At 36.8% G+C, this 57,671-nt stretch carries 48 protein-coding genes and 1 pseudogene (1 of these 49 only partly in view); 32 read left to right on the top strand and 17 right to left on the bottom strand.

Features of this window, described 5'->3' with window-relative positions; genetic code table 11:
- Nucleotides 1-781: the 5' portion of an MFS transporter gene (locus NHG49_RS24760; protein ID WP_098101801.1), read on the bottom strand. It extends 443 nt beyond the left edge of the window; 781 of the gene's 1,224 nt are visible here — the first part of the coding sequence; the start codon lies at nt 779-781; its stop codon lies beyond the left edge, outside the window.
- 324 nt (nt 782-1,105) lie between these two features.
- Between NHG49_RS24760 and NHG49_RS24755 the strand changes: the two genes are divergently transcribed.
- Both NHG49_RS24755 and NHG49_RS24750 read left to right on the top strand, forming a co-directional pair.
- Nucleotides 1,106-1,705, top strand: a complete 600-nt coding sequence (locus NHG49_RS24755; protein WP_064474430.1) for a TetR/AcrR family transcriptional regulator — start codon at nt 1,106-1,108, stop codon at nt 1,703-1,705.
- 400 nt (nt 1,706-2,105) lie between these two features.
- Nucleotides 2,106-3,050: an L-lactate dehydrogenase gene (locus tag NHG49_RS24750; protein WP_000715344.1), complete on the top strand. Its 945-nt coding sequence runs from the start codon at nt 2,106-2,108 to the stop codon at nt 3,048-3,050.
- 171 nt (nt 3,051-3,221) lie between these two features.
- Here NHG49_RS24750 and NHG49_RS24745 read toward each other — a convergent pair whose 3' ends face one another.
- Together NHG49_RS24745 and NHG49_RS24740 are read right to left on the bottom strand one after the other, a co-directional pair.
- Nucleotides 3,222-7,445: a S8 family serine peptidase gene (locus NHG49_RS24745; RefSeq protein ID WP_258126629.1), complete on the bottom strand. Its 4,224-nt coding sequence runs from the start codon at nt 7,443-7,445 to the stop codon at nt 3,222-3,224.
- Between the two features lie 32 nt (nt 7,446-7,477).
- On the bottom strand, nt 7,478-8,083 hold the full coding sequence (locus NHG49_RS24740) for a CalY family protein (RefSeq protein ID WP_064474432.1): 606 nt from the start codon (nt 8,081-8,083) through the stop codon (nt 7,478-7,480).
- 472 nt (nt 8,084-8,555) lie between these two features.
- On the opposite strand from NHG49_RS24740, the gene glgB reads away from it, so the two are divergent.
- The 5 genes from glgB (at nt 8,556) to glgP (ending at nt 16,595) form a co-directional block, all read left to right on the top strand.
- Nucleotides 8,556-10,493 (top strand): 1,4-alpha-glucan branching protein GlgB, encoded by a 1,938-nt coding sequence (gene glgB / locus NHG49_RS24735; RefSeq protein ID WP_098110811.1) that lies wholly within the window; start codon nt 8,556-8,558, stop codon nt 10,491-10,493.
- Complete coding sequence (glgC, locus tag NHG49_RS24730) at nt 10,441-11,571, top strand: glucose-1-phosphate adenylyltransferase (RefSeq protein ID WP_000057613.1); 1,131 nt, start codon at nt 10,441-10,443, stop codon at nt 11,569-11,571. Before glgB ends, glgC begins: the two co-directional genes overlap by 53 nt.
- Nucleotides 11,572-11,589: 18 nt before the next feature.
- Nucleotides 11,590-12,624 (top strand): glucose-1-phosphate adenylyltransferase subunit GlgD, encoded by a 1,035-nt coding sequence (glgD, locus tag NHG49_RS24725; protein WP_098101795.1) that lies wholly within the window; start codon nt 11,590-11,592, stop codon nt 12,622-12,624.
- 113 nt (nt 12,625-12,737) lie between these two features.
- Complete coding sequence (glgA, locus tag NHG49_RS24720) at nt 12,738-14,168, top strand: glycogen synthase GlgA (protein WP_149173700.1); 1,431 nt, start codon at nt 12,738-12,740, stop codon at nt 14,166-14,168.
- 18 nt (nt 14,169-14,186) lie between these two features.
- A complete protein-coding gene (gene glgP, locus NHG49_RS24715) occupies nt 14,187-16,595 on the top strand; it encodes a glycogen phosphorylase (RefSeq protein ID WP_087984936.1) in 2,409 nt (802 codons plus the stop codon).
- Between the two features lie 157 nt (nt 16,596-16,752).
- Here the strand turns inward: glgP and NHG49_RS24710 are convergent, their stop codons facing one another.
- The 3 genes from NHG49_RS24710 to NHG49_RS24700 all read right to left on the bottom strand — a co-directional run bounded on the left by NHG49_RS24710 (nt 16,753) and on the right by NHG49_RS24700 (nt 18,688).
- On the bottom strand, nt 16,753-16,887 hold the full coding sequence (locus NHG49_RS24710; RefSeq protein WP_081257150.1) for a hypothetical protein: 135 nt from the start codon (nt 16,885-16,887) through the stop codon (nt 16,753-16,755).
- Between the two features lie 76 nt (nt 16,888-16,963).
- Complete coding sequence (locus NHG49_RS24705) at nt 16,964-17,686, bottom strand: lipase family protein (protein WP_001260119.1); 723 nt, start codon at nt 17,684-17,686, stop codon at nt 16,964-16,966.
- A gap of 219 nt (nt 17,687-17,905) precedes the next feature.
- On the bottom strand, nt 17,906-18,688 hold the full coding sequence (locus NHG49_RS24700) for a TIGR00266 family protein (RefSeq protein WP_001147830.1): 783 nt from the start codon (nt 18,686-18,688) through the stop codon (nt 17,906-17,908).
- A 321-nt stretch (nt 18,689-19,009) separates the two neighbouring features.
- Here NHG49_RS24700 and cspD point away from each other — a divergent pair, with 321 nt between their 5' ends.
- Nucleotides 19,010-19,210 (top strand): cold-shock protein CspD, encoded by a 201-nt coding sequence (gene cspD, locus NHG49_RS24695; RefSeq protein ID WP_001193052.1) that lies wholly within the window; start codon nt 19,010-19,012, stop codon nt 19,208-19,210.
- A gap of 43 nt (nt 19,211-19,253) precedes the next feature.
- Here the strand turns inward: cspD and NHG49_RS24690 are convergent, their stop codons facing one another.
- Both NHG49_RS24690 and NHG49_RS24685 read right to left on the bottom strand, forming a co-directional pair.
- On the bottom strand, nt 19,254-19,985 hold the full coding sequence (locus NHG49_RS24690) for a yteA family sporulation protein (protein WP_064474437.1): 732 nt from the start codon (nt 19,983-19,985) through the stop codon (nt 19,254-19,256).
- Between the two features lie 121 nt (nt 19,986-20,106).
- Nucleotides 20,107-21,060 (bottom strand): 1,4-dihydroxy-2-naphthoate polyprenyltransferase, encoded by a 954-nt coding sequence (locus NHG49_RS24685; RefSeq protein ID WP_000425755.1) that lies wholly within the window; start codon nt 21,058-21,060, stop codon nt 20,107-20,109.
- 194 nt (nt 21,061-21,254) lie between these two features.
- On the opposite strand from NHG49_RS24685, the gene NHG49_RS24680 reads away from it, so the two are divergent.
- The 9 genes from NHG49_RS24680 (at nt 21,255) to NHG49_RS24640 (ending at nt 31,752) form a co-directional block, all read left to right on the top strand.
- Nucleotides 21,255-22,649: an isochorismate synthase gene (locus NHG49_RS24680; RefSeq protein ID WP_098101790.1), complete on the top strand. Its 1,395-nt coding sequence runs from the start codon at nt 21,255-21,257 to the stop codon at nt 22,647-22,649.
- Nucleotides 22,646-24,400 (top strand): 2-succinyl-5-enolpyruvyl-6-hydroxy-3-cyclohexene-1-carboxylic-acid synthase, encoded by a 1,755-nt coding sequence (menD, locus tag NHG49_RS24675; RefSeq protein WP_098101788.1) that lies wholly within the window; start codon nt 22,646-22,648, stop codon nt 24,398-24,400. The genes NHG49_RS24680 and menD overlap by 4 nt, the downstream gene beginning before the upstream one ends.
- Nucleotides 24,397-25,209 (top strand): 2-succinyl-6-hydroxy-2,4-cyclohexadiene-1-carboxylate synthase, encoded by an 813-nt coding sequence (menH, locus tag NHG49_RS24670; protein WP_064474440.1) that lies wholly within the window; start codon nt 24,397-24,399, stop codon nt 25,207-25,209. The genes menD and menH overlap by 4 nt, the downstream gene beginning before the upstream one ends.
- A gap of 68 nt (nt 25,210-25,277) precedes the next feature.
- On the top strand, nt 25,278-26,096 hold the full coding sequence (menB, locus tag NHG49_RS24665) for a 1,4-dihydroxy-2-naphthoyl-CoA synthase (RefSeq protein WP_000963888.1): 819 nt from the start codon (nt 25,278-25,280) through the stop codon (nt 26,094-26,096).
- Nucleotides 26,097-26,298: 202 nt separating this feature from the next.
- A complete protein-coding gene (locus NHG49_RS24660; protein ID WP_098101786.1) occupies nt 26,299-27,744 on the top strand; it encodes an o-succinylbenzoate--CoA ligase in 1,446 nt (481 codons plus the stop codon).
- Nucleotides 27,745-28,851: an o-succinylbenzoate synthase gene (gene menC / locus NHG49_RS24655; RefSeq protein ID WP_098101784.1), complete on the top strand. Its 1,107-nt coding sequence runs from the start codon at nt 27,745-27,747 to the stop codon at nt 28,849-28,851.
- 160 nt (nt 28,852-29,011) lie between these two features.
- Nucleotides 29,012-29,710 (top strand): response regulator transcription factor, encoded by a 699-nt coding sequence (locus tag NHG49_RS24650; RefSeq protein WP_000790344.1) that lies wholly within the window; start codon nt 29,012-29,014, stop codon nt 29,708-29,710.
- A complete protein-coding gene (locus NHG49_RS24645; protein WP_064474443.1) occupies nt 29,703-30,800 on the top strand; it encodes a HAMP domain-containing sensor histidine kinase in 1,098 nt (365 codons plus the stop codon). The genes NHG49_RS24650 and NHG49_RS24645 overlap by 8 nt, the downstream gene beginning before the upstream one ends.
- Nucleotides 30,801-30,891: 91 nt before the next feature.
- Nucleotides 30,892-31,752 carry a M15 family metallopeptidase gene (locus tag NHG49_RS24640; protein WP_098101782.1) on the top strand — a complete coding sequence of 287 codons (861 nt, stop codon included), beginning with the start codon at nt 30,892-30,894 and terminating at the stop codon, nt 31,750-31,752.
- A gap of 86 nt (nt 31,753-31,838) precedes the next feature.
- Here NHG49_RS24640 and NHG49_RS24635 read toward each other — a convergent pair.
- Nucleotides 31,839-33,069, bottom strand: a pseudogene (locus NHG49_RS24635) (translocation protein TolB).
- Between the two features lie 192 nt (nt 33,070-33,261).
- Between NHG49_RS24635 and NHG49_RS24630 the strand changes: the two are divergent.
- From NHG49_RS24630 to NHG49_RS24600, 7 genes are all read left to right on the top strand, one after another.
- Nucleotides 33,262-34,362 carry an amidohydrolase/deacetylase family metallohydrolase gene (locus NHG49_RS24630; protein WP_222654754.1) on the top strand — a complete coding sequence of 367 codons (1,101 nt, stop codon included), beginning with the start codon at nt 33,262-33,264 and terminating at the stop codon, nt 34,360-34,362.
- Entirely contained in the window at nt 34,340-35,443 is a 1,104-nt protein-coding gene (locus NHG49_RS24625; RefSeq protein WP_098101778.1) for a DgaE family pyridoxal phosphate-dependent ammonia lyase, read from the top strand. The genes NHG49_RS24630 and NHG49_RS24625 overlap by 23 nt, the downstream gene beginning before the upstream one ends.
- A gap of 1 nt (nt 35,444) precedes the next feature.
- A complete protein-coding gene (gene dagF / locus NHG49_RS24620; RefSeq protein WP_098101777.1) occupies nt 35,445-36,200 on the top strand; it encodes a 2-dehydro-3-deoxy-phosphogluconate aldolase in 756 nt (251 codons plus the stop codon).
- Nucleotides 36,193-37,209: a sugar kinase gene (locus NHG49_RS24615; protein WP_222654756.1), complete on the top strand. Its 1,017-nt coding sequence runs from the start codon at nt 36,193-36,195 to the stop codon at nt 37,207-37,209. Before dagF ends, NHG49_RS24615 begins: the two co-directional genes overlap by 8 nt.
- On the top strand, nt 37,209-37,934 hold the full coding sequence (locus NHG49_RS24610) for a GntR family transcriptional regulator (RefSeq protein ID WP_098101773.1): 726 nt from the start codon (nt 37,209-37,211) through the stop codon (nt 37,932-37,934). Before NHG49_RS24615 ends, NHG49_RS24610 begins: the two co-directional genes overlap by 1 nt.
- Before the next feature lie 113 nt (nt 37,935-38,047).
- Complete coding sequence (gene gntP, locus NHG49_RS24605) at nt 38,048-39,373, top strand: gluconate permease GntP (protein ID WP_258126625.1); 1,326 nt, start codon at nt 38,048-38,050, stop codon at nt 39,371-39,373.
- 168 nt (nt 39,374-39,541) lie between these two features.
- The gene (locus NHG49_RS24600; protein ID WP_064474452.1) at nt 39,542-39,739 is read left to right on the top strand and encodes a YjcZ family sporulation protein; all 198 of its coding nucleotides are present in this window, start codon (nt 39,542-39,544) and stop codon (nt 39,737-39,739) included.
- A gap of 54 nt (nt 39,740-39,793) precedes the next feature.
- Here NHG49_RS24600 and NHG49_RS24595 read toward each other — a convergent pair whose 3' ends face one another.
- The 6 genes from NHG49_RS24595 to NHG49_RS24570 form a co-directional block, all read right to left on the bottom strand.
- A complete protein-coding gene (locus NHG49_RS24595) occupies nt 39,794-41,767 on the bottom strand; it encodes an FtsX-like permease family protein (protein WP_000144957.1) in 1,974 nt (657 codons plus the stop codon).
- Entirely contained in the window at nt 41,764-42,516 is a 753-nt protein-coding gene (locus NHG49_RS24590) for an ABC transporter ATP-binding protein (RefSeq protein WP_000393250.1), read from the bottom strand. The genes NHG49_RS24595 and NHG49_RS24590 overlap by 4 nt, the downstream gene beginning before the upstream one ends.
- A gap of 20 nt (nt 42,517-42,536) precedes the next feature.
- Nucleotides 42,537-44,492 (bottom strand): ABC transporter permease, encoded by a 1,956-nt coding sequence (locus NHG49_RS24585; protein ID WP_258126623.1) that lies wholly within the window; start codon nt 44,490-44,492, stop codon nt 42,537-42,539.
- A 68-nt stretch (nt 44,493-44,560) separates the two neighbouring features.
- The gene (locus NHG49_RS24580; RefSeq protein WP_064474455.1) at nt 44,561-46,540 is read right to left on the bottom strand and encodes an FtsX-like permease family protein; all 1,980 of its coding nucleotides are present in this window, start codon (nt 46,538-46,540) and stop codon (nt 44,561-44,563) included.
- Nucleotides 46,541-46,634: 94 nt separating this feature from the next.
- Nucleotides 46,635-47,657 carry a sensor histidine kinase gene (locus NHG49_RS24575; RefSeq protein WP_000765337.1) on the bottom strand — a complete coding sequence of 341 codons (1,023 nt, stop codon included), beginning with the start codon at nt 47,655-47,657 and terminating at the stop codon, nt 46,635-46,637.
- Nucleotides 47,658-47,659: 2 nt separating this feature from the next.
- Nucleotides 47,660-48,355 carry a response regulator transcription factor gene (locus tag NHG49_RS24570; protein ID WP_000276736.1) on the bottom strand — a complete coding sequence of 232 codons (696 nt, stop codon included), beginning with the start codon at nt 48,353-48,355 and terminating at the stop codon, nt 47,660-47,662.
- Between the two features lie 209 nt (nt 48,356-48,564).
- On the opposite strand from NHG49_RS24570, the gene NHG49_RS24565 reads away from it, so the two are divergent.
- Both NHG49_RS24565 and NHG49_RS24560 read left to right on the top strand, forming a co-directional pair.
- A complete protein-coding gene (locus NHG49_RS24565) occupies nt 48,565-48,837 on the top strand; it encodes an autorepressor SdpR family transcription factor (protein WP_001070536.1) in 273 nt (90 codons plus the stop codon).
- Nucleotides 48,834-49,472, top strand: coding sequence for an SdpI family protein (locus tag NHG49_RS24560; RefSeq protein ID WP_258126621.1), 639 nt, complete (start codon nt 48,834-48,836; stop codon nt 49,470-49,472). The genes NHG49_RS24565 and NHG49_RS24560 overlap by 4 nt, the downstream gene beginning before the upstream one ends.
- Nucleotides 49,473-49,514: 42 nt before the next feature.
- Here NHG49_RS24560 and NHG49_RS24555 read toward each other — a convergent pair whose 3' ends face one another.
- Complete coding sequence (locus tag NHG49_RS24555) at nt 49,515-50,387, bottom strand: AraC family transcriptional regulator (RefSeq protein ID WP_064474457.1); 873 nt, start codon at nt 50,385-50,387, stop codon at nt 49,515-49,517.
- A 306-nt stretch (nt 50,388-50,693) separates the two neighbouring features.
- Between NHG49_RS24555 and NHG49_RS24550 the strand changes: the two genes are divergently transcribed.
- The gene (locus NHG49_RS24550) at nt 50,694-51,464 is read left to right on the top strand and encodes an ABC transporter ATP-binding protein (protein WP_000859659.1); all 771 of its coding nucleotides are present in this window, start codon (nt 50,694-50,696) and stop codon (nt 51,462-51,464) included.
- Nucleotides 51,451-53,400 carry an ABC transporter permease gene (locus NHG49_RS24545; RefSeq protein WP_000176143.1) on the top strand — a complete coding sequence of 650 codons (1,950 nt, stop codon included), beginning with the start codon at nt 51,451-51,453 and terminating at the stop codon, nt 53,398-53,400. Before NHG49_RS24550 ends, NHG49_RS24545 begins: the two co-directional genes overlap by 14 nt.
- Before the next feature lie 67 nt (nt 53,401-53,467).
- Here NHG49_RS24545 and NHG49_RS24540 read toward each other — a convergent pair whose 3' ends face one another.
- Complete coding sequence (locus NHG49_RS24540; protein WP_001064712.1) at nt 53,468-53,926, bottom strand: hypothetical protein; 459 nt, start codon at nt 53,924-53,926, stop codon at nt 53,468-53,470.
- A gap of 308 nt (nt 53,927-54,234) precedes the next feature.
- Here NHG49_RS24540 and NHG49_RS24535 point away from each other — a divergent pair, with 308 nt between their 5' ends.
- From NHG49_RS24535 to NHG49_RS24520, 4 genes are read left to right on the top strand one after another with little or no spacing between them, the layout of a single operon-like run.
- Nucleotides 54,235-54,813: a class I SAM-dependent methyltransferase gene (locus tag NHG49_RS24535; protein ID WP_001176096.1), complete on the top strand. Its 579-nt coding sequence runs from the start codon at nt 54,235-54,237 to the stop codon at nt 54,811-54,813.
- A complete protein-coding gene (locus tag NHG49_RS24530; protein WP_000418951.1) occupies nt 54,813-55,427 on the top strand; it encodes a DedA family protein in 615 nt (204 codons plus the stop codon). The genes NHG49_RS24535 and NHG49_RS24530 overlap by 1 nt, the downstream gene beginning before the upstream one ends.
- Nucleotides 55,428-55,455: 28 nt before the next feature.
- Nucleotides 55,456-56,157 carry a response regulator transcription factor gene (locus NHG49_RS24525; protein ID WP_000033681.1) on the top strand — a complete coding sequence of 234 codons (702 nt, stop codon included), beginning with the start codon at nt 55,456-55,458 and terminating at the stop codon, nt 56,155-56,157.
- Nucleotides 56,141-57,649, top strand: a complete 1,509-nt coding sequence (locus NHG49_RS24520) for a sensor histidine kinase (RefSeq protein WP_064474458.1) — start codon at nt 56,141-56,143, stop codon at nt 57,647-57,649. Before NHG49_RS24525 ends, NHG49_RS24520 begins: the two co-directional genes overlap by 17 nt.
- The last annotated feature ends 22 nt before the right edge of the window (nt 57,650-57,671 follow it).

Genomic DNA, 57,671 nt, shown 5'->3' with positions numbered 1-57,671 from the left:
GGCATGAACCGATTGCATAGACAGAAAGCACAAAGCTAGCAGCTACTGTGTTTCCTTGCTGTTCAGCAAAAGCTACACTAACGACATCTATTGTGCCGAAGATAGTGCCTATAGCAATGAGTGTGAATACTAGTACTCGCAAAGAACCAATTTTAAATACTGTTCCTTTGTTTGTAATGTCATGAGGGTGCACAGGCGGTTCTGTGCTTTTTTGCATGGTGAATAGGCATACCCCAATTGTGAGAAAAACAGATGATAAAAGTGGTCCGGCTTCTGGGAAGAACATAACACTTAAACTGACAGATAATACAGGACCAATTATGAAGCAAATTTCGTCGACGACCGATTCAAAGGAAAATACTGTATGCAATTTGTGGGATCCACGGTATAGTTTAGTCCAACGCGCACGTACCATAGCTGACATGTTTGGCATACAACCTGCACATAAGGCGGATAGAAATAGTGTCCAATAAGGAGCTTCATATTTCGTACATAGAAGTAAGAGGATCGTAAAGAAAACACTGATACCTGCAGTCGGAAGAAGTATGCGAGATTGCCCTAATTGATCGGCCATACGAGAAATATGAGGAGCTAGTAAAGCAGATGATAATGTAAAGGTGGCTGCAACAGCTCCAGCAAGCCAATAGTCACCACGTAACTGAGATAACATTGTAACAATACCAATACCCATCATTGATATGGGCATCCGAGCTATAAATCCTGCTAATGAGAATCCTTTTGTACCAGGAGTACTGAAAATCTCACGGTAGGAATTAAACATGATAATCACCAAAGTATTTGACGTTTACATATACATTCTTCATTCTTTTAACTCCTCCTCTGTTTCATTAATACCTTCTATAAAAAGGGACAGTGAGTCAATGTAGGATATAGGTAAGAAGTTATACTATCTTGTAAGCTAGAAATAATTGACATACGCACCATATGCCAATATCCGTATTAACATACGGAGCGTATGTCAATTTAAATGTTTTATCTCTAGATAGAGAGCTGACGTTTAAAGGAGTTATTCTTTTACATAGAGAACGGTACTATAATGCAATTCATTTTTAATAAAGAGGATGAATAGAAGTAGGAGGAAAAGATGATTAAAAAAACAAGAGCAGAAATGATCACTGAAACACGTGCTAAATTGCTGAGTGCAGCAAGAGAGGCTTTTGGTACAGTTGGATATGTAAATACGTCTATGGATGATTTTACAGCATCTGTCGGTTTAACACGTGGTGCAATTTATCATCATTTTGGTGATAAAAAAGGATTGTTAGAAGCGGTTGTAAAAGAAATTGACATGGAAATGGATAATAAATTAGGGGAAGTATCAGATGAGGCCGAAGGAAAATGGGAAGGATTTGTTGGGCGTTGTCGTGCGTATTTAACAATGGCACTTAATCCAGAAATTCAGCGAATCGTACTTCGAGATGCACCGGCAGTATTAGGAACTAGTTATTATCAATCATCACAGTCGAAATGTTTAACGACGATGGCGGAGATACTTCAACAATTAATGAAGGACTCTATTATTGAAAAGACGGACTGTGAGGCTTTAGCAAGATTCATAAATGGCGGACTAGTGGACCTTGCTTGTTGGATTGCGAATTCTGAAGATGCAGAGATGCAGTTGTCTAAAGCTTTGCATAGCCTATCACTTATATTGGATGGTTTATTACTAGAAAAGAATGCATGATTTTAACGGATATTCTTTTTATTAATATACAGTAATGGTTAAAAGGGAGGTGTTAAAGTATATGCTAATCCATTTAGTTCATCGTATTCTATATAAGCTAATTGACGTCCATCTTGTAAGGGGATGATGTGATCAGTCAGTTTAATCTTATAATGTGATTACATTTTTATTCACAATCTAAAGAAAACACCTAATTTGGTATGGATTCCACACCTATTCCATCAACTTTACACTCTATGTGAAAAAGTTCACAAATAGGTCATAATTTGTGAAGTAATTCACAATGATACGTGCTACAATATGAATGTAAAGAAGTTAAACAACATTAAATTAGTATTTTAATTAATTACTTAAACAATCATAAAAAAATATATGTGAACAATAGAGAGGGGAAATTAACATGAAAAAAGGTATCAATCGTGTAGTATTAGTAGGAACAGGAGCTGTAGGTTGTAGTTACGCTTACTCAATGATCAACCAAGGTGTAGCTGAAGAATTCGTATTAGTAGATGTTAATGAAGCAAAAGCAGAAGGGGAAGCAATGGACTTAAGCCATGCGGTACCATTCTCTCCATCACCAACAAAAGTTTGGAGCGGTAGCTATGCAGATTGTAAAGATGCAGATCTAGTTGTTATCACTGCTGGATTACCACAAAAGCCAGGTGAAACTCGTTTAGACTTAGTTGAGAAAAATACAAAGATCTTTAAACAAATCGTTCGCGGCATTATGGATAGCGGATTCGATGGAATTTTCTTAATCGCTACAAACCCAGTTGATATTTTAACTTACGTAACTTGGAAAGAATCTGGTTTACCAAAAGAGCGCGTAATCGGTTCTGGTACTACTTTAGACTCTGCTCGTTTCCGTTACATGTTAGGTGACTACTTAGATGTAGATCCACGTAACGTTCATGCTTACATCGTTGGTGAACACGGTGACACTGAACTTCCAGTATGGAGCCACGCTACTATCGGTGTACAAAAACTAGAAACAATCTTAGCTAACAACGAACAGTACAAACAAGAAGACTTAGATAAAATCTTCGAAAACGTACGTGATGCAGCTTACCATATCATCGAGCGTAAAGGTGCAACTTACTACGGAATCGGTATGTCACTACTTCGTGTAACTAAAGCAATCTTAAGCAACGAGAACAGCGTATTAACTGTATCTGCATATCTTGAAGGACAATATGGTGAGAAAGATGCTTTCGTAGGTGTTCCAGCTGTTATTAACCGCGAAGGTGTACGTGAGATCGTAGAACTTGAGCTAAATGAAGATGAAAAAGCGAAATTCGCTCATTCTGTAAAAGTATTAAAAGAAACAATGGCACCAGTACTATAATAATTGTTAAACCATTCAGAGGCGGGACACTGCTTCCTACCTCTGAATTCATATAATTTAATATAAATTCCTTTTCCGGTTTCCCTTGTATATCCCCAATATACCCCTTTTGCTGGATAAGGGTCGTTTATAGAAAAGAGCACTCTACTTTATATAGAGTGCTCTTTATTATTATTTTTTAGGCGTTAATCCTAATTTCTTTAAAATATCTGCAAGTGTACCGCTTTTTGATTTTTCAACAGGTGTTTTTGAGTTAGATGCATCTGGACCTTTCTTCAAGAAGTTCTTTTCAACGAAGCGAATATCTTTTTCGTCGACAATACCATCTTTGTTAAGGTCACCGTCTTTTACAGACAGTCCTTTTTTATCATAGTTGCTAGCGATAATTTCTGCATCTTTAATATCAATTACTTTATCTCCGTTTACATCACCTGCAAGGCTTTCATCAAGGCGTGCATAATAATATTGGCCAAGTAGCTTACCATCTTTTTCAGTACCTAATTTCGTTGTTAGTCGGCTTGTTAAATGCCCTGGAATCTCCACGTATAAGTTGTAGTCGCGTTTATTAACAGGAAGTCCATTCAGTTTGAAGTAACCGTATTTATCAAGTGAGCCTTCAAACTTATGACGGTAAGAATCTGTTGCATATACTTTTACGCCAAGCTTTGTATAATCGAATTTCTCATCTAAATAGCCACGTTCATTTAAGAATGCACCAGGTTTAATATTGCCTTCTGCTAGTGAGTTTAAAGACATTACTGAGAATGTTTGATCTTGAAGTACACGCATTCTGTTTGGCTCTGATTCACCTTGTTTCCAGTAAGCAAACACTGCTAAATCTAATTGAGCATTTGCTTCATAAAATTCATCATTTTCTACTTTGAAAGTTACATCAATGAACGGGAAATCACCATCTAACCCAGCAAAGTTTTTGTCATCGATAGCTCCGCCTACTGTGACAGAACCTTCTTCTAATTTAGGTTCATTCACTTTTGCCGTTCCCCCTTTTTCAGAAAGGAGCTTTTCAAAAGCAGGATTCAATTTCGCATTTGCAAATTTGAAGTTCTTCTCTAGGAATTTTACGTTAAATTCTCCAGATATAAATTGTTTCACATGTTTGGCGTTTAGCGTCACAGTGAATTCATCATCTTTATATAATTCCTTTTTATCGTAACTAGCTTTTGCATATTGAGCGCCTTGCGGGATAAACCAATAGTTATTTACACCGCTTGGGTAGTCAGGACCTGCAGTTGCATAATCGAAAATATATACGCCTGTATTCATTGGGCCTTCCACCTTAAAGGATTCAGGAGTAATGCCAACTTTAAAGTCACCATTTGCATTAATAGGCAAAAACTTATGCAAGTATGGAGAATAATCATAGTACATAACACCATTCGCTTCTTGCGTAATGTTAAATCCTTTTCCTTTTAAGTAGTCAACGTTAGAATCATATACATTTCCTTTAATCCATAGTGCTTTTTTACCGTCTTCTACTGTATAGTTTTCTTCATTTAATTCATAAATACCAGGCTGTAATCCAGTTAATTTCACTTCTGGCGGTGTATTATCAATTACGACATAATCACCTTTCACACGTGCTTTTCCGGCTTTATCATAGCCAACAAACTCAATTGTGTAATCACCTTCTGGTAAGTCGATTTTCTCATCACCAATTGGTTTTGCAGGATCATTTGTAAAAGGATACACTCTGCCGTTAAAGAATGAATCTAAGTAGTAATACACGTCCGTTTTTAGTCCACTCGTGTTTAACATTCCGATGAAGCCAAGCGCTTTATTTGTTTTTGAATCTTTCACGATAAGGTCTAACGTCTCCAGTTCGCTGTTTAATTGGAATGCCCCGTGCAAATACGATTCACGGTATGGATTGAATTTAGATGTATCAGTTGAGATTGTTTTTCTTGATAACAGTGCATTTTCAATACCAGGCTCTGATACACGAATAGAGAACGGAATTTGATATGTTTCTTCTTTATTTTTCGTATTTGTAATATGAATATATCCTTCATATCGGCCTTGCTTTGCACCAGCTGGAATATTGATTTTTGCTTCAATTTCATCTGATTTTCCAGCATCAATTGTAATTGTTTCAGAAGTAGAAACTTTTACACCGTTTGCGGTAGCATCGTTAATAGCAGAAGATGCTGGTGTATAAGAAATTTCTGTTTTAAATTCTTTCTTCTCTTGTTTATTGCGATTTTCAACTTTAATTTTTCGTTTTTGTTCAAGAGATTCCCCATCTTTTTGATAGTATTTACCGAATGCAATGGATCCAGTTTCTTCGGGTACTTCAATCACTTCATCGTTTACAATCGTTTTTGTCGTATCTAACACTTTAAAACTTGTTTCAGTGTGAACAGAGTTATAAGCATCTACTCTTCCAGCTCCCACTTCATATACGGAATACTTTTCTTTTAAATCATCAGCAGTGTTCATAAGAGACGCTTTTACATCGAATGGAGAGTATTCTGGGTGTTCTTGTAAAATAAGAGCAGCAACGCCAGCGATATGTGGAGATGCCATAGATGTTCCTTGCATACGTTCATAGGAAACATCGTAGTTTTCACCTTCTTGTGGGTCGTTAATATATTCCGGTACCGTTGAAAGTACCGCAACACCAGGCGCTGTAATATCAGGTTTAATATCATCATTTGATGTAACAGGACCGCGTGAGCTAAAGTCTGCAAGATGATCGCCTTCTGTTTGAATGTAATTGATTTCATCGAAAGTTAAGGATGTTTTGCCTTGTTCGATTTGAGCTTTTAGTTTTTCGCCATCTTCTTTCGTTAGGCGGAATGCAGGAATGTATTTTGTGCTTTCGCCAATGTAGTTAGGAATTTCTCCATCCACATTGTTATAAATAATAACTGCTGTTGCACCAGCTTGTTTCGCATTTGCGATCTTTTCATCAAATGAAATTGTACCACGTGCAACGAGAGCGATTTTTCCTTTTACATCTTTTTTACTAAACTCGTCAGGAGTACCAATTCCTACAGATTCAATAGGGAGAGATTTTCCTTTGAAATCTTCTATTTTATCAGTGAAGTTTTTGCCGAATAAAATTAGATTAGGGAATTGTAATTGTCCAGCATGACCTGATAGTTTCGGTAAGGAAATAGAGCTATCACTTGCTCCGACTGTAATAGCAAATGGAGAAGCGCCTGGTGATCCGAGTGTTGCTGGATTTGGACCAGAGTTACCAGCAGCAACGACTGTAACAACGCCCGAAAGCATTGCATTATTGACAGCGATAGACGTTGGATCAAGCGGATTGTTGCTATCGTCACCTAACGATAAGTTAATGACGTTCATACCGTCAGAAATAGATTTATCGATTGCAGCAATAATACCGGAACTATCTCCGCTTCCATAAGGACCGAGTACTCGGTAGTTATACAGTTCAATGTCAGGTGCAACACCTTTTACTGCGGAATCTGATTTGTTTTTCTTTTGAGCAGAAACGATACCTGCTACGTGAGTACCATGCGCAGTGTAGAAGGAAGAACCGCGATCATCAAATTCAGGAGCACCAGATTGTTGCCACTCTGTATAAGTTGTTTCCATCGGATCTGCATCGTTATTAATAAAGTCCCAACCTTTTACGGAGTTTGGGTCTACCTTACTAGAATCTTCACCCGGTTTTGCGCGATAGCCTTTATACACGTCTTTTAAGTCGGGATGATTGTAATCAATACCTGTATCTAATACACCAACTTTAATTCCTTTTCCGGTAATGCCCTCGCTATGTAACTTATCTACCCCAATTTGTGGAATGCTATCTGTTAGTTTTTGAGGTGCTTTCTGCTCTGCTTGTTTTGGTAAATTTAGTTTCACTTCGTAATCTTTCCAAATACGTTTTACAACGCCAATTCGTAACAATTCTTCAACTGTATTGGCAGGTAATGTCAGCGCAACGCCATTTATAGCATGCTTATAAGAACGTTTAATTTGTACAGACTGGAAATTCCCTGATTTTACTGATGGGCTAAATTGATAAAGACGTTTGAGTCCTTTTTGGAATTCTTCATGTTCTTGATCAATACGTGCTTTTATATTTTTAGGAGCAGCTTGTAACCCTTTTTCTTTTTGCTTTAATTCATTAATCTTTACTGGAGCAGTTTGAAACTCTACAATGATATTTACTGGTTCAGAACTACTCGTATTAATATCTGGCGAAATAGTAAAACCAGGATTGGTATCTAACGTTTGTAATGCCTGACGTTGTTCTTTAGAAAGTTTTGATAGTAAAGACTGGACGCTGGAAGAGTCAATTTGGTTAATTGGGTTTTCAGCGAGAACATTGAACGGAAGGGCAGTTGAAAATAGAACGCCAGCCGTTACAATTCCGGTAACAAAACGATTTTTCTTTTTCATATATAGGCCTCCGATAATTTATATTTTAAAATTTATTTCTCCACGCCAGGTGTTTGCTCTGCATGGAATGTCCAGTTTAGCTGTAAGGAATCACCTTGGAATTTATTTTGATCCTGGTCGTTATCTTCAAAGGAGAAGAGCACATGTAAGGAATCTGTTTCACCAGATTTAATACCATCTATTAAGTTATGACGTTCTAGAGAAGTAGCTACATCTTCAGGTTTCATAGTTTTTAATTTTGATAGTTTTGTTTCCCACAAAATTTCATGATCATCGTTTGGATTAGATGGCTTTCCATCATTCACTAAAAATTTGACGATGATATGATCACCTAAATCTTCACCATCATTATTTTGCTTTGCATCTGTAACGTCATAGGATGTTTCAAGTGCTACTTTCGCAATATCCAATGATCCTTTGTTTTCAAGCTTGAAATTTCTTTCAATCAAATCGCCTGGTTTTAAATCTTTCACGTTAACGATTACACTTGGGTTAATAGAAAGATCTAGTGTACCAGCTTGGAATGAGTTACTAGATGTTTCAGCATCACTGAAATAGGCGAATACACCACCGAATGTAAGGGATAAGCCAAGTGAAGCTGTGACAACTCCCATTCCAACCTTTTGTTTTAATGACATAAGAAAGCCCCCTAGTTAAATTTTTTATAGCGACCGTTCGTAACAAGGATAAATAAGTAAACACAGTAGTCCACTATGAATTATAATTACGAAAGGTCGATGTTCTTTATTGAGAACAAGTATATGCTTATGAATTTTCCATTTCAATAAAATTATGACAAAAAAATGTTGAGAAACATTTTTTATGACAGATTATTTTGTGGCGATTTTAAGTGATAAATAGCGAGTAAAATAGGATAAATCTAATAAAATAAAGGTTGAGAAATAAATAATAGGATGAAAGACTAGTAGGAAATGAAGCGTTTGCAATGAATATTCGTCAAAATTCGATATTTTACACAGTAAATTTGAATATTTTAAGCGAAATTAAAGAAAAAAACGAATATTTTTTAAAAAATAACAAGGATATTTCAGTTTTTCGCAGAAATGATAAAGAGTAAAAAATTTCTGTCATCTTAGTGAGGTGAACATATTGGATGTAATAAATTGTGAAGAAGTGAAACGAGATGAGTTTCATACAGAAAAGTACTATGACAGTTATAACATCTTTGGGGCACATATTGTGACGGAAGATGGGATGCGAGGTGTACGATTCACAGTATGGGCTCCTCATGCGAAAGCAATGAGTGTTGTTGGAGATTTTAATGAATGGGATTATGAGCAACATAAGATGCTACAAGTGACAGAAGATGGGATTTGGTCCTTGTTTGTACCGCATATTGAAGAGAATGAGATATATAAGTATGCGATTGAAACGATGGACGGTGATGTGATTTTAAAAGCAGATCCTTACGCAGTATATGCAGAAGTAAGACCAAATACGGCATCTGTAGTTTTTGATATAGAGGGATATGAATGGAATGATAAAAACTGGATTCGTAAGAGAAAGAAAAAATCGATTTATAAAGAAGCGATGACAGTTTATGAATTACATTTCGGTTCTTGGAAAAAGAAAGAAGATGGCGCTCTGTATTCTTATAGAGAAATGGCCGAGGAGCTCATTCCGTATGTGGTGGAACATCAATTTACACATATTGAAATTATGCCGCTTGTTGAGCATCCATATGATCGTTCTTGGGGATATCAGGGGACGGGATATTATGCAGCGACAAGTAGATTCGGCACGCCACATGATTTGATGTATTTTGTCGATGAATGTCATAAATATGGAATCGGTGTCATTTTAGATTGGGTGCCGGGGCATTTTTGTAAAGATGCTCACGGTTTATATTTGTTTGATGGGACACCGACTTATGAATATAAAGATATAGATGTACAAGAAAACCTAGTATGGGGAACTGTTAATTTTGATTTAGGGAAGAGGGAAGTACGTAATTTCTTAATTTCAAATGCGTTATTTTGGATGAAGTATTTCCACATTGACGGTTTCAGGGTGGATGCAGTTGCGAACATGCTGTACTGGAATAAAGAAGGACAAGAGCAAAGTAATGAGCACGCTGTTTCATTTTTACGAGAGTTAAATGAAGCGGTGTTTGCAGAAGATGAAGATTTTCTTATGACAGCAGAAGATTCAACAGCTTGGCCACTTGTAACAGCTCCAACGTATGAAGGTGGGCTTGGATTCAATTACAAATGGAATATGGGCTGGATGAATGATGTGCTGAAATATATGGAGTGTGCGCCTGAGTATAGGAAGTATATTCATGAGAAAATGACGTTCTCTTTAATATATGCTTACTCTGAAAATTTCATATTACCGCTTTCTCATGATGAAGTCGTTCATGGGAAAAAGTCGTTATTAAATAAAATGCCAGGAGATTACTGGGATAAGTTTGCTCAACTTCGTTTATTATATGGATATTTCTTTACTCATCCAGGTAAGAAATTACTCTTTATGGGTGGAGAATTCGGGCAGTTTGATGAGTGGAAAGACCTTGAAGATTTAGATTGGAATTTACATGATTTTGAAATGCATCGTTATATGCATGATTACTTTAAAGAGCTCATAGCATTGTATAAGCGCTCCAAACCACTTTGGCAGCTTGATCATTCACCTGAAGGATTTCAGTGGATAGATGCTAATAATCATGAGCAAAGTATTTTCTCGTTTATCCGCCAAGGGGATAAACAAGAAGATGCGTTAGTTGTCGTATGTAATTTTACTAAAGCTACATATGAAAACTATAAAGTAGGCTTGCCAGATTTTGAGTATTATAACGAGATTTTAAACAGTGACGCTGAGCAATATGGCGGCTCGGGGCAAGTGAATAAGAAACGTCTCAAGACGATTCAAGAGCCGTATCATAATCAAGCGGCGCATGTAGAAATTACAATTCCACCATTTGGCGTATCCATATTACGACCAGTGAAGACGAGAAAGGGGAGCAAAAAACAAGATGGCTCAAAAACAAAAATGCGTAGCAATGTTACTAGCAGGGGGAAAAGGTAGTCGATTAAGTGCATTAACAAAAAATTTAGCCAAGCCAGCTGTTCCATTTGGTGGTAAATATCGCATTATTGATTTTACGCTAAGCAACTGTGCGAATTCTGGTATTGAAACAGTGGGGATTTTGACGCAATATCAACCACTTGAACTTCATAACTATATCGGAATCGGCAATGCTTGGGATTTAGACCGAGTAAGCGGTGGAGTCACAGTGTTACCTCCTTATGCAGAATCTTCAGGGGTGAAGTGGTACACAGGTACGGCAAGTGCCATTTATCAAAACTTAAACTATTTAAGTCAGTACGAACCAGAATATGTTCTGATTTTATCAGGCGACCATATTTATAAAATGGATTACAGTAAAATGCTAGATTACCATATTGAGAAAGAAGCGGACGTTTCGATTTCTGTTATTGAAGTGCCGTGGGATGAAGCGAGTCGTTTCGGTATTATGAATACGAACGAAGAGATGGAGATTGTTGAATTTGAAGAGAAACCGCAATTTCCAAGAAGTAATCTTGCATCAATGGGAATTTATATTTTTAACTGGGCAATTTTGAAAGAGTATTTAGAGATGGATGCAAGAAATCCTGAATCTAGTAATGATTTCGGAAAAGATGTACTTCCGCTTTTATTAGATGAAGGGAAAAAGCTGATGGCGTATCCGTTTGAAGGATATTGGAAAGATGTTGGAACGGTGAAGAGCTTATGGGAAGCGAATATGGATTTACTTCGCGATGAAACATCACTGAATTTAAATGATCGTAATTGGCGTATTTATTCTGTGAATCCAAATGAGCCACCTCAATATATTGCAGAAAAGGCAAAAGTAGAAGAATCACTTATTAACGAAGGATGCGTCATTGAAGGGGACGTGAAGCATTCTGTGTTATTCCAAGGGGTGACGGTGGAAGAAGGTAGTATGGTTATTGATTCGGTCGTTATGCCAGGAGCGAAGATTGGTAAAAATGTTGTGATTGAAAGAGCGATCGTTGGTTCGGAAATGGTTATTGAAGATGGAACAATTATTCGTCCAGAAAAAAATGTCGACGATGTAGTACTCATTGCTGAAGGGAAATAGAAAAGGGGGATGAAATGAATGGGAGAAAAAATGTTAGGAATTATTAATGCAACGGGAAGTTTTCCTTCCTTAAAGAAAGTAACAGGGCATCGTTCATTAGCGGCGTTACCGTTTGGGGGCCGTTACCGACTCATTGATTTCATGCTTTCAAATATGGTGAATTCTAATATTCATAGTGTAGCGGTTTTTACAAGTCATAAAAACCGTTCACTAATGGACCATGTTGGTTCAGGAAAACAGTGGGATTTAGATAGAAAAAGAGACGGATTGTTTTTATTCCCGCCAAATTGCCAATGTGACCAAGATGAATTTGGATCTTTTGCACATTTTAGAAGACATATTGATTATTTTTTAAGAGCTAGAGAAGAATACGTTGTTATTACGAATAGCCATCTCGTAACAGCATTAAATTTTCAAGCGGTGTTAGAGCGACATATACATACGGCAGCTGATATTACTGAAGTTTGCCATGAAGGGGTTTCGCTTCAAACATACGTGTTAAAGAAACAATTATTGTTAGATTTATTTGAGACATATAAAGATGTGGAGCAATACAGTTTATTTGATGTAGTGAGAGAAAAGCGCGGAAAATCACTGCATATTGCTACGTATGAGCATACAGGATATGTAGCTATTATTGATTCGATTGAAAGTTACTATAAACATAGCTTAGAAATTTTGCAGCCTGCTATTTGGAAGCAATTATTTAAGAAAGAAGCACCGATCTTTACGAAAGTAAAAGATGAACCACCAACTCGTTACCTGAAGGGTGCAGCCGTGAAAAATACAATGATTGCAAACGGCAGTATTATTGAAGGAGAAGTAGAAAATAGTGTTATCTCCCGTTCTGTTACAATTGGAAAAGGTTCAATTGTTCGTAATAGCATTATTATGCAAAAGAGCAAAATTGGAGATAACTGTATAATAGAAGGTGTTATTATTGATAAAGACGTGAAAATTGGTGACGGTGTTGTACTAAAAGGAAACGCCGATGATCCATATGTTGTAGAAAAAGGAAGCGTTCAAAGCAGTACGATTAATAGTTATTCTTAAAAGAATCAGTGGGGGTTTTTCCTCCACTGATTAAAGCATTCATTCAAATGAAAACTCGAAGGGAGGAAGCTGCAAGGGAAGTCGTATAAGCTTTTCGTGCAGTGGGACAACAAGTGAATATTTTATTTGCAGTATCAGAATGTGTACCATTTGTTAAATCGGGAGGATTAGCTGATGTAGCAGGTGCGCTCCCAAAAGAGCTGAAAAAATTAGGTGTGGACGTTCGCATTATACTTCCAAATTATAGTCTTATTCCGCAAAAATTAAGGGATGGATGTACGTTACATAAAGTAATTAACGTCCCGCTTGGGTGGAGAAATCAATATTGCGGAATTTTAAAAGGTGAGCAAGACGGGATTAAGTATTACTTAATAGATAATGAATATTATTTTAAGAGAGATTCTCTATATGGTCATTATGATGATGGAGAGCGTTTTTCTTATTTTTCGAAAGCAGTTTTAGAGTGTATTCCGCATCTTGATTTCGAAGTGGATGTTCTCCATAGCCACGATTGGCATACAGCTATGGTGAATTTCTTACTGCGTGAAAAGTATCAAGATAATCCATTATATGAGCATATTAAAACGGTGTATACGATTCATAACTTGCAGTTCCAAGGTGTATTTCCTCCTGAAGTGATGTACGACTTGTTAGAACTTGGTGACGAATATTTTCATAGTGAGCAGCTAGAGTTCTATGGAAATGTGAACTTTATGAAGGGCGGAATTATCGCTTCTGATCAAATTACAGCGGTTAGCCCGACATACAAAGAGGAAATTCAATATGAGTTTTTCGGTGAGAAGTTAGATGGATTGTTACGAAAAAATAATGGTAAGCTTAGCGGCATCGTAAATGGAATTGATACGAGCGTATATAATCCAGAAACGGATTCGTATATTACTGCTCAGTATGATGCAGAGTCATTAGAGGAAAAGAATGAAAATAAACGCGCCTTGCAGCGTTATTTTGGTTTGCCAGAAAAAGAAGATACACCAATTATTTCAATGGTAACGAGATTAACGAAGCAAAAAGGTCTTGATTTAGTACGTACTGTATTCCGCGAAATAATGGAGGAAGATGTGCAATGTATTATTTTAGGATCAGGTGATTCTGAATATGAACAATTCTTTGAGTGGATGGCATACGAGTATCCTGAGAAGGTAAAAGTGTATATCGGATTTAATGAAGAACTAGCCCACCAAGTGTATGCAGGAAGTGATTTATTCTTAATGCCATCACTATTTGAACCGTGTGGACTTGGACAACTTATCGCATTAGCGTACGGTACAATTCCGATTGTAAGAGAGACAGGCGGATTAAATGATACTGTACAATCTTATGACGAAGAAACTGGAGAAGGAAATGGTTTCAGTTTCACGAACTTTAATGCACATGACATGTTGCACACGGTTCTTCGTGCAATTGAATTTTATCATGATAAACCGGTGTGGGAGCAGCTTGTAAAACAAGCGATGACTGAAGATTATAGCTGGGAGAAATCAGCTCTTGCCTATAAGAAATTGTATAAAAGTCTCATGGAATAACATGTAGGTGGTGAAGAAATGTTTACTCATGTTGAAAGTTTCAAATCAGCTTTTCTAGAAAAGTTAGAGACGATGTATGGTAAAAGTTTTAAAGACTCTACAACTCGTGATCAATACAATACGCTTGGGTACATGGTACGTGAGTATATGAATAGTCAATGGATTGCAACGAACGAAAGTTATCGGTCTGGAGAGCAAAAGCAAATGTATTACTTATCCATTGAGTTTTTACTTGGGCGTTTGCTTGGAAGTAACATATTAAATTTAGGCATCAGGGATGTATGTGAGCAAGGACTTTCTGAGCTTGGGATTTCTTTGCAACAGTTAGAAGAGGTGGAAGCAGATGCAGGTCTTGGAAATGGTGGACTTGGACGATTAGCAGCCTGTTTCCTTGATTCACTTGCATCTTTAAACTTACCAGGTCATGGCTGTGGAATTCGTTACAAACATGGCTTATTTGATCAAAAAATTGTTGATGGTTATCAAGTTGAATTTCCAGAACAGTGGCTTCTTCATGAAAACGTATGGGAAGTAAGAAGGCATGATCAAGCTGTAGAAGTAAGTTATTTCGGCAATGTGGAACCGCTATACATTGACGGGCGTTTAGAGTTCAGGCATACGAATGCAGAAGTGATTATGGCAGTACCATATGACGTTCCAGTAGTAGGTTATGAGACGAGTACTGTAAATACACTCAGACTTTGGAATGCTGAACCAGTTCCTTTCCCGCAAAATTGTAAAGATATTTTGAAATATAAGCGTGAAACAGAGGCGGTATCGGAGTTTTTATATCCAGATGATACGCATGATGAGGGGAAAATACTTCGTTTGAAACAACAGTATTTCCTCGTATCAGCAAGTTTGCAAAATATCGTTCGTATGCATAGAGAAAGATATGGTGACCTTCGTCAATTACATGAGAAAATTGCGATTCATATTAATGATACACATCCCGTTTTGGCGATTCCAGAACTGATGCGTATTTTATTAGATGAAGAAAAACTAGCATGGGAAGAAGCTTGGCACATAACAACGCAAACGATTTCTTATACGAATCATACGACGTTATCAGAAGCGCTTGAGAAGTGGCCAATTCACATTTTCAAACCGTTATTACCGAGAATTTATATGATTATTGAAGAGATTAATGAACGTTTCTGTCATGAACTTTGGGAACGTTATCCATATGAATGGCATCGTATTGAAGAGATGGCGATTATTGCGCATGATCTTGTGAAAATGGCTCATTTAGCAATTGTCGGTAGCCATAGCGTAAATGGTGTAGCAAAAATTCATACGGAAATTTTAAAGCAACGTGAAATGCGACTGTTTTATGAGTTTTATCCAGATAAGTTTAATAATAAAACGAATGGAATCGCTCATAGACGTTGGTTAATGAAGGCGAATCCGCAGCTGACGAACCTTATTTCAGAGGCAATTGGAACAGAGTGGAAGAAAGAACCGATTAAGCTTCAAGAGCTACAATTAGTTCAATATGATGCGAGTTTCCAAGAGAAATTTGCAGAGGTAAAACAAGAGCGTAAAGAGATTTTAGCGGAGCGCATTCATAATAAAATGGGGATTACAATTGATCCTAATTCTATTTTTGATGTGCAAGTAAAAAGACTACATGCTTACAAACGACAATTATTAAATGTTCTTCATATTTTATATTTGTATAACCGTTTGAAAGAGGATGCTAGTTTTACATTTTACCCGCGTACTTTTATCTTTGGAGCGAAAGCATCACCTGGCTATTACTATGCGAAAAAAATTATTAAATTAATCAATGAACTCGCAAGGAAAGTGAATAATGATCCGTACGTAAGCCAATATATGAAAGTTATCTTTCTAGAAAACTATCGAGTGTCTTTAGCGGAAGATATATTCCCAGCTGCGGATGTGAGTGAGCAAATTTCAACTGCGAGTAAAGAAGCATCAGGAACGGGGAATATGAAATTTATGATGAATGGTGCGATTACACTCGGAACGTTAGATGGAGCTAATGTTGAAATAAAAGACCGGGTCGGTGATGATAACTGTTTCATTTTTGGCTTAACAGCGGAAGAGGTTCTTCATTACTATCAAAATGGTGGATATCGTGCAAGTGATTATTATCACCACAATATGCATATTAAAAAAGTAGTAGATCAGTTAACGAATGGTTTCTTTGCACATTCGGGAGCTGAATTTGAAGCGATTTATGATTCTCTCGTAATTCAAAATGATGAATACTTCGTTCTGCGAGATTTTGGTCCATATGCGGAAAGGCAAGAAGCTGTTGGTAGAGCGTATGAAAATCGAACGAAGTGGCTAGAAATGTCGATTTTAAATATTGCACAGTCTGGTCATTTTGCGAGTGATCGAACGATTTTACAGTATAGTAATGAGATTTGGAGTATTGGTAATGCGGTTACACAGTATTAAGTGAAAGTCCCTTTTGAAGGGACTTTTATTCATGGAGACAAAGTGTAAAAATGAATTATACGTATAGGGATGCTAAAGTGTATTCACTTTTAAAAGAGGAATATAATCACTTGAAAAACCGAGCTTAATCTCATTAAGCTCGGTTTTCTTTTTTTGCTTAAGAAAGAAATGGGATAGCGGTATATATGATACCTGTTCCACCATATTCTCCCGTCGCAAAGTATGAAAATGTAAAGAAACCTGTAAACGAAAAAATTATAATGAGAAAAAGTGCAAAGATAAATTTTAGCATGTAAGGTCCCCTCATCCAAAAATAACTTCATATACTATTATAGTATAAGGATATAGAATTTCCAATCATTACCTGGTTAAAAATGAGAAGTCAGACATGTTTTGTATGTTGTCATGGCATGATTATTTGTAATAGATTTTGTGTTTTTTGTAAAAGTCATATTGTGATGAACGTGTGCATATTCCCAGTCTTGGTCATTAAAATGGACATTGCGCGGAGGAAGAAGAGGAACGACATCAAATAGATTAACAAAGCGAAAGCTACTAGCTACTTGTAGTTTATAATAATTACGAAATGCAATATCGCCCACTTTGGGAGAGGCAAATGTATAAAGACCGTACTGTGCGAAGGCGGTGTTGATACGCGCATCGAGTATATGTAGTGTGGCGAGCGCGCCGCCTAAGCTATGACCTGTTGCAAGAAGTTTTTTATGGGCTGGTAGTGATACGAGCATATCCATAATAGAATCTCGACAAGATTCATAAATGGAAAGAAAGCCGTTATGGACATTTCCGCTGTTTAAAGCATATGGGTATGGTTTTTGGTTAACGAGTGAATCGATAATCCAGTCTGTATCTGTTTGTGTCCCGCGAAAAGCTACAATAATCGTATCCTCAGATTCTAGTATGAATCCAAACCATTCTGTCGTTTGAATGGTTTTTCCTTGAAAGCCTTGTACATATTGAAAACCATCCGGTATTTCGAAAATCCCATTTTGTTTATATTGTTCATACGTTAACTCACAACAAGAAGCTAACAATATGGCAGTATCTTTATCGAAGGATAAAGGAGTACGCATTAAGGAAGCCCTCCTTAAGAAAAGGTATAGTTCAATATATGCAGTGAGGGACTTGATTCATTCTTTTGAGGAAGTTTGAAAATTAGGCTTGAACCTTTCCTTTATAAATATGAAGAAGAAGCGCGGCTAATGAGGTTATGGAATCCAATACGATTCAAAATGGTTTATACAGTCCAAAAAAAGATAGTTCCCTATGAAGGGGACTATCTCTTTTTTGTTTTATTCTTTCCCATCTAAAAGACGTCCAAGTCCGCCTAAAACGCTGCCTTCACCGCTGTTTTGAGCTGCTGGGCTTGTAAGGCGTGCTGCTAAACGGCTAAGTGTTAAGGACTGAATCCAAACCGTTCCAGGACCTTCTAACGTTGCGAAGAATAAACCTTCGCCGCCAAATAGAGCTGTTTTTACTTTTCCAACGAACTCGATATCGTAGTTAACGTCTTTTGTCATGGCAACGAGACAACCTGTATCGATGCGAAGTCTTTCGCCAGGTTTTAATTCACGCTTATATACAGTTCCTCCTGCATGCATGAAAGCGAGTCCATCACCTTCAAGTTTCTGCATGATGAAACCTTCACCACCGAAGAAACCAGTTCCAATTTTTTTCGTAAACTCAATTCCGATAGAAACGCCCTTTGCTGCACAAAGAAACGCGTCTTTTTGACAAACGACTTTCCCTTGATATTGTGTTAAATCAACAGGGATGATTTTTCCTGGATAAGGAGCGGCGAATGATACGTGGCGCTTGCCATGACCTGTATTTGTAAAGACAGTCATAAACATACTTTCACCTGTAACGAGACGCTTACCAGCGCCCATTAATTTACCGAATAGACCACTAGATGGGCCAGAACCATCACCGAAAATGGTTTCCATTTCGATATGATCTTCCATCATCATCATTGCGCCAGCTTCTGCGATAACGCTTTCTTCTGGATCTAATTCAATTTCAACAAACTGCATATCATCGCCATATAATTTATACTCGATTTCATGTGCTTGCATTTTTTCACCTCATCATATGTAGTAATTATATTGTACAAAAATCAAAGGAATTAGAATACTGTAGATTTGTTAATTTTTGAATAAAAATAGAATGAAAATTTAAGGTTATACTAGGATTATAAAAAACGATGGTTTGAAAGTGTTCTCATTTGACGTTTTTGACATAGCATGATATAGTGAAAACACTATTGAGCTACATAATGTGGTACGGAAATAAAGCACGTTGTATTAAAGGCTGTAAGCTTGTTATACATTCATGTCCTTTATATCCACCTTTTCATGTGGATTCATAGTTTCATTTTTATTTAGGAGGTACATGACATGCAAACAGGTAAAGTTAAATGGTTTAACGGCGAAAAAGGTTTTGGCTTCATCGAAGTTGAAGGCGGAGAAGACGTATTCGTACATTTCTCAGCTATCCAAGGCGACGGCTTCAAAACTTTAGAAGAAGGTCAAGAAGTTTCTTTCGAAATCGTTGAAGGAAACCGCGGACCACAAGCAGCTAACGTTACAAAAAACTAATTAGCTAGCGATAAAAAGCATTCCGAATTTCGGAATGCTTTTTTTATTCTTTGGAGCTAGATTCATTTGAAGATAACTCGCCTTTGAAAGTGCGCTCTTCAAAGTCATCAAGCATTTGTTCATACTCTTCATGTTCTTCTGTGGCGAAAACTTGCGGATTTTTGCCATACATGTCTGTTCCTATAAAATTTTCGAAATCCTCTACATACCCAACATTTTCCTCACTATTTACGTACATGCCATTATAGTTTTTGGAATCCTGTCTTTCTAAATCGGACGGTGTTTCTGATGTCCCGTAATTTGCGACATCTTGCCATGCATCTTCAGCATCGTATTCTACAGAATGATCTTCGTCGTGCTTGTGAAAAGAAGGAGCCAACACCTCTTCTTCAACTGGTCGCGTGTTCATATTTAATTTATTTGTAGTGTGCTGAATACACGTTGTAGCGGTTGGCATTGCCTCTAATCTTTCAAACGGAATTTCTTCGCCAGATACTTCGCAAATTCCATACGTACCTGCTTCAATTTTTTGCAGGGCATGTTTCGTATCTTCTAGCTGCTTATGCCAAAATTCGATGAGCCCGAAATCTTTCTCGCGTTCGTATAATTCTGTAGCCATATCACCTGGATGATTGTCATAGCTAGATAATTCTCCAACAGAATCGCGTTCAGAAGCACGATCTGTATTCTCATGAGTTTGTATTGTTACTTCAACTTCTTGCTGTTGTTTTTCTAAAATAGATTTAAATTGATTTATTTGTTGTGGAGTTAACATAGTCTTCCACCTTCCTACAAGTCAGTTTCTTTACATAGTATGAGCGTTGAGAGTAGGAATTATGAGCTGAATTTCAGCTCGGAAATCGGTATAAAAAAAGAGCCGCATAAGCAGCTCCTTTTTATAGAAAATATCCAAGCAATAATCCGATTCCCATGAGGAGACCGAAGATTGTATTTGTTTTCGCTGTTGCAATCATCGCAGGTACCATTTCCATTGGAATGCTTTTGCCGATAAAGCCTTTCGTCGCTTTCAATGCTTTCGGTGCACTTAAAAATACGATAAGCATCCACGGCGATACGATGTTCACGATAATTAGAGCGATTGTCCAAATATAAGAAACGATGAACATAGAAGCGAGTACACCAACGGCTCTTTCACGTCCGACGAGAATTGCTAACGTTTTACGACCGTTTTCTTTATCGCCATCTAAGTCACGAATGTTATTAGCTAGTAAAATGGCACCAATTAAAATGGAGCTTGGAATAGATAATAAAATGACTTCTGATGTTACAGTTCCAGTTTGAATAAAGAATGAAATCCCAATAATAATGACACCCATAAATAATCCGGCTGTTAACTCTCCAAATGGTGTATAGGCAATTGGAAGTGGGCCACCTGTATAAAGGTAGGCAACGGCCATACAAACAAGACCGATTGCAGCAAGCCACCAGCTAGAATTCATACAAATATAAACACCTAATAGTATTGCGATGCCGAAAAATCCAAATGCTAAGTTAAGCACTGTTTTCGGCTGAATGCCATCGCGAACGATAGCGCCGCCGATACCGACTGACCCTTCGTGATCGAGTCCTCTTTTATAATCAAAGTATTCATTAAACATGTTTGTTGCTGCTTGAATGAGAAGACAAGCGAGAAGCATCATAAGGAAAAGAGGGAGATGTATTTGATTTATACCTCCGACCTGCATCGCATAGGCTGTTCCGATGAAAACAGGAACGAAAGCTGCTGTTAATGTATGGGGACGTAGTAAACTCCACCAAATGCGCCAGCCGGTTTGCTTACTTGGCTTTGGCGCCGTAGGAGAGGAATTCGTTTCGACGTTCATTTCCATGTTGAATCCTCCTTTGGTCACATATTGTACACAACTAAGTGTAGAAAAAGCATCATTTAGTGTCAACGTTTATTTTCTAGGAAGAGAAGGTGAATTTCTCAGAAATGCTAAACGTTGACAGGCCTTTCGTTTGAGGTGTATCTTAAAATCAAGCGTAATTATGACTATTTTTCGCCCATAGGGGGGAGACAATTGTGATTCAAACGAAACAAATAGGCTTGCAAGAAGTTCTTAGTGCAGCCATTAAGCGTGCAACTGATGAAAAAATATTGGTTAGCTTCGTAAAACAAATAGACTGGATAGATCCGCTTCTGTTTTATGCAGCAGGAAAAAGGATCTCATTCGAAAATAGATGTTATTTTGCAGACCCAGCTCAGCATGTAATATTTGCTGGAATTGGCTCTGTTTTCACTATAGCAACTTCTTCTCACAAACGCTTTCAAACGGCTCGTGACGAGTGGGATAAAGTAAAAGAGAAAGCATTTGTACAAAGAGGAAGATACGAATTTGGGACAGGTCCTCTTTTATTTGGTGGATTTTCATTTGACCAAGAAAAAGAGAAAACCGACTTATGGAAAGAATTTGATGATACGACATTTTCACTACCAGCATTTTTATTAACTGTAAAAAATGAAAAAGCATGGTTAACAATGAATACATTCGTTTCAGCAACTGATTGTGCAGAAACTCTTTATAACGAAATTGTTTCTTTAGAAGAGAAAATTTTTTGGGAGAGTAAATGTGCACTAGAGGGATCGAAATTAACAGTTACTTCTAAAGTAGAAGTAGATCCGAAAGGCTGGATGAAGGCCATTGAGACAGTGCAAGATGAGATGAAGCAGGGGAACGTGCAGAAGGTTGTATTAGCGAGGGAGCTAAAAGTAGAAATGGATCATCATATTGATTCTGCTCTTGTTTTAGAAGCGCTTCGCATTGGGCAACCGGATTGTTACGTATTTTCTTTTGATTATAAAGGAGCATGCTTCTTAGGAGCGACGCCAGAGAGGTTAATACGCAAAGAAGATGAGAAATTTACTTCGATGTGTCTTGCTGGTTCAACTGGTCATGGTCAATCTATAGAAGAAAGTAAACGAAATAGTAATGCGCTTCTTCATGATGAAAAGAATTTAGCTGAACACGGTTATGTTGTGAACATGATTCGAGGAGTGCTAAATGAGCACTGCGAATCCGTTAATATTCCGGAAAGTCCGGGCTTATTAACAACGAAAAACTTAATTCATTTATATACGCCTGTAGAGGCAAACGGCGATGCGAGTCTTTTAACAATGGTAGAAGAATTACACCCAACACCAGCTCTTGGCGGGACACCTCGTTTGGAAGCGATGAAACTGATTCGTGATGTTGAATTGTTAGACAGAGGGTTATATGGTGCACCGATTGGCTGGATAGATGATGAAGGAAATGGTGAATTTGCGGTTGCACTTCGCTGCGGATTATTAAATGGCGCGAAAGCATCCTTATTTGCCGGATGCGGGATTGTAATTGATTCAGTACCGCAACTTGAATATGAAGAAACAAGCTTGAAGTTTAGACCGATGCTTGGTGCTTTGGAGGAATTAATGAAATGAACAATCATATAGAAGCATTATCATATTATTTAGGCGCGTTCGTGGATGAACTGACGCGTCTAAATGTATGTGATGTTGTCATTAGTCCAGGCTCACGGTCAACACCGATTGCTCTACTAATGGAACAACATGAAGGAATGAACACATATTTACATGTAGATGAAAGATCAGCAGGATTTTTTGCGCTCGGTATCGCAAAAGCAAAAAAACGCCCTGTTGCATTATTATGTACGTCAGGAACGGCAGCAGCGAACTACTATCCAGCTGTATGTGAAGCTTTTCATTCACGAGTGCCGCTTATCGTCTTAACGGCAGATAGACCGCATGAATTAAGAGATGTTGGTGCACCACAAGCGATGAATCAATTCAATTTATACGGTACATTTGTGAAGCAATTTACAGAGATGGCACTTCCAGAAGCGAGTGAAGCGATGTATTATTATGCTCGCATGACGACGCAGCGCACGATAGCAAGCGCACTTCTAGCGCCGCAAGGACCTGTTCATCTTAATTTTCCAGTTCGCGAGCCGCTTATCCCAGATTTCTCATTAGAAAGTTTATGGGATAAAGGACGCGGGGAATATACAGGAGTAGTTCAGCAAGGGAACGTGATGATGCCGAGTGAATATGTAGATTCTCTTGTAGGGCGCCTTTCACATATGGAAAAGGGGCTTATTATTTGTGGAGATGATAGTCATTCAGAAATCGCAGCGTTTGCGGCAGAACTAGCTGAAAAAACGGGATATCCAATATTAGCGGATCCACTTTCGAACATTCGTAGCGGACATCACGATAAAACGATGGTAATCGACTGTTACGATACATTTTTACGAAATGAATTGTTAAAAGAAACGTGGAAGCCAGAAGTTATAATTCGCTTTGGTGGTATGCCTGTTTCTAAAGCATTAACGCAGTTCATTAAAAAACAGAAGAAAGCCGTTCATATCGTTGTTGAAGAATCTGGCCAATGGAGAGACCCAGCTCTCGTTGCGACAGAAGTTGTACAGGCAAGTGATACTGCATTTTGCAAGGCACTAATAGAAAAAATACCAGCTATGAAACAGAATGATTGGTTCGGAATGTGGCAACATATAAACGAAAAAACGAAGGAAACGCTTCGTGAAATGGAAACATATGAAACTGCATTTGAAGGGAAAGTTATTACGGATATCGTCCGCGTACTACCAGAAGGGGCAACATTATTCGCGAGTAATAGTATGCCAATTCGTGATACAGATTCATTCTTCTTCACATCAGATAAAAATATTCAAGTGATGGCAAACCGTGGTGTAAATGGGATTGATGGAATCATTTCGACAGCTTTAGGAGCGAGTATTATTTGCGATCCGCTCGTATTAGTTATTGGTGATTTATCATTTTATCACGATTTAAACGGATTATTAGCCGCAAAATTACATGAATTAAATATAACGATTGTCGTTGTAAACAATGATGGTGGCGGTATTTTCTCATTCTTACCACAATATGAGAAAAAGGAACATTTCGAATCATTATTTGGAACGCCAATTGGACTTGATTACGAGCATGTTGTCAAAATGTATGGCGGTTCATTTAGCCGTGTAAATGGTTGGGAGCAATTCCGAGAAGAGGTGCAAAAGGGAACGACGAAGGAAGGTTTACACGTTGTAGAAATTTGTACGAACCGTGATGAAAACTTAATATTGCACCGTAAATTGTGGGCGAAAACGCAGGACATAATTACTGCATCGTTGCAAGGTGAATCAAAATGAACGTAACGCTGCAAGGTGTATCGTATGAATATGAAGTAGTTGGAAGCGGGGAACCACTTCTACTTCTTCATGGTTTTACGGGAAGCATGGAAACGTGGCGTTCCTTCGTTCCTTCTTGGAGTGAACAGTTTCAAGTCATTTTAGTAGATATTGTGGGGCACGGAAAAACGGAAAGTCCTGAAGATGTAACTCACTATGATATTCGAAATGCAGCATTGCAAATGAAAGAACTACTAGATTATCTTCATATTGAAAAAGCACACATACTTGGCTATTCAATGGGCGGTAGACTGGCGATTACGATGGCATGTCTATATCCAGAGTATGTGCATTCCCTTTTATTAGAAAATTGTACAGCTGGACTCAAAAGTGAAGATGAGAGAGAAGAACGTCGTGTAAAAGATGAGCGACTTGCCAATAAAATTGAGCGAGAAGGCATCAATAGTTTTGTAACGATGTGGGAAAATATTCCGCTGTTTGAAACGCAAAAATGTTTAGCACAAAACGTACAAGAAGCAGTGCGAAAAGAAAGACTTGCTAACAATCCAAAAGGACTTGCAAATAGCTTGCGCGGCATGGGAACAGGGGCTCAGCTTTCATGGTGGAACGAGCTGCAAAACTTAAAAATGCCTGTTCTTTTAATGAACGGGGAGTATGATGAAAAGTTCTTTCGCATATTAAAAAACATCGAAAAATGCGTCTCTGACGCGAAATTTGTCAAAATTGATGGTGCTGGCCATGCAATTCATGTGGAACAACCGGAAAAGTTTGATACAATAGTAAAGGGATTTCTAAAAACTATGCAGTGATGCTTTTTCATCTAAGAAGGAAGCTACACTTATAGAGGAGATCAGAAATATACAAGGAGGTAGTTGTAATGGCTATTGAATGGGTAAAAGAAGGCAATTACGAAGATATTATTTATTCAACATACAATGGTATCGCAAAGATTTCGATTAACCGTCCTGAAGTACATAACGCATTCCGTCCTAAAACGGTAATGGAGTTAATCAACGCTTTTGCACACGCTCGTGATGATGCAAATGTTGGCGTTATCATTTTAACAGGTGAAGGTGGACGTGCATTCTGTTCTGGCGGCGACCAAAAAGTTCGCGGTCATGGTGGATATGTAGGTGACGACCAAATCCCTCGTTTAAACGTATTAGACTTACAACGTCTAATTCGCGCAATTCCTAAACCAGTTATTGCAATGGTAGCAGGTTATGCAATCGGTGGTGGACACGTACTTCATATCGTATGTGACTTAACAATCGCTGCAGACAATGCTGTATTTGGACAAACAGGTCCTAAAGTAGGAAGCTTTGACGGTGGATACGGAGCTGGTTACTTAGCTCGTATGGTAGGCCATAAGAAAGCTCGCGAAATTTGGTACCTATGCCGTCAATACAGCGCACAAGAAGCGCTTGATATGGGCTTAGTAAACACAGTAGTACCATTAGAAGAGCTTGAAGCAGAAACAGTACAATGGGCACAAGAAATCTTAGCAAACAGCCCAATGGCACTTCGTTTCCTAAAAGCTGCATTCAACGCAGACACAGACGGTCTAGCTGGTATTCAACAACTAGCTGGAGATGCAACGTTATTGTACTACACAACTGACGAAGCAAAAGAAGGTCGCGACGCGTTCAAAGAAAAACGCAGTCCGGACTTCGGTCAATTCCCTCGTTTCCCGTGATCAAATCAAAAGCGGAGCCGACTGTTTAGCCTCGTAGGCTAAGGTTCTTTCGCACAGAAAGTGTTTTTTACTTTCTCGGGCGGAAGGTTCTTAGACGGAAGGGGCTAGGAGGCGTAGCTAGATGAGATCAAACCGGAAACAAAACAACTAAGAGACTTGATGTCATATCAAGTCTCTTTCTTTCATGAAAGGAGAATGGATAATGGAGACGATGCCAAATTGGTTAATGCAACGTGCATTTTTAACACCAGATCGCATTGCAATTGAAATAGAGGAAGAGAAAGTTACTTTTATGCAGCTGCATGAAAAAGTAGTATCTGTTTGTGAACACCTCACACATGTAGGAGTGAAGCGTGGGCAAAAGGTGGCTGTTCTGATGAAAAATGGTATGGAGATGATTACAGTTATTCACGTCCTATCTTACGTAGGTGCAGTAGCTGTGCTTTTAAATACGCGTCTTTCAAGAGAAGAGCTACTTTGGCAAATGGATGATGCTGAAGTTGTATGCTTAGTGACGGATCAAGATTTCGAGCCTAAAGATGTTCCTGTATATTCATTTGCCGAAGTGATGAATGGATCGAAGGCGGAAGCCTCTATACAAGAAGAATTCTCTTTAGAAGAAGCAATGACAATTATTTATACGTCAGGGACGACAGGGAAGCCGAAAGGCGTTATTTTAACGTACGGCAATCACTGGGCAAGCGCGGTTGGTTCTTCGCTTAATTTAGGGCTTCGTGATGATGATTGCTGGTTAGCTTGTATGCCGATGTTCCACGTTGGCGGGTTATCTCTTTTAATGAAAAATGTTATGTACGGAATGCGTATTTTACTCGTTCCGAAATATGATGCTGATTTTATTCATAAAGCACTTCAAACGAGAGGTGTTACGATCATTTCTGTCGTTTCTAAAATGTTAACTGATTTATTAGAGAGACTTGGAGGAGAGACATATCCATCTTCTTTACGATGCATGTTACTTGGCGGAGGACCAGCCCCGAAACCACTACTAGAAACGTGTGTAGATAAAGGAATTCCTGTGTATCAAACGTACGGTATGACAGAAACGTCGTCGCAAATTTGTACGTTATCCGCAGATTACATGTTAACGAAAGTAGGATCAGCCGGGAAACCACTATTTCAGTGCCAACTTCGTATTGAAAAAGATGGCGTAGTAGTGCCGCCGTTTACGGAAGGCGAGATCGCAGTAAAAGGACCGAACGTAACAGGCGGTTATTTTAATCGTGAAGATGCGACGCGCGAAACCATCCAAAACGGATGGCTTCATACTGGTGACCTCGGTTATTTAGACGAAGAAGGATTTTTATACGTATTAGACCGCCGCAGTGATTTAATTATTTCTGGCGGTGAAAATATATATCCGGCTCAAATTGAAGAAGTGTTGCTCTCTCATCCGATGGTAGCCGAAGCCGGTGTCGTCGGTATGACTGACGATAAATGGGGACAAGTACCCGCTGCTTTTGTTGTAAAAAGTGGAGAGGTAACAGAAGAAGAAATTCTGCATTTTTGCGAGGAGAAATTAGCGAAATATAAAGTGCCGAAGAAAGCATGTTTCTTAGAGGAATTACCACGAAACGCTTCGAAAAAATTGTTAAGACGAGAGTTAAGACAATTAGTGGAGGAGATGTAAGTGGAAATAAAAAAAGCGACACTTCATATAACGGAAATGCCACTCGTCATTCCGTTCGCTGCAAGCTACGGAACGTATGAAAAGCGTGAAAGTATCGTCATTGAATTAGAAGATACGGACGGATACATTGGATTTGGCGAAGTCGTTGCGTTCTCTGAACCGTGGTATACGGAAGAAACGGTGAAGACAGCGCTACATGTACTTCAAGATTTTTTAATACCGGATTTATTGAAAGCTGAAATTTCTCATCCGAATGAAATACCAGATTTGTTCAAGCATATAAAGAGAAACAGAATGGCAAAGGCCGGAATTGAAGGGGCTGTTTGGGGCTTATATGCAAAGCGTCAAAAGAAGTCATTAGCGGCATTACTTGGCGGAACTAGGACTGAAATTGAAGTTGGCGTTGTGATTGGTATCAATACAATTCCCGTCATGTTAAAACAAATTGAGAAGTATGCAGAAGAAGGGTACGAGCGTTTTAAAGTGAAAATAAAGCCAGAGCATGATTACGAATTATTGAAAGAAATTCGTAAAGAATTCCCGCATATCCCGTTAATGGCTGATGCAAATTCAGCCTATACATTAGCGGATACGGAGAAGTTGAAGCGATTAGATGAATTTCAATTGATGATGATTGAACAGCCGTTAGCGGATTACGATTTTCTGGATCATGCACAACTGCAAAAGAAAATTGAAACGCCAATTTGTTTAGACGAAAGCATACATAGTTTAGAAGACGCGCGCGTTGCGATTACGCTTGGTAGTTGCCGCATCGTTAATATTAAACCAGGGCGAGTGGGTGGATTAACAGAATCCATTCAAATTCATGATTACTGCATGGAGCATAACATACCAGTTTGGTGCGGTGGTATGGTAGAGATGGGGATTTCACGAGCACAAAATGTTGCGCTTGCTTCACTGCCAAACTTTACGATTCCAGGTGATATATCTGCCTCTAGCCGACATTGGGAGAAGGATATTATTTCGCCGGAAGTGATGCTTGAGGGCGGAAAGGTGATTGTACCGCAAAGTGTTGACACTGAGTATGAAGTAAATCGAGGAAGGCTGGCGGAAATCACGAAGCAGCGGATAGTTTTGGAGCGGTGAATTTAATCAGGATGCCCGCAAATAGCGGTAGGATTTTGTTGTTAATTGTCGGTAAGTCGATATAATTTCATTTACTAAGGTTACTCCCGTGAGTAACCTTTTCGTATTGTACAAATTGGATAGACTAGTTTACAATCGAGCGTATACAAGGGGGAGTAAAATGAAGAACATTTCAATTTTAATAGCGGATGATGAGGCAGAAATTGCTGATTTAATTGAGATACATTTAGAAAAAGAAGGTTACCACGTCGTGAAGGCAGCTGATGGAGAAGAGGCAATTCATGTTATTAAAACGCAGCCAATCGACTTAGTGGTTTTAGATATTATGATGCCAAAAATGGATGGTTATGAAGTGACGCGCCAAATTCGCGCGAAGCATCATATGCCAATCATTTTCTTAAGTGCGAAAACGTCTGATTTTGATAAGGTGACAGGTTTAGTATTAGGTGCAGATGATTATATGACGAAACCTTTTACACCGATTGAATTAGTTGCACGTGTAAATGCACAATTACGCCGATTTCTTACGTTAAATCAGCCGAAAGTAGCGGAGAATAAATCTGCTTTAGAGGTAGGCGGAGTTGTTATTGATCCTGAGCGAAGAACAGTAAATGTGTACGGAGAACAAGTTGAATTAACACCGAAAGAGTTTGATATTTTATATTTATTAGCGAGCCATCCGAAGAAAGTGTACAATGTGGAAAATATTTTTCAGCAAGTATGGGCTGAAGGTTATTATGAAAGTGGAAATACAGTTATGGTACATATTCGTACACTGCGGAAAAAACTTGGAGAAGATAAAAGAAAGAATAAGTTAATAAAAACAGTGTGGGGAGTAGGGTATACTTTCAATGGCTAAAAAGATGAGAAGCTTTCGCTCGAAGATGGTTATGCTATTTGCGTTAAGTATGATATTAGCTGGTGGGGTAACGTATATCATTTATGAAGGCTTACGGATCTACTATAAATTAGTCGTTCGTTTTGAAGATCCATTAGCCCAATTCCGTTCAATGATAAGACAAATTGGGGATGTTAATTTCTTTTTAATTATTTTTATCCCTCTGTCTATTATGTTTTTCTTCTTCCTTACTAGGCCTTATGTAAAATATTTTGATGAGATTTCAAACGGGATTCACCATTTGGCGAACGGAGATTTTACAAATGAAGTGCACGTTTCATCAAATGATGAGTTTGGATATATCGCACGTGAAATAAATGTAGCGAGTGAAAAATTAAAGGAAGCAGTGGAACGAGGAGACTTTGCGGAAAGTAGTAAAGACCAGCTTATTGTTAACTTAGCTCACGATTTAAGAACGCCGTTAACATCTGTTTTAGGTTATTTAGATTTAATTCTTAAAGATGAGAATTTGACGAAAGAACAAATTAAACATTTTTCCACAATCGCTTTTACGAAATCCGAAAGGCTGGAAAGTTTAATTGATGAATTATTTGAAATTACGAGAATGAATTATGGGATGTTGCAGCTGGACAAAAGACCAATTGATATAAGTGAATTGCTTATACAGTTAGAGGAAGAATTGTATCCGTTATTAGAGAAAAAGGGTTTAGAAGCGAGATTGAACATGGATTCTTATTTACCTATTAGCGGTGATGGAAAATTATTAGCGAGGGTATTTGAAAATCTTTTAACGAACGCGATTCGTTACGGGTATGATGGAAAGTTTGTCGATGTGAACGCATATATTGAGAGTGAAGAGGTAGTCGTACAAATTATTAATTACGGAGATAGCATTCCGGAAGAAGATTTACCGTATCTTTTTGATATGTTTTATACAGGTGATAAAGCAAGGTCAGAGCAACAAGGTAGTACAGGCCTTGGTTTATTTATCGCGAAAAATATTGTTGAACAGCATGATGGGAAGATTTCTGCTGAAAGTAATGTAATTAGAACGATATTTGAAGTAAGATTACCAAAAGAAGAAAGCTAAGCAATTTAATAAAAATTTAAACTTTACCCCACTTTTTATTTTAATAGTTTTTTCTATTCTATACGTAAGTCACGTTAAGGAGGAACTAGAAATGAAAAAGTGGGTATTTATTTCTCTTTTTATATTATGTACAGTCTGTGTAGGCTTTTATATATCACCGTTATTTCAAAAGGAGATCGATGTTAAAATTGCGGGAAAAGATAATAAGGTAAAATCGGCGAAAATTGAAAAGGTAGAGGTTACAAAAGAACAAGTTTATAAAGGTAATCTATTATTAGTTAATAAAGATTACCCCGTTAAAAAAGATAGTATTAGATCCGATATTATAAATGTAAATCACAATAGTGAATTAGTAAGAGGCTATGTGATATTTGATAGAAATCTTCGTTTATCAAAGGATGTTGTGAGCAAGTTTTTGAACGTTGTCGATGCAGCTGGGAAAGATGGTGTACAGCATTTTTTAATGAATAGCGGATATCGAGATTTTAATGAGCAAGAAAAGTTATATGAAAAAATGGGCTCTGATTATGCACTTCCAGCAGGATATAGTGAACATAATTTAGGATTATCACTGGATGTTGGATCTACGCAAAAGAAGATGGAGAGAGCCCCTGAAGGAAAGTGGATTGAAGAGAACGTATGGAAGCATGGCTTTGTTTTACGTTATCCGAAAAATAAAAGTCATATTACAGGCATTCAATATGAGCCGTGGCATATACGTTATGTCGGATTACCTCATAGTGCGATTATGCAAAAAGAGAAAATTACATTAGAGGAATATTTGGACTTCTTAAAAGAGAAAAAAGAAATCACAACCGATGTGGAAGGTAAGAAATATACGGTTTCTTATTATAAAGTGTCCGGGAATAGGAAAGTGAATGTTCCAGCGGATAAGCAGTATGAAATTTCGGGCAACAATATGGATGGGGTTATTGTGACGGTTCAGGAATAGATCATTTTGATTCTCCCATGCGGGAGAATCAAAATGGAGGAACAGGTACAAATTTTTATATGACTAGGATTGTAATTAACATATTTTCAATGAAGTTTAGTCAGAGTAAAAAAAGTCGGAGCCTCATCAACATTCTTCAGCCATATATACTCCTGACTATGTAAGCTATCCTTCACCCAGACATCGCCTTTATATTCATTTGTTTTCTTGCGAAGCCAAGTAAGATAAGGGCGAATAACTTGAGGGTCTTCATCACGTTCATTCTGTTTTGGGAACGAGATTTGTTTCTGTTCTTCTGTTTTTATATTGATCATATAAAGTGTTGTAAACATCGTCGGAACAAGGCCTTCTTTCCATGCCTTATTTTCTTTTGCACGAGCCACAACCACTTTGTTTGGTGAAAACCATTCTAAATCAAGGTCTACATAACCGACAGGTGTGTAGACCTTTTGTTGTTTTGCTATTACCATGTCTGCAACTGTAAATTTTTTATTTTCTACAAAAAATCTTCCTTCTCCTGAAATATAGGCCAGTTGATTGGCTGATGGAGCCCACTTCATCCAGTCTTTGAACCATAGCATGTTACCAATCGTTCGAAAGTGTTTCCCTTTTGATGAGATAACACATAATGTATTGCTATCCATTGCTAAGGAGGCAGTAGGACTAGCCAAAAAACTAAGCCACTTTCCATCAGAACTCCACTTGAAATAGTTAGTGTTAATCGCAAATAAATCAGTTTCATTTGTTTGAATCGTATAAAAAGGCTTTATTTTATCTTTAGCAAGATTTGCATCGACTGGTATTTTAATAAAGTGGAATCTTGCCCCATCCGGTCGGACGCAAGCAGGATTGTGAGGAGACGATAAATTCCTTTCCGTTCGGGAACCATTCGAAATCACTAACCCCAAGTGATACATTTTCAAAATCTTGTGGGCGACCGTTTTTAATTTTTGTAACGTTTAATAAACCTTGATCAGTGTAAGCCAATTGATTTTTGTTTGGTGACCACTTAAAGTCAGATGTTACGACTCTTACATAAGGCTGATAGTTTATTTTATCTTCCGTATCATAGATGAATAAGTTAGATTCTTTACCCGCTTCATCACTATCAATATAGCCAATAAACCTACCGTCATAAGACCATTTTGGAGAATACACATATCGATTTTTTGTGATTTGTATTTCTTGATTTCCTGTCTTTATCCATAGCTGATGGTCCCGGATAAATGCAGCCGTGAGTGATGGAGGGGCTGCGCTAACCGTTGTTGATATAGACAAAGTAATTAAAATTATAAATAATAAAATTCGAAATCCCATGAATATCCCTCCTGCTTATAGGTTGTCCGAATATGTAATGGAAACTCTCATTTTAATATAAAATCAAACATTATAACGTTATATTTACTTCTCCCTTTTTTTGTGTTACGCTAAACGTGTGAAAGAGATATAAAATGAAACTTTAATGTAAGCGTATTCTTATGGCTTCTTATAGAAAAGGGTGGAAATACAATGACAGAACGATTCGTACTACGTAATGTGAAACGTGTGAACGGGGAAGAGATTGACATTGTAATTGAAAATAATAAAATCGCACAGGTGACGAAAGCTGGTTCTGGCGGGGGTGGGAAGGTTCTTGATTACTCGGGTACGTACGTATCGAGTGGCTGGATTGATTTACACGTTCATGCTTTTCCAGAGTTTGATCCGTATGGCGATGAGGTGGATGAAATTGGCGTTAAGCAAGGGGTAACGACAATTGTTGATGCGGGTAGCTGCGGAGCTGATCGCATTGCAGATTTAGTAAAAAGTAGAGAGCAGGCAAAAACGAATTTATTTGCCTTTTTAAATATTTCTCGCATCGGTTTGAAACGAATTGATGAATTATCCAATATGGAATGGATAGATAAAGAGAAAGTAATAGAATCAGTAGAAAAGTATAAAGATGTAATCGTTGGGTTAAAGGCGAGAATGAGTAAAAGTGTCGTTTGTGACAGCGGAATTGAACCGCTTCATGTTGCACGCTCGTTATCTCGTGAAACATCATTACCGATTATGGTACATATCGGTTCAGCGCCTCCTCGCATTGAGGAAGTTGTACCTCTTTTAGAAAAAGATGATGTGATTACACATTACTTAAACGGGAAAGAAAATAATTTATTTGATGAAGAAGGCAAACCGCTACCTGTATTAATAGATGCAGTGAAGCGCGGTGTTCATTTAGATGTTGGTCACGGTAATGCTAGTTTTTCTTTTAAAGTAGCAGAAGCGGCGAAGCGTCACGGCATTGCCTTTAATACAATTAGTACAGACATTTACCGGAAGAATCGTATAGACGGTCCAGTGTATAGTATGGCTCACGTTCTTTCGAAATTCCTTTACTTAGGGTATCCGCTAGAAGAAGTAATAAATGCGGTGACGAAAAATGCGGCAGAGTGGCTGAAGAAACCAGAGCTTGGCCGTATTCAAGAAGGCGATATTGCAAACTTAACTTTATTTACGGTGAAAGATGAACCGATTACGTTAATTGATTCAGAAGGGGATCAGCGCATTGCTGAAAGAAGAATTGATACGAAAGGGGTTGTAATCAATGGGTCATTCATTGAATGCTAAGTACGGATTAAAAAGAGTGATTAATGCGAGCGGTAGAATGAGTATTTTAGGTGTATCCGCTCCTACAAATACAGTTATGGATGCGATGAAACATGGTGGACAAAATTATGTGGAAATTGCAGATTTAGTAGATAAAGCAGGAGACCATATTGCGAGAATTCTAGATTCAGAGGCAGCAGTCGTTGTGAATTCAGCATCGAGCGGAATTGCGCTTTCTATCGCTGGTATCGTTACAGAAGGAAATCGCCGTAAAAGTGAAAGACTTCATCAAGAGGTCATCGCGAAAAACGAAGTGATTATGTTAAAAGGCCATAACGTTCAATACGGTGCGCCTGTTGAAACGATGATTTACTTAGGCGGGGGTAAGCTTGTAGAAGTTGGCTATGCAAATGAAGGGAAAGCAGAGCATATTGAAGATGCGATTGGTGAAAATACAGCAGCAATTCTATATGTGAAATCCCATCATGCCGTGCAAAAAAATATGATTTCTGTTGAAGAAGCATGGGAAGTTGCACAGCGAAATAACGTACCACTTATCGTCGATGCGGCAGCTGAAGAGGATATTCAAAAATATGTGAAGTATGCAGACCTTGCCATTTATAGCGGTTCAAAGGCAATTGAAGGACCTACTTCTGGTATTGTTGGCGGGAAACGAAAATATATCGAGTGGCTGAAAGTGCAATTACATTGCATCGGAAGAAGTATGAAAGTTGGGAAAGAGACGACTTTCGGTTTACTTCAAGCGCTTGATGAGTATGGAGTAAAAGAAGATAAGAGCCAGCAAGAAAAAGAGTTATTACAAGTACTTATGCCGCTAAAAGAATTAAATGGTGTAAATGTAACGATCGTTCAAGATGAAGCAGGAAGAGCAATCTTTAGAGCGCGTATTCATATTAACGAGAAAGAGTTAAATAAATCAGCAAAAGACGTTGTAACAGCATTACGCGAAGGGGAAATCGCAATTTACACACGTGATTATGGAGTAAGACAAGGATTCTTTGACATTGACCCACGTCCACTTCAAGGTGATGACATACATGTAATTGAAGAAAAAATGAGAGAAATCGTAGGGGGAAACTAAAATGACAAACATTCAAAAACGTTTTTATAAAGGCCGTGTAGCATTAAATGTATTAGCAAACAATATCGAAAATGCAAAAGACATTTTTGAAGCGGCAGAAGGTTATGTAGTAGTGGGAGTGTTATCAAAAGAATATCCAACAGTAGAAGAAGCAGTAACTGCAATGAAAGCATACGGACAAGAAATTGATGACGCTGTATCAATCGGACTAGGAGCAGGAGATAATCGCCAAGCGGCAGTTGTAGCTGAAATTGCGAAGCATTATCCTGGTAGTCATATTAACCAAGTGTTCCCTTCAGTTGGAGCGACACGTGCAAACCTTGGCGGAAAAGATAGCTGGATTAATAGTTTAGTATCACCAACAGGAAAAGTAGGGTACGTAAATATTTCTACTGGTCCAATTAGTGCAGCTGGAGAAGAAAAAGCAATCGTTCCAATTAAAACAGCAATCGCACTTGTACGTGATATGGGCGGAAATTCATTGAAATACTTCCCAATGAAAGGATTAGCGCATGAAGAAGAATATCGCGCAGTTGCGAAAGCATGTGCGGAAGAAGGCTTTGCATTAGAGCCAACAGGCGGAATTGATAAAGAAAACTTTGAAACAATTGTACGTATCGCATTAGATGCAAATGTAGAGCAAGTTATCCCGCACGTGTACTCTTCTATTATTGATAAAGAAACTGGTAATACGAAAACAGAAGATGTTCGTGAGTTATTAGCGGTAGTGAAGAAGCTAGTTGATCAATATGCGTAAGAAAATTGCAGCATTTGGCGAAGTAATGATGCGCCTGCAAGTACCAGGATATGAATTGTTGTCACAAGCTAACACATTAAATTACTCATTTTCTGGTACAGGTGTGAACGTTGCAGCGGCGCTTTCTCATCTAGGGCATGAAGGTTTTCTTATTTCAACTTTACCGGAAAACTCGGTTGGAGATGCTGCGATATCGCACATTCAAAAATTAGGCATTCAGGCACCGTTTATTTCAAGAGGTGGTAAATATGTCGGCATGTACTTTTTAGAAAATGGATTTGGAGCACGTGCAAGCCGCGTTACATATTCAAATCGCCTAGAAAGTAGCTTTAATACGGCATGTGAAGAAATGTATCAATTTGAAGAAATCGTCAAGGAAATTGATATCGTTCATTTTTGCGGCATTACACTTGCGATAAATGATACGGTGCGCCATCATATGAAATCTTTAGCGAAAGCAGTTAAAGAAAGCGGAGGCACTGTCGTTTTTGATTGCAATTATCGTCCATCTCTTTGGGGAGAGGATGGATATGAGCAGGCGAAACCGCATTATGAAGAAATGCTAGCTCTTGCTGATATCGTTATGATGAATGAAAAAGATGCAATGTTCGTTCTTGGAATGAAAACAGAAGAGACAGAGCGAGAGGCGCAACTTGTTGATCTTATTCCGAAAGTGGCTGAAACATATCATATTGCTACAATTGCTGGTACACATCGCTCTATTAATAGCGATAATACACACTCGCTTCGCGGGTTTATATGTAAAGATGGTGCGTTCACTTTTGCAAAAACACTTACGTTTTCTGTATATGATAGAATAGGTGCTGGAGATGCTTATACGAGCGGGATTATTCATGGCGAGATAGAAGAGTTTGCACCAGAGAAAGCTGTTTCATTTGCGTCAGCAGCTGGAATGCTTGCACATACAATCGTCGGTGATACGCCAATGTCATCAGAGAAGGATATACTTCGGGCAATGACGGCATCAGTAGGTGATGTAGAAAGGTAGTGGGTGTAACGGTGAACGTAACGAGGAAAAAAGGACCATTATATTTACAAATAAAAAATATTATTCGTGATCGAATATTGCATGGTGTATATGCGATTCATACGAATATTCCTTCCGAACCGCAGTTAGAAGAAGAGTTCAAAGTGAGTAAAATTACAGTGCGTAATGCGATTAAAGAACTTGCTCAAGAAGGATATTTGGAAAAGAAAAGCGGTAAAGGAACGAAAGTCATCCGTAATACTTCTGCGACAAAGTTGTCAAAGGGAAAGAAATTTACAGAAGTGTTAGTGGAAGAAGGATATAAAGTACAAAAGAAATTACTAAAAGCAGAAGTCGTTCATAATGAAGAAGGAACAGTGCCATTTCGATTATTCGGTAAGGAGAGTTTTCGTATCGAACGTTTATATACGTTAAATGATGCACCGTACATTCATTATACGCACTATTTCTCAGCACACATGGCAAGTACAGATTTATCGGACTTTGATTTACAATCGCTTTATGATTTAGTTGAAGACCGAGGTATACATTTAGAAAACTTCAGAGATGAATTCGTAGTTGGACTCGCGCCTAGTTTCGTTGCAGAAGCGTTAGGTGAAAAAGAGGGGACAGCGCTATTAAAACGTATGCGTTATTCTTACGATGAAGTTGGCGAAGTAATTGAATATAGCGAAGGCTACTACAACACAGAAATGCAGCATTATGTAGTGAATTATGACGTATAAAAAGAGGGTATTCGCCCTCTTTTTTTATAAAGTGAAACTTTAATTGGGTTCATCCCGCACCAATTAGGTGTTTACTGTCCACAAATACGGGGGAAAAGTAAGGGGAATGAGAGATGGATATATACTTATTAATCGTCACGTTACTTGCAATCGCGATTGTTATTTTAGGGGTATCATGGTGGAAATGGCATGCATTTATTAGTTTAACAGTTGCGAGTTTATTTTTAGCCATCATGTCTGGACTGAATTTAACGAAAATAGTGACCGCCTATGAAACTGGTGTTGGTAGTGTACTAGGGCATTTAGTTGGTATTTTAGCTCTCGGAACAATTTTAGGAAAAATGATGTCCGATTCAGGGGCCGGCATGCAAGTGGCAGATTTCTTTATTCGATTTTTCGGTGTGAAGAAACTACCTTGGGCTATGTTATTTGCAGGATTTGTTATAGGGATTCCGGTATTTTTTGAAGTGGGGATTGTCATTTTATTACCACTTGTTATTTCCATTCGAAAAACGACGAAGCAAAATATATTATTAATTGCGTTACCTGTTATTGCTGGATTATCTATTGTGCATGGGCTCGTACCGCCACATCCAGGGGCGATGACAGCAATCGGTATTTATAACGCGAACTTAGGAAAGGTACTTTTATATTCATTAATTATCGCGTTACCAACAGCCATTATCGCAGGACCTATATTTGCAAAGTGGGTACATAAAAGGGTTATACCTGAAAATGAACCAGAGCTTGTTCGAGTTACGACAGTATCAACTGATTTACCAAGTCGTAAAGTTTCATTCTTTATTATTTTATTACCGGTTGTATTAATGATTTTATCAGTAGTTGCACCATATATTTCATTACCGAAAAAGATAACTGAATTTTCCGTATTTATAGGGAGCCCAGTAATTGCTTTACTTATTTCATGTTTCGCAGCGTTCTATTTACTTGGAATAAGACAAGGAATTAATAAAAAGATGATTAAAAAATTAACGGATGACAGTTTATTACCGGTCGGTTCCATTATTTTAATTATTGGTGCAGGCGGTGGATTTAAACAAATATTAATTGAAAGCGGCGTTGGAACAGCGATTGCCCAAATGGCAGAACATATAGCGTTATCACCAATTGTGTTAGCTTTTATGGTAGCTGGATTAATTCGAATTGCAACAGGTTCAGCGACAGTAGCATTAACGACAGCAGCAGGGATTGTTTCACCAGTTATTCAGCACATGTCAGGTGTAAATTTAGAATTGCTCGTTATAGCAACAGGTGCAGGATCATTAATGTTTTCTCACGTAAATGATGCAGGGTTTTGGCTTGTAAAAGAGTATTTAGGATTAACGGTGAAGGAAACGTTTAAAACGTGGACGGTACTTGAGACATTGTTATCATTTATTGCATTTGGCTTTGCGCTTTTATTAAATACTTTTATTTAGAAGATACCTTAATTGGTATCTTTTTTTGATGAAGCCCATTTCCAAAAACAAGCCCGTTTTTAGGTAAGCCAAGCTTCCTATTCGCCCTGAAAACATACTATAAATGGAATCCCCTCATTTAGAGCAAGGTGAACTTGTTATGAATGATACTAAAGGAGGAATAGAGTAATGAGCGAAAAGTGTGAACACAGACATGATGATTGTAACCGCAGAAACCATGGTTGCGGAGGCGGTTTTGCGCTTCTAATCGTATTGTTTATTTTATTAATTATCATCGGTGCTAGCTGCTTCGGCGGAGGCGGAGGCGGTTGTGGTTATGGTGGTTACGGCGGTTACGCAGGCGGCTATGGTGGATATTGCTGCTAATTTTTTAAAAACTATTGAAAATGGCCTTGTGCAATACGCACAAGGCCATTTTATTCATATTTTTATATGCTGTGATAATTTATTAATGTACAGAGAACGGATTAAGAAGAAGAAAATAATCTCGATAATCCCGAAAAAGGTGAGTACGATACATGTCTCTTTTAGTAAGGAGAAAGAAAACATGCTTTGTAAAAACTTAACCGCAAATAACGTGTGAACACCAGCAACGATATACGGAACAAAAAATAAAATTCCTAATTGAATGGTTGCAGAGCGAAACATTTCTAATTCAGTTAAGCCAAGCTTTGTAATCGTAATATACTTTTGTTTTTCAGTTGTTAAGTCATTATACATACGGAAATATAAGACACTAGCCGCACCGATAAAGAAGATAAAACCAAGAAATGCCCAAATAAAGAATTGAGCAACTGCATTTCCTTTACCGTAAATGAGTTCATCCGTAGCCGTATGTATGAAGAAAGGAACTTGAGCGTTCTCTTCTGTATGCTTTTCGTAGAACGCACGTGCATCACCACTAATAACGCGTAACATATTTCTGGTTGGAACTATTGCATTTTCCCAGTTTTCTACGAAGTAGTTATAGATTACGGTTGTTTCAATATGAGGAATCATATTATCAAATACATAATCTTGTACGACAGCTAAATGTGGGAATGCAAAGGATGGTTCTATTCCCTTATTAATAAACCCTTTAATATGAAATTCTTTTTTATTAGATCCGAGTGTAATCGTATTTTGCTTTGCAAATGGATTAGATACGAGATCGAGAAGTTCTGGTGAGTGGCGAGAAATAATATACACTTCTGTAGAATCGATTGTTATTTCCGGTCTTTTCAATTGTTGAGCGATTGCGTTATAATCGCTCATCTTCATAAGCATAATATCTTCTTTTGAAGCTGTATCTTTTAAGACTGTAAACTTATATTTGTTGTACTGAAAATTACTAGTTGTAAGCTCCGTTTCAATTGTAGAAATATGCTTTTGCTCAAGGGAATTGTCACCTTCTGATGTATAAGTGAAGGGGACGGGATATCGCTCTAGTACTGATGCCTTCGTATTGTTATTAGCGGCGAATAACCCAATAATAATTGTAAATGCAAGTGCAGATAGCATAGAAACGATAAAGAGTACGTTAATATTACTACGGGTACGAGCAACTAAGTCCGAAATCCATAACATATTTATTTGTTTCAAATAAAACTTTCTACGCTTCTTTAAAATATAGATAAAAAGAAGAAATGTTTGTGAAAAGAATAAATATGTCCCGACTACTACGAGTGGTAAAATAGATAACATAATAAAAAAGACAGATCCATTTTGCACATTTTTTTCCGTTACGTAGCCTCGCGGATAACCAGCGATATAATAGCATAGCCCTAAACAAATTAAAGCGAATAAAGAGATGAGTATAGATGGTCTTTTTTCAGCTGGCATTTTCTTGTTCCCTTTAATGAGGTGGGCTGTTTTTCGAGTACGAATAAACATTGGTGTAAACGTAGAAACGATTAAAAATAAAATGATAAACGTTACGGTTGTAACGATAATCGCCTCTGTTGGCCAATATAAATAAAGGCCTTTCGCACTTGTTAATTTCGAAGTGACTAATAAGAAAAAGTTAGAAAACACGAGGCCACCTTGTATACCGATAAAGATGGACAATATCCCGATCATCATGTTTTCAGTAAATAACAGTCTTTTTAATTGTCTCTGTGAGATACCGAGAATTGTGAGTATCCCGAATTGCTGCTTCCGTACATTTAAAAATGTTCCAATTGAATATAAGAGAAAGAAGAACGAGAACATAACAATCACAAGCTGTGCCGTACTAGCTAAGTTCATTAGAGGATCACGTTCTTGAAAGCTTTGTACACTCTGTAACCGCGGGTGATACGCGTATACAGTAAATGAAAAGAAAACCATGATAGAAAACGCACTACTTACAAAGTAGGCGAAATATGCTTTCGAATTACGCGAGACATTTTTAAATGCGAATTGCCAAAATGTCATCCACGTCTCCCTCCTAATAATGCTAAAACATCTAATATTTCTTGATAAAATTTCTCGCGATATAGTCCGCGGTGTAGTTCGTTGTAAAGCTCACCATCTTTAATGAAAATGACGCGGTTACAATAACTTGCTGCAAATGGATCGTGCGTAACCATTAAAATTGTTGCATCTTCTTCTTTATTTAACTTCGTAAATAACTCCATTACATCGATCGCTGCTTTCGAATCTAAGTTTCCTGTTGGTTCATCGGCAAGTAGAAGTGACGGATGGTGAATAACAGCACGTGCTACTGCGGTACGCTGTGCTTGGCCCCCAGAAACTTCAAAAATACGTTTGTCTAAAATATGATCAATGCCAAGCTTTTTTGAAATGTTATCAAGCTTTTCGTCCATTTCTTTTAATGGAACATTATCTAATGTTAAAGGTAGTACGATATTTTCACCGATTGTTAGTGTATCTAGTAGGTTAAAGTTTTGGAAAACAAATCCTAACTCTTGTCGGCGGAAAATAGCTAACTTCTCTCTACGAAATGTGTGCGGTTTTTTTCCGTTAATCACGACATCACCAGAAGTAGGTGAATCAATTGTAGAGATAACGTTTAAAAATGTAGATTTACCACTACCAGATGGTCCCATGATAGCGACAAATTCTCCTTTATCTACATGTAAATTTATATTTTTTAAAGCAGTATGAGGGACTTTTCCTTCATACACTTTTGAGACATTTTTTATGTGTAATACTTCTTCCATAGTAATCACCTTTCTATCCTTTAGAACTTAATGTGTTGTGATAATTTTTGCATATAGAAGGAACGAATTAAAAGGAAAAATATAACTTCAACTGTTCCAAAAATCATCAGTACGACTGTAATCTCAGCGAAGAACGAGAGATGTAATATTTCTTGTAGCATCTTTGTCGCAAACATCGTATGAATCGATGCCATAATGTATGGAACAAAGAACAGAATCGCAAGTTGAATGGTAGCAGATCGTTTCATTTCGGCTTCTGTTAAACCGATTTTTGTAATCGTTACATACTTTTCTTGCTCATTTGTTAAATCTGTATACATCCTGAAGTAAAGAACACTACCAGCACCAATAAAGAAAATAACACCTAAGAAAGTACCAATTAAGAAGAACGAAGCGACATTTAGTTTAGTTGTGTATAGAGAATCGCTTGCTTCACTTGCATGGAATGGTGGGTGCTCAGCTTTGATCGTTTCATTATCATTAATAATTTTTGGTATAAATTCCGAACCGATGTTATGTGCTTTTTCCCATTCGTTAACTTTAAAGCTATATACACTCATCTGTTTTGAAGCTGATGATAATGCCTCTACATTTGCATCAGATAATACGAGTAATGTTGAGATTAAGCTGTTTGGGAAAGGATTATAATTTTTATATTCTTTCACTTGGAGCTGTAGGCTGTTTTGAGTAAGTGTAAGAATATCTTTCCGTTCTGTATCATAAATTGTGCCAATGAATTGATCATCTATGTCTTTTATAAGGATATAAGATTCATTATTTTTCACGTTGAGATGTTCCCAATTTAACGCCTTAGCAAGTATATTGTAATCACTTTGTTTAATTGCATAATAGAGCTTTGGGTTTTCTTCAGCCGAAGATACTTCATATATATCCGTTTTAAGTTTTTTATAAGTAAAGTGCTCTTCATTAAATTTTTGTTCTAACCAATTTAAATGTTCATCCGCTAACGTATTTTCAGTATGTGATAAATACGTAAAAGGGAAAGGGTTTTGTCTTATTGCATCAAACTTTGTAAATTTCCCAAAACCGTATAAGAATGTAATCATAGTAAAAGCGAGTGTTGATAGCATCGCTACAATAAAGAGCATGTTAATGTTTGTCCGAATGCGCGCTGCTAAATCAGAAATCCAAAGCATATTCGTACGCTTCATATAAAATGTTCTTCGCGTTTTTAATATACGAATGAGTAAAAAACTAATTTGTGAAAAGAAAAAATATGTTCCAGCTGCAACAAGTGAAGGAATGACGAATATGCTAGAGACGGCATATAGGATTCCAATCATATCACCTAGGGACATAAAATATAACGGATTTGCTGCTAATACATATCCAGTTATTAAACATGTCGCACCAAATAGAGAGATGAGCACGGATGCTTTTCTTTCTTTTTGCTTTGTTCCTTCTTTTAAAAGACGTACAGCCTTTCTCGTCCGAATGAGCATCGGCGTAAAAGATGAAACGAGAATGAAGAGTCCAAGAAAGATGATCGTAGTTAAAATAATAGCACTCGTCGGCCAATATAAATATAAACCAGGTACATGTGTAATTTTGGCGGTAACTAATAGAAAGAACTGTGAAAAGACAAGTCCAAGTTGAATGCCGAAAAATATGGAAAGAACACCAATTAGCATGTTTTCTAGAAATACGAGTCTTTTTAATTGCTTTTGAGATATGCCAAGTACTGTTAAAATCCCAAATTGCTTTTTTCGTACTTTTAAGAAAGTACCGATTGAATATAGTAAAAAGAAAAACGAAAAGAATACAATGACAACTTCTGAAATTGTCATTAATATGTTCAGAGCAACATTTACGTCTGTCATATGCAATTTAGGATGAAATAAATAAACTGCAAATGAGAAAAAAATAGCAATGGAAAACGCACTGCTTACAAAATAGGCGAAATAAGCTCTGGCGTTCCGAGTCACGTTTTTAAATGCAAACTGCCAAAATGTCATTCACCTAAGCCTCCTAATAAAGTGAAGATGAAAAAAGTATGAAAGATACTCTTTTCATCACGTTTGTTTTAAATAATTTGTCCATTCGTATACTGTGATAATTTTTGCATGTAAAGTGAACGAATGAATAAGAAAAATACAACTTCAACGAATCCAAAAATAATAAGAACGGCTGAAACTTCTTTGAACAAAGATAAACCAATTACATCTTGTAGCATTTTCGTTGCAAACATTGTATGAATGGATGCCATAATGTAAGGAACGAAAAATAAAATACTAAGCTGAATGGTCGCAGATCGTTTCATCTCTTCATCTGTCACACCGATCTTAGAAATTGTTATATACTTCTCTTGTTCATTCGTCAAATCTGTATACATTCTAAAGTAAAGAACACTACCAGCTCCAATGAAGAAAATAACTCCTAAAAATGTCCCGATTAGGAAGAATGCGGCACTACCAGACGTTATTTTATATAACGTTCCTGCTGATTCAAAGGATCGAATAAGAGGTCCTTCATAATGGGAGTTATTTCGATCTTTTTGCACTTTTTCTATAAAATCATCAGCTATTTTATATGTCTGTTCCCAGTTTTGAATTTTGTAATTGTATGCTGATATATGCTTTACCGTGTTAGGTAAGTTATTTACGTGAATATCAGGCAAAACTATCGTTTGATATGAAAAGTCAGATGGAATCGCATTAACATGTTCATAGCCTTTTACTTTTAATTTCGTATTTGTACTAGAGAGTGTAATGTAATCTCTTTTGTAGCTTTGCTCAAATTCGTTGAATATAGTGATATAAGATGTCCCTGTTAACACGTATGCTTCGTTATTGTCCATAAATAGTTGTTTCATTCGTAAAGAACCCGCAAGTTTGTTATAGTCACTTTGCTTAATTGCGTATACGTCATTATAAATAGCTACACCTTTATCTTCTTCTAGTGGTGTTTCATATATATCAGTTTTGATTTTCTCATAAGGAAAATGCTCTTTTTGTAATTGGTGTTCAAGCCAGTTTAAATGCTCAGTAACAAAAGGATTTGCATCATAAGAAAAATAAGAAATTGGGAAAGGAGAAATTCTATTAACTTCTAGCTTAACAAATTTCCCGAATCCATATAGGAACGTTATCATTGTGAAAGCAATAGTAGAGAGCATTGCTACAATAAAAAGCATATTAATATTCGTTCGAATACGGCTTGCTAAATCAGAAATCCAAAGCATATTAACCCGTTTCATATAAAACTTTCTTCTCGTTTTTAAAATGTAAATAAGTAAAAAACTAATTTGTGAAAAGAAAAAATATGTCCCAATTGTAACAAGCGTTGGGATAACAAAAATACTTGAAACCATATATATAACACCTATTTGCGGGCTTACTGATACGAAATATTTAGGATTTCCAGCTAAAGCATAACCACCTAATAAACAAATCGCACCAAATAAGGAAACAAGTATGGACGGTTTTTTTTCTTTTTGTTTTCCGTCATTTGTTTTTAAAAGGCGTACCGCTTTTTTTGTACGAATAAGCATTGGTGTGAATGTAGATACAATGATAAAAAGACTAAGGAAGACGATAGTCGTTAAAATAAAGGCGTTAATAGGCAAGTATAAATATATGCCTGGGACGTGCGTAATTTTTGCTGTGACTAATAAGAAAAATTGTGAAAATACAAGTCCAAACTGCATACCGAAAAAGATAGATAAAATACCGATTAACATATTTTCCATAAAAACGAGACGATGTAATTGCTTTCTCGATATACCTAAAACGGTCAAAACTCCGAATTGTTTTTTTCTAACTTTTAAAAAAGTACCAATGGAATATAGTAAAAAGAAGAAAGAGAAAAATACAATTACAACTTCTGAAAATATCATTAATCCTGAAATTTCAGCGTTCATGCTAAAGTTTTGTAATTTTGGATGGAATAAGTAAACAGCAAACGAAAAGAAAACAGCAATTGAAAAGGAACTGCTGACGAAATAAGCAAAATAAGCTCTGGAATTACGCGTTACATTTTTAAAGGCAAACTGCCAAAATGTCATAATATGTACCTCCCGCTAGAAGGCAAATATGTAGTTTTATTGCAAAAAATGTATGAGAGTGCGTTCTCATACATTTTGCTAGCATATGTTCCGATCATGCTTCGGTCACCTTCTCTGTATGCTCTGCTTGATTATTTGCAGCGTTGTGGAAGATGATTTTAATCGTCGTTCCTTTACCAACTTCAGAGTCTAGTTTCACAGAGTGACCTAAATAATCACAAATTTTACTTACAATATAAAGTCCCATACCAGTAGATTCTCCGAATGCGCGACCATTTTTTCCAGTGTAAAAAGGTTCAAATACTCTTCGAATATCTTCTTGTGGGATACCAACACCTTCATCACGAACTTCTAAAATAATATCTTTTCCGTTTCGGTAAGCAGATAAGAAAACTTTCTTTCCGCGCTCACCAGAGTAACGAACGGCATTTGTCATTAACTGATAAATAATGAATTTTAGCCATTTCGCATCAGAAGCAACTTTTAAATCGGAATGAACTTCTAAAACAGGGAAGACTCCGTTTCGAATGAATAGTTCTTTTAATCCGTTAATATTTTTTGTTACCGCATCTTTTAATGAAATCGTCTCAACATGGAAATCTTCATGGAAGTTATTTAATCTTGCCATATATAAAGCCATATCGAGTCCTTGATTTAATCGTTCTAATTCTTTTTTGAATTTCGGAATCAAGTGTTCATCTTCCATTTCTAGCACCATAAGTTGCATAACAGAAACAGGTGTCTTCATTTGATGCACCCAGTGATTAATAAATAATTGATGTTCTTGCTGTTTTACTTCATACGATTGTAGTTCTTTTTGGAATAGACGATACTGCGTGCGCACGAGTTCATTTACACCGTGAGGCATCGGAGCAGTTGCTCTTTCAATAAACGCATCTTCCATTTTCTCTGGTTGCTCACTTAATCTATGGTACATTCTACGATTGCGAACGTAACGATAAGCGAGGAAACAAATGAATAAATATAAACTTAAAACGACGAAGTAAAATTTATTATTTTGAAATCCATCTACTGCATCATAAAGAACGAAAATGATACCGAAGTTTAATACGTATAGTAGAAAAAATGCAAAATGATCACGTAAAAATAGCTTCATGCTTATTCACTCCAAGTTGCGTTAAAACGATACCCAAGTCCACGTACTGTTTCAATAGCATTTTCAATACCAAGCTCATTGAACTTTTTACGAAGACGCGTAATGTTTACGTTTAATGTATTTTCTTCAACGAAGCTTTCGTCATCCCATAGGGCAGCTAATAAATCTTCACGGCTCGCTGTACGAGGGAATTTAGATAATAACATTTCTGCTAAAATAGCTTCTTTTTTCGTTAAAAGAACTTGCTCAGCACCGAAATGAATTTCTGGACGTTCCGGGAATAATTTTAGTCCTTCTACTTCAACGATACGTTCAGAAATATTTGGGGCATAATCACCGTAAATACGGCGTAATTGACCTTTAATTTTCGCCATTACAACGTCATAGTGGAATGGTTTTGTAATATAATCATCCGCACCGCTTTCAATCGCCATAATTTGTTCCATCTCACCAGCACGAGCTGAAATGAAAATAATTGGACAAGTAGATTCATGACGAATTTGACGGCACCAGTAGAAACCATCGAATTTTGGTAAGTTTACATCAAGTAAAACAAGGTGTGGTTTCACTGCGTTAAACGATTCCATAATATCATCGAAATTCTCCGCTACCACAGCCTCATAACCGTACTTCTGAATGTGAGATTGCAGTAATGATGAAATATTTGGATCGTCTTCAACGATTAAAATTTTATACATATGTATATTCCTCCTCAAAAAAACAATTGTAGCTATAGTGTATCATGTGTTTCAAGTCTTTTCATTATGTTGAAAGATAAGCTAGTAAACAGTATAGGTCAAAAGCGGAAAAAGTAAAAAAGGCCTCGTATATAATTGACAATTAACTGAAATCATTTTAACATTTAGATAAATATCTAAATGTCTAATTAGTGAAAGGAAGAAAGACATTGAATCAAGCATTCAAAGCATTAGCAGATCCAACAAGGCGAAAAATTTTAGACTTATTAAAAGAAGGCGATCTAACCGCTGGTGAGATTGCTGAACAATTTAATATGACAAAACCAAGTATTTCACACCACTTAAACGCACTGAAAAATGCTGAACTTATTCAAGATGAAAAGAAAGGTCAATTTGTTGTGTACTCTTTAAACACAACTGTCTTTCAAGATTTATTAACGTGGGTGTTTACATTTACGAATAAGGGGGAAGAGGGGAAATGAGGAAGCATATATTTCCGTTACTATTAATTGCTTTAACGATTATTGCATGGTGTGTCGCGTGGCCGCATTTACCAGGTGAAGTTCCGAGCCATTGGAATGTTGCTGGGGAGGTAGATGGACATATGTCTAAAATGGGAGGGATGATTTTTGATGTAGCAATTATGGTTTTTATATATGCTTTATTAACCGTATTGCCTAAGATAGATCCGAAGCATAAAAACTATGATAAGTTTTCTAAAGGATATAATGTAATAAATTATAGCGTATTAATCTTATTATTTTTAGTAAATATCATTGGAATTGGGGCTGGATTAGGTTATGACATTCCAATGAATAGTACACCGCATATTCTTGTTGGTCTTTTATTTATAGTCATCGGCAATTATTTACCACAATGTAAACCAAACTACTTTGTAGGTATAAAAACACCGTGGACGTTAAGTAACGAAGAAGTATGGAGAAAAAAGCACCGTTTTAGCGGAAAGGTGTTTGTTGTATTAGGAGTTATTATGATTTTAAGTATTGTTGCACCGGTAGAGTGGAAAGCTTTCCTAATCATTGGCATTATTATCGGTGCAGTAGGATTAACAATGGGATATTCCTACGTCGCTTATAAAAAAGAACTAAAAATATAAATAAAAGCTGCTTTTCCTTTTAAGGAGGAGCAGCTTTATTTTTTATTTCTTCAAAACCGGTATCCAAATTGCACTTTTAAAGTTTGGAGAGGATGTATCTTTCTGTTCATTCCACAATATTTCTGGTCCTTCCGCTAGTTCATAGTTTGAGGAAGGAAACCATTCGGAATAAATGCGTCCCCATACATTTTGTAATGTTTCAGGAAATGGACCGACAGCTTCAAATACGGCCCACGTTGAAGCTGCGACTTCAAGTTGTGCGAATTGCTCTGGACAATCTTTCGTTGAGGCTACTCCAATGTAGTGATCGAGTTCTCCCTTTTCCTCCATTCTTCCTTCAGAAAAGTTAGTAGAAGCACTAATGATTCCATTCGGTTCCATGTTTGAAAGGGACTTTAACGTTTGAATGGACTCTGGATTTAAACTTTTCCACATAGAAGCAATTTCTTCATTTACACCGTTAAATACAATCGGTACGCGTTTTGTAATACCAATAATTCGAAATGGTTCTTTTTTTTCAATTCGATAGTTCATTTCGTTTCCTCCTTGAATCGATAACTGGAAGGTCATTGGTGAATAAGCTTTCAAAGAATGACTACTATTTCGGGCCTCTGAAGGCGTTATGCCGTGCAAGTTTTGAAAGGCACGTGCAAAAGAGTCTGGTGAGTTGTACCCATATTTTATAGCGACATCAATGACTTTTGCATCGCTGTTTTTTAGTTCAAAAGCAGCAAGAGTAAGACGTCTACAGCGAATATATTCTGACAGTGATATGCCAGCTAGGAAAGAAAACATTCTTTTGAAATGATATTCAGAGCAGTAAGCTATTTTTGCGACTTCTTTAAAATCAATTTCATCTGTTAGGGTGTTTTCAATATACTGCATTGCTGCATTCATGTTTTTAAGTGAATCCATACGATGACCTCCTTGTTAAATAGAATAGCAGGAACAAAATAGCTCCATCCGACATTTCATGCACAATTTTGTAGGGTACATTTTTAACCTTACAAAATTGTAATGTTCCTGTAAGGAGAATGAATGGATGGTATGATATCCCAATGTTATAGTAACAAAGTACTTTTGTTCAGTAGGTTAAATTTTTATATCTTTACTTATGCGTCTTACATAACTGTCATGTTTGTGTAAGAAACATCGATAGTGGCAAGAGTAGAGAGTGTATATAGTTGAAAATAGAGAATAGAAGAAATGAGGGATGTCGAGATGAAAACAGTGTTAGAAGCAAAAAATATTGAAAAAGTGTATGACACGGGTGGTAATAAATTTGCAGCGTTAAAAGGTATTAACTTACAAGTAAAAGAAGGTGAGTTCGTTGGAATTATGGGACCTTCTGGTTCGGGTAAGACGACGCTACTAAACGTTCTTTCTACAATTGATAATGCGACGAACGGTGAAATTTTAATTGATGGAAAAGATATCGTGAAGATGAACGATGATAAGTTAGCGTTATTCCGCCGTGATCATTTAGGGTTCATTTTCCAAGATTATAATTTATTAGATACGTTAACGGTAAAAGAGAACATTGCGTTACCTCTTGCGTTATCAAAGGTGAAAGCGAGTGAAATTGATCGCCGCGTTCTTGAAATCTCAAAGAAATTTGGTATTGATCATATTTTAAGTCAGTTCCCATATCAAGTGTCGGGTGGACAGAAGCAGCGCTGCGCAGCATCGCGTGCGATTGTTACAAGTCCTAGTATGATATTTGGTGACGAGCCGACGGGAGCACTTGATTCTAAATCAGCGACAGATTTATTAGAAAGCATGAAGTCGTTAAATGAATATGATAACTCTACAATTTTAATGGTAACACACGATGCGTTTGCCGCAAGTTATTGTAAACGAGTTATTTTCATTAAAGATGGTGAGTTATATAAAGAATTGCACCGGGGTGAATCAACACGTAAACAGTTCTTCCAAAAAGTCGTTGACGTAATGTCTTCCATTTCTGGAGGTATGGCTGATGACCTTATCTAGCATTGCCCTCCGCAACATACAGCGGAACTTTAAAGACTACTTTGTATATTTTGCATCTATGATTTTTAGTATCGTCATTTATTTTACATTTAAGGCGTTGCAGTATAATTCACAAATGGAAAAAGCTGCGGAAGCTTCTAAAAAAATTAGCGGAGCATTTCAAGTTTCAAGTGTGATGCTTATTATTTTCGTGGCAGTGTTCATTATATATTCAAACGGTTTCTTTACACGGAAGCGTAAAAAAGAAGTTGGGCTATATTCCTTATTAGGTATTCGAAAAAGACAAATAGGTAAAATGCTCTTTTATGAAAATATGTTAATGGGATTAATGTCATTAGTAATCGGTATTGCGATCGGTAGCGTTCTTTCAAAACTATTCCTTGAACTACTAATAAATATGATGGGAATAAACTTAAACGTTCATTTTGAAGTACCGATGGCTGCAGTTATTGATACAGCAATTATTTTCTTTGTAATTATTTTGTATACATCACTTCAAGGATATCGTTTAATTTATCGATTTAAGTTAATTGAACTTTTCCGCGCAGAACGTGAAGGAGAGGCAATGCCAAAAGGATCTGTCATTATGGCGTTAATTTCAGTTTTCTTAATCGGCTCAGGTTATTTCTTAGCGTTAATGTTTATGAAGGCAGTTATGTATGCAAACTTTATGGTAGTTGCACTTTATATATTACTTGCAACAGTATTAGGTACGTATTTACTATTTATGTTCTTTACAGTATTCGTATTGAAACGTGCAAGAAATAATAAGTCAGCGTTTTATAATGGTATGAATATGATAACGACTTCACAGTTACTATACCGTATTAAAGGAAATGCAAAGTCACTTGCGACAATTTCTATTTTAAGTGCAGTAACATTAACAGCTGTTGGTACGTCAGTTACGATGTATTACAACACATTTACGCAATCAAAAACATCCATGCCATACAGTTACTCTTATGAGAAAAAAGATGCAGAATTGGATAAGAAAGTAAATGCAATTCTTGTGGAGGAGAAGCAGGATCACCCTGTTAAAGATCAATTTGAAATTGAAACGGTTCCTGTCAAAGGGAAATTCGAAGGAGATAAAGTTGATTTCATTCTTAATATGAATTACACGATTTCAGAGAAATATCAGTTTATATCTCAATCTGAATTCAACAAAATTGCGAAAAAAATTGATGCGGAAACAGTGAATGTAGCTACTGGCGAAGCATTTATATATGATAGTTCTTATATGGAAGGGTATGAGTTTAGCCCTGAATATAAAGGAAATAAAGCGGTATTCCAAATTGGAAATGAAACGAAGACATTGACGATCCAAGGTGTAAATAATACTGCAATTACGAACTTAGGTGAATTAGTTGTTGTCGTTCCAGATGAAATGTATGAACAAGCGAAGCAAGCATTTGGAACACGTGTTGTAAAAAATATTGATGTAAAAGATGAAAGAAACAGTAAAGTATTAACAGAAAAATTAACAAAAGTGATGCCAGCTGGTGAATCAGAAATGGCACCACCATTTAGAGACTTCTACACTGGTTTCCATATGGGACTTGAAGCAACTGGACTAATGATGTTCATCGGACTATTCTTAGGCTTAGTCTTCCTATTAGCGACAGGCTCCATTATTTACTTCAAGCAGCTTACAGAAGCAAGTGCTGACCGTGATCGTTACATTGTCCTTCATAAAGTTGGTGTAACGAAACAAGAGATGAAGAAAGCTATTGCAAAACAAGTGAGCTTTATCTTTGCAATTCCACTAGTAATCGGAATTCTACACAGTTTGTTTGCATTAAAAGGTTTAGGAAACATACTACCATTTGAAATTATGGTTCCGCTTCTAATTAGTATCGGAGTATATAGCGTTATTTATATCGGATATTACTTCTTAACAGTTCGTTCTTATTATAAGATTGTGAGTGCGAAGTAATGCAAGAGTTGTTTTTATCTTAGTAAAAAAGCATCCGACTAACATGTTAGTCGGATGCTTTTTTTGTCTATACGTGAGCTTTATTTTCGTCCGAACTATCAAACATGTCCATTACTTTAAAAATACCTTCCAATAGCAAGGTACATAAAATAGCGAAAATTAATACGGCATGAGGTGATAATTCAACTGATGTGAAGTTAAGGTCTGCCAACCAAAAGTAACCTACATAAAAACTTAAAAATGTGCTAACAGCCGAAAGTGTAAATCCTAAAAATCCTAATTCCTTTAATTTTTCCTCAGATAATTTACATAAACGTAAAACAATAGAGAAGAGAATTCCTACTATGAAAAATCCCATACATAATGCGAACAATGATATTATACTTGGATACTTAACTTCATCGGGCATCCACTTTTTCATTCCCACTATTAAAAAGGTAGGGACAAGAATAGGTAATAAAAGTGGTAGCACTATTTGTATAGCTGCAAATAATGCATTTGATTTATTATCGTTTTGATTATTCATAAAGCCTCCAAAAATGATTTCTATACTAATTCCAAATATCTTAGAGGATTTTAACATAAAAATAGTAACTTCGCTATTCAAAATCGGAGTAGGATCATGATCATTCATGGTAAATAAACAAGCTGACTTATTTGTATATGTTTGATTCGCTTATCTTTGGAATTCAATTTTTTATGTTTGTTTATAGTAAAGATGAAAATTTCCTTCATCTTCATAAAATCTTAAGAAATCTCCTCAATATTTGTTAAGAAACGATAGTTATACTTAAACACAAGTTAAAAACTATTGAACGAATGGAGAGAGAGTATATGCAGCTCATAACATTCTTAACTGAATTTATAAAACATCCGAAACATATTGGTGCGGTTGTACCGAGCTCAAAAATATTAGCAAGGAAAATGGTAGATGTAATTGATTTTAATAGAGCGAAATGTATTGTAGAGCTAGGGCCTGGTACAGGAGCTTTTACGAAAGAGATTATGAAGAGAAAGAAGAAGGAGACAATATTTCTTCTTGTTGAAATTAATGAAGTATTTTTTAAAGAGTTAAAGAGAAAATTTAAAGATGAGCAGAACGTGATTGTTATACACGGTTCAGCTGAAAATATAAAGAAGTATATGGAACAATTAAATATAGAATGTATTGATTACGTCTTATCAGGATTGCCTTTCACTTCTTTACGAGAAGAGGTTTCAAAGCGCATTTTAAACAGTGTAATGGAAACGATACATGAGAACGGGGAATTTATTACATTTCAATATTCACTTGTGAAAAAAGGATTTATACAGAATTTCTTTCCTGAAATTACACTAGAAAAGGTGTGGCTTAATTTCCCACCAGCTTACGTCTTTAGTTGTAGAAAAGAGCTAAGGAGAGCATATGCATAATGGAGTTACATGAATTAATGTCATACATTGAGCAGTATGGTTATTGGGCACTATTTTTTTGTTTATGGCTTGGTATTATCGGTATGCCGATTCCAGATGAAATGATTGTCATGAGCGGTGGATTTGTATCATCAATGGGGATATTAAGTATGATTCCAGCCTTTTTATTAACGTATTTAGGTGTTGTATCAGGTCTTTCTTTAGGGTATATACTAGGGAAAATATTTGGCATAAAAGTGCTTAATAAATTGATGAAAAAGAAAAAGGCAAAGTACCTTTTAAAATCACAAGAAATAGTAGGGAAATATGGTCATTATGCATTAGTAATAAGTTATTTTATCCCCGTTGTGAGACATATCGTACCGTATTTGGTTGGAATGAATAATATGTCATTTAAAACGTATGCATTGTATTCCTATATGGCAGGACTTGTTTGGACGCTAGCTTATTTTATGCTGGGCTCTCTATTCGGAAAACAGATAGAAACGATTGTAGCACTTGCGACGAAATATGGGATGTATTTAGGCGGGGGCATTATGATCATTACTATCATTTCTTATGTGTACATTCAAAAGAGGAATGCAGTAGTGAGTGAAATAAAGCAACATTCATAGTTTGGTAAATGATGCTGGAGGAGATTTTGTGAGTAAAGGAACGATACTTATCGTGGACGATGAGAAGGAAATTAGAAAACTTATCACTATCTATTTGAAGAATGAAGGTTACGAAGTATTACAAGCTGGAGATGGTGAAGAGGGTTTAGAAATAGTAAAGAAAAGAGACGTGCATCTAATCGTCCTTGATATTATGATGCCGAAAATAGATGGTATTCATATGTGTATGAAAGTGAGAGAAATAGCGGAAATGCCTATTATTATGCTTTCGGCAAAAACGCAAGATATGGACAAGATTTTAGGATTAACAACTGGGGCAGATGATTACGTAGCCAAACCATTTAATCCACTGGAACTCATTGCTCGTATTAAATCACAACTTCGGAGATATATGAAAATGAGCGGGACAAGTGTACAGGATGAAAATGAAATAGAAATTGGAGATATGAAAATTAATATAGTAACACGGCAGGTCATTATTGCAAATAAAGAGGCGAAATTGACACCGAGAGAGTTTGAGGTATTAGAATTGCTTGCACGAAATCAAGGAATGGTATTAAATGCAGCACAAATTTATGAAAGAGTATGGAAAGAGCAAGCTTTCCAATCCGATAATACTGTGATGGTACATATTCGGAAAATACGTGAAAAGATAGAGGCGATTCCAAGGAAGCCTCGGTACATTAAAACGGTATGGGGAGTTGGCTATAAGATTGAGAAAGATATTTGAACCGATAATATGGATGAATCAAGTTTTTAAAAAAATGATAGGTAAAATAGTGAGTTATTTGGAAAAGAGCATACGGATACAGCTAATGGCTACATTTACTTTTTGTACGTTACTCGGGGTATTAGTAGGATGGTCTTCATCTTCTTTTTTCGAGGATGCGAATAAAATTTCTATCATTGATTATGCATCAGGTATGGAAGCCATTGATGGACAGACACAAAGGCTTGTTGAAAGTATAACCGAGGAAGGTAAGGAAATTAATATACAAGAATTGCTTGATCAATTGAATCACCAAAATCAACTGAAGATTTTAATAATAGATGAGAATGGGAAAGTCGTTTATAAAACAAAGGGAGCGCCGGAAGAACAAATCAATCTTCATGAGACGATGCGTAATGTGATGGATTTTAAAATGGATCAAGTACGATATGTAGAGGCGCAAAATTTAATTCAAGATGGAACTGAACAAAAGCGTAAGGAGTTTACAACTTTTTATCCGGTTACTGTTAATACGGAAAATATGTATATCATTGCAAGTGGTATACCACAAGGAAATGTGAAGTATATAGTGAATGATAGCAGCCCATTTCCATCTTTACTAGGTTTTATCACTTTTATACTATCTTTCTTTTATATAACGAAAAGGAAGATGAATCAGATTGAAGCGATGGCAGAAGGAGTAAGGGAGTTTTCGAAAGGTAATTTACAATATAAAATCAAACAGGCAGGTCAAGATGAAATAGGTTTATTAACTTCTAATATTAATCAAATGGCAGAAAAGCTTTTGGCTAATATAGAAAAGGAAAAACAAATAGAGAAGCAAAAAAGTGAATTGATTACAAATGTATCACATGATTTAAGAACACCACTTACTTCTATTATGGGGTATTTACGTTTACTAGGTGATGCGAAATATGAAAATAAAGAACAGCATGATGAGTATATAAAAATTGCCTTTTCAAAATCAGAGCAGTTGAAGATGTTAATAGAAGATTTGTTTGAGTATACAAAACTAACAGATGAAAATATGGCGTTAGATTCGCAAGAAGTGTGTATAAATGAACTACTTGATCAATTAATAGAAGAGTTAGTACCACAAGCGGAGGAGCATAATATTTCTTTTGTAAAAGAATTTCAAGAAGGTCGTATATATGCTGTTGTGGACTCAGAAAAAATGGTACGTGTGTTTGAAAATCTTTTAATAAATGCAATTAAATACAGTATAGATAAAGCAGAAATTCGGGTTTTACTTCAAAGAGAAGAACAGCATATCAAAATTTCTATAGCGAATCATAGTGAAGAATTTACAAAAATAGAATTAGAGAATTTGTTTGAGCGTTTTTATAAAAAAGATCAATCGAGAAGTAGAGCTGTAGAAGGTTCAGGTTTGGGGCTTGCAATTGCAAAAAGCATTGTTGAATTGCACAAAGGAGAAATTCGAGCAGAATATGAAAATGGGGTTATTCAATTTATTATCTTATTGCCAATTTAATTAGAAGAGCACTAGGAAATTT

Source organism: Bacillus sp. IBL03825 (genome assembly GCF_024712505.1).
GTDB lineage: Bacteria > Bacillota > Bacilli > Bacillales > Bacillaceae_G > Bacillus_A > Bacillus_A wiedmannii.
Note: the sequence above shows the minus strand (reverse complement) of the source record. Positions and strands in the feature narration are given on the sequence as shown.

Coding starts and splice junctions, on each gene's coding strand:
- NHG49_RS24755 (WP_064474430.1), top strand. CDS start 1,106: ATGATTAAAAAAACAAGAGCAGAAATGATCACTGAAACACGTGCTAAA.
- NHG49_RS24750 (WP_000715344.1), top strand. CDS start 2,106: ATGAAAAAAGGTATCAATCGTGTAGTATTAGTAGGAACAGGAGCTGTA.
- NHG49_RS24745 (WP_258126629.1), bottom strand. CDS start 7,445: ATGAAAAAGAAAAATCGTTTTGTTACCGGAATTGTAACGGCTGGCGTT.
- NHG49_RS24740 (WP_064474432.1), bottom strand. CDS start 8,083: ATGTCATTAAAACAAAAGGTTGGAATGGGAGTTGTCACAGCTTCACTT.
- glgC (WP_000057613.1), top strand. CDS start 10,441: ATGGCTCAAAAACAAAAATGCGTAGCAATGTTACTAGCAGGGGGAAAA.
- glgD (WP_098101795.1), top strand. CDS start 11,590: ATGGGAGAAAAAATGTTAGGAATTATTAATGCAACGGGAAGTTTTCCT.
- glgP (WP_087984936.1), top strand. CDS start 14,187: ATGTTTACTCATGTTGAAAGTTTCAAATCAGCTTTTCTAGAAAAGTTA.
- NHG49_RS24710 (WP_081257150.1), bottom strand. CDS start 16,887: ATGCTAAAATTTATCTTTGCACTTTTTCTCATTATAATTTTTTCGTTT.
- NHG49_RS24705 (WP_001260119.1), bottom strand. CDS start 17,686: ATGCGTACTCCTTTATCCTTCGATAAAGATACTGCCATATTGTTAGCT.
- NHG49_RS24700 (WP_001147830.1), bottom strand. CDS start 18,688: ATGCAAGCACATGAAATCGAGTATAAATTATATGGCGATGATATGCAG.
- cspD (WP_001193052.1), top strand. CDS start 19,010: ATGCAAACAGGTAAAGTTAAATGGTTTAACGGCGAAAAAGGTTTTGGC.
- NHG49_RS24690 (WP_064474437.1), bottom strand. CDS start 19,985: ATGTTAACTCCACAACAAATAAATCAATTTAAATCTATTTTAGAAAAA.
- NHG49_RS24685 (WP_000425755.1), bottom strand. CDS start 21,060: ATGGAAATGAACGTCGAAACGAATTCCTCTCCTACGGCGCCAAAGCCA.
- menD (WP_098101788.1), top strand. CDS start 22,646: ATGAACAATCATATAGAAGCATTATCATATTATTTAGGCGCGTTCGTG.
- menH (WP_064474440.1), top strand. CDS start 24,397: ATGAACGTAACGCTGCAAGGTGTATCGTATGAATATGAAGTAGTTGGA.
- menB (WP_000963888.1), top strand. CDS start 25,278: ATGGCTATTGAATGGGTAAAAGAAGGCAATTACGAAGATATTATTTAT.
- NHG49_RS24660 (WP_098101786.1), top strand. CDS start 26,299: ATGGAGACGATGCCAAATTGGTTAATGCAACGTGCATTTTTAACACCA.
- NHG49_RS24650 (WP_000790344.1), top strand. CDS start 29,012: ATGAAGAACATTTCAATTTTAATAGCGGATGATGAGGCAGAAATTGCT.
- NHG49_RS24645 (WP_064474443.1), top strand. CDS start 29,703: ATGGCTAAAAAGATGAGAAGCTTTCGCTCGAAGATGGTTATGCTATTT.
- NHG49_RS24640 (WP_098101782.1), top strand. CDS start 30,892: ATGAAAAAGTGGGTATTTATTTCTCTTTTTATATTATGTACAGTCTGT.
- NHG49_RS24630 (WP_222654754.1), top strand. CDS start 33,262: ATGACAGAACGATTCGTACTACGTAATGTGAAACGTGTGAACGGGGAA.
- NHG49_RS24625 (WP_098101778.1), top strand. CDS start 34,340: ATGGGTCATTCATTGAATGCTAAGTACGGATTAAAAAGAGTGATTAAT.
- dagF (WP_098101777.1), top strand. CDS start 35,445: ATGACAAACATTCAAAAACGTTTTTATAAAGGCCGTGTAGCATTAAAT.
- NHG49_RS24615 (WP_222654756.1), top strand. CDS start 36,193: ATGCGTAAGAAAATTGCAGCATTTGGCGAAGTAATGATGCGCCTGCAA.
- gntP (WP_258126625.1), top strand. CDS start 38,048: ATGGATATATACTTATTAATCGTCACGTTACTTGCAATCGCGATTGTT.
- NHG49_RS24600 (WP_064474452.1), top strand. CDS start 39,542: ATGAGCGAAAAGTGTGAACACAGACATGATGATTGTAACCGCAGAAAC.
- NHG49_RS24595 (WP_000144957.1), bottom strand. CDS start 41,767: ATGACATTTTGGCAATTCGCATTTAAAAATGTCTCGCGTAATTCGAAA.
- NHG49_RS24590 (WP_000393250.1), bottom strand. CDS start 42,516: ATGGAAGAAGTATTACACATAAAAAATGTCTCAAAAGTGTATGAAGGA.
- NHG49_RS24585 (WP_258126623.1), bottom strand. CDS start 44,492: ATGACATTTTGGCAGTTTGCATTTAAAAACGTGACTCGGAACGCCAGA.
- NHG49_RS24580 (WP_064474455.1), bottom strand. CDS start 46,540: ATGACATTTTGGCAGTTTGCCTTTAAAAATGTAACGCGTAATTCCAGA.
- NHG49_RS24575 (WP_000765337.1), bottom strand. CDS start 47,657: ATGAAGCTATTTTTACGTGATCATTTTGCATTTTTTCTACTATACGTA.
- NHG49_RS24570 (WP_000276736.1), bottom strand. CDS start 48,355: ATGTATAAAATTTTAATCGTTGAAGACGATCCAAATATTTCATCATTA.
- NHG49_RS24560 (WP_258126621.1), top strand. CDS start 48,834: ATGAGGAAGCATATATTTCCGTTACTATTAATTGCTTTAACGATTATT.
- NHG49_RS24555 (WP_064474457.1), bottom strand. CDS start 50,387: ATGGATTCACTTAAAAACATGAATGCAGCAATGCAGTATATTGAAAAC.
- NHG49_RS24550 (WP_000859659.1), top strand. CDS start 50,694: ATGAAAACAGTGTTAGAAGCAAAAAATATTGAAAAAGTGTATGACACG.
- NHG49_RS24545 (WP_000176143.1), top strand. CDS start 51,451: ATGACCTTATCTAGCATTGCCCTCCGCAACATACAGCGGAACTTTAAA.
- NHG49_RS24540 (WP_001064712.1), bottom strand. CDS start 53,926: ATGAATAATCAAAACGATAATAAATCAAATGCATTATTTGCAGCTATA.
- NHG49_RS24535 (WP_001176096.1), top strand. CDS start 54,235: ATGCAGCTCATAACATTCTTAACTGAATTTATAAAACATCCGAAACAT.
- NHG49_RS24530 (WP_000418951.1), top strand. CDS start 54,813: ATGGAGTTACATGAATTAATGTCATACATTGAGCAGTATGGTTATTGG.